The organism is Paucilactobacillus vaccinostercus DSM 20634 (genome assembly GCF_001436295.1).
GTDB classification, from domain to species: Bacteria; Bacillota; Bacilli; order Lactobacillales; family Lactobacillaceae; genus Paucilactobacillus; species Paucilactobacillus vaccinostercus.
The window spans coordinates 1-57,671 of record NZ_AYYY01000030.1 but is presented as its reverse complement, the minus strand read 5'-3'; the positions used below and the strand labels follow the sequence as shown (position 1 = coordinate 57,671).

At 44.3% G+C, this 57,671-nt stretch carries 49 protein-coding genes, 3 pseudogenes and 2 other annotated features (1 of these 54 running past the window's edge); of the genes and pseudogenes, 40 read left to right on the top strand and 12 right to left on the bottom strand.

The window, feature by feature from the left end; genetic code table 11:
- Positions 1-254: the 5' portion of a FeoA family protein gene (locus FC26_RS07605; protein WP_057779341.1), read on the bottom strand. It extends 220 nt beyond the left edge of the window; only the first 254 of its 474 coding nucleotides appear in the window; it begins with the start codon at positions 252-254; its stop codon lies off the left edge, out of view.
- Between the two features lie 375 nt (positions 255-629).
- Here FC26_RS07605 and FC26_RS07600 point away from each other — a divergent pair, with 375 nt between their 5' ends.
- The 9 genes and pseudogenes from FC26_RS07600 (at position 630) to FC26_RS07565 (ending at position 8,815) form a co-directional block, all read left to right on the top strand.
- A complete protein-coding gene (locus FC26_RS07600) occupies positions 630-1,322 on the top strand; it encodes a glycerophosphodiester phosphodiesterase family protein (RefSeq protein WP_057779340.1) in 693 nt (230 codons plus the stop codon).
- A 168-nt stretch (positions 1,323-1,490) separates the two neighbouring features.
- Positions 1,491-2,510 (top strand): phosphate/phosphite/phosphonate ABC transporter substrate-binding protein, encoded by a 1,020-nt coding sequence (locus FC26_RS07595; RefSeq protein WP_057779338.1) that lies wholly within the window; start codon positions 1,491-1,493, stop codon positions 2,508-2,510.
- A 9-nt stretch (positions 2,511-2,519) separates the two neighbouring features.
- Positions 2,520-3,251 carry a phosphonate ABC transporter ATP-binding protein gene (phnC, locus tag FC26_RS07590; RefSeq protein ID WP_057779337.1) on the top strand — a complete coding sequence of 244 codons (732 nt, stop codon included), beginning with the start codon at positions 2,520-2,522 and terminating at the stop codon, positions 3,249-3,251.
- Positions 3,252-3,267: 16 nt separating this feature from the next.
- Positions 3,268-4,062 carry an ABC transporter permease subunit gene (locus FC26_RS07585; RefSeq protein ID WP_057779335.1) on the top strand — a complete coding sequence of 265 codons (795 nt, stop codon included), beginning with the start codon at positions 3,268-3,270 and terminating at the stop codon, positions 4,060-4,062.
- Positions 4,062-4,901 carry a PhnE/PtxC family ABC transporter permease gene (locus FC26_RS07580; RefSeq protein WP_057779334.1) on the top strand — a complete coding sequence of 280 codons (840 nt, stop codon included), beginning with the start codon at positions 4,062-4,064 and terminating at the stop codon, positions 4,899-4,901. Before FC26_RS07585 ends, FC26_RS07580 begins: the two co-directional genes overlap by 1 nt.
- A 19-nt stretch (positions 4,902-4,920) precedes the next feature.
- Positions 4,921-5,622 (top strand): annotated as a pseudogene (phnX, locus tag FC26_RS13055) (phosphonoacetaldehyde hydrolase); the annotation flags it as partial.
- Positions 5,623-5,694: 72 nt separating this feature from the next.
- Positions 5,695-6,721, top strand: a pseudogene (phnW, locus tag FC26_RS13050) (2-aminoethylphosphonate--pyruvate transaminase).
- The gene (locus FC26_RS07570) at positions 6,696-7,883 is read left to right on the top strand and encodes a phosphonoacetaldehyde reductase (RefSeq protein ID WP_083483783.1); all 1,188 of its coding nucleotides are present in this window, start codon (positions 6,696-6,698) and stop codon (positions 7,881-7,883) included. The pseudogene phnW and the gene FC26_RS07570 overlap by 26 nt, the downstream one beginning before the upstream one ends.
- A gap of 104 nt (positions 7,884-7,987) precedes the next feature.
- The gene (locus FC26_RS07565) at positions 7,988-8,815 is read left to right on the top strand and encodes an undecaprenyl-diphosphate phosphatase (RefSeq protein ID WP_057779331.1); all 828 of its coding nucleotides are present in this window, start codon (positions 7,988-7,990) and stop codon (positions 8,813-8,815) included.
- An 85-nt stretch (positions 8,816-8,900) separates the two neighbouring features.
- Here FC26_RS07565 and FC26_RS07560 read toward each other — a convergent pair whose 3' ends face one another.
- From FC26_RS07560 to FC26_RS07550, 3 genes are all read right to left on the bottom strand, one after another.
- On the bottom strand, positions 8,901-10,364 hold the full coding sequence (locus tag FC26_RS07560; RefSeq protein WP_057779330.1) for a sugar porter family MFS transporter: 1,464 nt from the start codon (positions 10,362-10,364) through the stop codon (positions 8,901-8,903).
- A 294-nt stretch (positions 10,365-10,658) separates the two neighbouring features.
- Positions 10,659-11,768 carry an LCP family protein gene (locus tag FC26_RS07555; protein WP_057779328.1) on the bottom strand — a complete coding sequence of 370 codons (1,110 nt, stop codon included), beginning with the start codon at positions 11,766-11,768 and terminating at the stop codon, positions 10,659-10,661.
- 266 nt (positions 11,769-12,034) lie between these two features.
- Positions 12,035-13,006 (bottom strand): GMP reductase, encoded by a 972-nt coding sequence (locus FC26_RS07550; RefSeq protein WP_057779326.1) that lies wholly within the window; start codon positions 13,004-13,006, stop codon positions 12,035-12,037.
- A 272-nt stretch (positions 13,007-13,278) separates the two neighbouring features.
- Here FC26_RS07550 and FC26_RS07545 point away from each other — a divergent pair, with 272 nt between their 5' ends.
- A complete protein-coding gene (locus tag FC26_RS07545) occupies positions 13,279-14,580 on the top strand; it encodes an adenylosuccinate synthase (protein ID WP_057779324.1) in 1,302 nt (433 codons plus the stop codon).
- The gene (gene purB, locus FC26_RS07540; protein WP_057779322.1) at positions 14,580-15,872 is read left to right on the top strand and encodes an adenylosuccinate lyase; all 1,293 of its coding nucleotides are present in this window, start codon (positions 14,580-14,582) and stop codon (positions 15,870-15,872) included. The genes FC26_RS07545 and purB overlap by 1 nt, the downstream gene beginning before the upstream one ends.
- Positions 15,873-15,954: 82 nt before the next feature.
- Here purB and FC26_RS07535 read toward each other — a convergent pair whose 3' ends face one another.
- Positions 15,955-16,230 (bottom strand): hypothetical protein, encoded by a 276-nt coding sequence (locus tag FC26_RS07535; protein WP_057779319.1) that lies wholly within the window; start codon positions 16,228-16,230, stop codon positions 15,955-15,957.
- A gap of 430 nt (positions 16,231-16,660) precedes the next feature.
- Here FC26_RS07535 and FC26_RS07530 point away from each other — a divergent pair, with 430 nt between their 5' ends.
- Positions 16,661-18,010 carry an APC family permease gene (locus tag FC26_RS07530; protein WP_057779317.1) on the top strand — a complete coding sequence of 450 codons (1,350 nt, stop codon included), beginning with the start codon at positions 16,661-16,663 and terminating at the stop codon, positions 18,008-18,010.
- Between the two features lie 72 nt (positions 18,011-18,082).
- Here FC26_RS07530 and FC26_RS07525 read toward each other — a convergent pair whose 3' ends face one another.
- The 6 genes from FC26_RS07525 to alsS form a co-directional block, all read right to left on the bottom strand.
- Positions 18,083-18,487: a DUF3021 family protein gene (locus FC26_RS07525; RefSeq protein WP_057779315.1), complete on the bottom strand. Its 405-nt coding sequence runs from the start codon at positions 18,485-18,487 to the stop codon at positions 18,083-18,085.
- 9 nt (positions 18,488-18,496) lie between these two features.
- Complete coding sequence (locus tag FC26_RS07520) at positions 18,497-18,949, bottom strand: LytTR family DNA-binding domain-containing protein (RefSeq protein WP_057779313.1); 453 nt, start codon at positions 18,947-18,949, stop codon at positions 18,497-18,499.
- Between the two features lie 37 nt (positions 18,950-18,986).
- On the bottom strand, positions 18,987-19,853 hold the full coding sequence (locus FC26_RS07515; RefSeq protein ID WP_057779311.1) for an ABC transporter permease: 867 nt from the start codon (positions 19,851-19,853) through the stop codon (positions 18,987-18,989).
- Position 19,854: 1 nt separating this feature from the next.
- A complete protein-coding gene (locus FC26_RS07510) occupies positions 19,855-20,745 on the bottom strand; it encodes an ABC transporter ATP-binding protein (RefSeq protein ID WP_057779309.1) in 891 nt (296 codons plus the stop codon).
- Positions 20,746-20,984: 239 nt separating this feature from the next.
- Entirely contained in the window at positions 20,985-22,181 is a 1,197-nt protein-coding gene (locus FC26_RS07505) for an aminotransferase class I/II-fold pyridoxal phosphate-dependent enzyme (protein WP_057779306.1), read from the bottom strand.
- Between the two features lie 326 nt (positions 22,182-22,507).
- Positions 22,508-24,187, bottom strand: coding sequence for an acetolactate synthase AlsS (gene alsS / locus FC26_RS07500; RefSeq protein WP_057779304.1), 1,680 nt, complete (start codon positions 24,185-24,187; stop codon positions 22,508-22,510).
- 774 nt (positions 24,188-24,961) lie between these two features.
- Between alsS and FC26_RS07495 the strand changes: the two genes are divergently transcribed.
- The 23 genes and pseudogenes from FC26_RS07495 to FC26_RS07385 all read left to right on the top strand — a co-directional run bounded on the left by FC26_RS07495 (position 24,962) and on the right by FC26_RS07385 (position 48,337).
- The gene (locus FC26_RS07495; protein WP_057779302.1) at positions 24,962-26,242 is read left to right on the top strand and encodes an O-acetylhomoserine aminocarboxypropyltransferase/cysteine synthase family protein; all 1,281 of its coding nucleotides are present in this window, start codon (positions 24,962-24,964) and stop codon (positions 26,240-26,242) included.
- Between the two features lie 540 nt (positions 26,243-26,782).
- Positions 26,783-27,115, top strand: a pseudogene (locus FC26_RS07490) (ATP-grasp domain-containing protein); the annotation flags it as partial.
- Between the two features lie 21 nt (positions 27,116-27,136).
- Positions 27,137-28,447: an MmgE/PrpD family protein gene (locus tag FC26_RS07485; protein WP_083483781.1), complete on the top strand. Its 1,311-nt coding sequence runs from the start codon at positions 27,137-27,139 to the stop codon at positions 28,445-28,447.
- A gap of 531 nt (positions 28,448-28,978) precedes the next feature.
- Positions 28,979-29,761: a transporter substrate-binding domain-containing protein gene (locus FC26_RS07480; protein WP_057779297.1), complete on the top strand. Its 783-nt coding sequence runs from the start codon at positions 28,979-28,981 to the stop codon at positions 29,759-29,761.
- A 22-nt stretch (positions 29,762-29,783) separates the two neighbouring features.
- Positions 29,784-30,335: a GNAT family N-acetyltransferase gene (locus tag FC26_RS07475; RefSeq protein WP_057779295.1), complete on the top strand. Its 552-nt coding sequence runs from the start codon at positions 29,784-29,786 to the stop codon at positions 30,333-30,335.
- Positions 30,328-31,119 carry a transporter substrate-binding domain-containing protein gene (locus tag FC26_RS07470; RefSeq protein ID WP_057779293.1) on the top strand — a complete coding sequence of 264 codons (792 nt, stop codon included), beginning with the start codon at positions 30,328-30,330 and terminating at the stop codon, positions 31,117-31,119. The genes FC26_RS07475 and FC26_RS07470 overlap by 8 nt, the downstream gene beginning before the upstream one ends.
- Positions 31,120-31,863, top strand: coding sequence for an amino acid ABC transporter permease (locus FC26_RS07465; protein ID WP_057779291.1), 744 nt, complete (start codon positions 31,120-31,122; stop codon positions 31,861-31,863).
- A complete protein-coding gene (locus FC26_RS07460; protein WP_057779289.1) occupies positions 31,796-32,551 on the top strand; it encodes an amino acid ABC transporter ATP-binding protein in 756 nt (251 codons plus the stop codon). The genes FC26_RS07465 and FC26_RS07460 overlap by 68 nt, the downstream gene beginning before the upstream one ends.
- 14 nt (positions 32,552-32,565) lie before the next feature.
- Positions 32,566-33,717: an amidohydrolase gene (locus FC26_RS07455; RefSeq protein ID WP_083483780.1), complete on the top strand. Its 1,152-nt coding sequence runs from the start codon at positions 32,566-32,568 to the stop codon at positions 33,715-33,717.
- Between the two features lie 7 nt (positions 33,718-33,724).
- Positions 33,725-35,086, top strand: a complete 1,362-nt coding sequence (locus tag FC26_RS07450; RefSeq protein ID WP_057779285.1) for a class-II fumarase/aspartase family protein — start codon at positions 33,725-33,727, stop codon at positions 35,084-35,086.
- Between the two features lie 45 nt (positions 35,087-35,131).
- Positions 35,132-35,373, top strand: a binding site (T-box leader).
- Between the two features lie 62 nt (positions 35,374-35,435).
- Entirely contained in the window at positions 35,436-36,527 is a 1,092-nt protein-coding gene (locus tag FC26_RS07445; RefSeq protein WP_057779283.1) for a glutathione S-transferase C-terminal domain-containing protein, read from the top strand.
- Between the two features lie 53 nt (positions 36,528-36,580).
- Positions 36,581-37,138 (top strand): GNAT family N-acetyltransferase, encoded by a 558-nt coding sequence (locus tag FC26_RS07440; RefSeq protein WP_162259973.1) that lies wholly within the window; start codon positions 36,581-36,583, stop codon positions 37,136-37,138.
- 25 nt (positions 37,139-37,163) lie between these two features.
- Entirely contained in the window at positions 37,164-37,958 is a 795-nt protein-coding gene (locus tag FC26_RS07435; RefSeq protein WP_057779281.1) for a transporter substrate-binding domain-containing protein, read from the top strand.
- Positions 37,959-37,973: 15 nt separating this feature from the next.
- Positions 37,974-38,885 carry a DUF1684 domain-containing protein gene (locus FC26_RS07430; RefSeq protein ID WP_057779279.1) on the top strand — a complete coding sequence of 304 codons (912 nt, stop codon included), beginning with the start codon at positions 37,974-37,976 and terminating at the stop codon, positions 38,883-38,885.
- A gap of 51 nt (positions 38,886-38,936) precedes the next feature.
- Complete coding sequence (locus tag FC26_RS07425) at positions 38,937-39,911, top strand: DUF1684 domain-containing protein (RefSeq protein WP_057779278.1); 975 nt, start codon at positions 38,937-38,939, stop codon at positions 39,909-39,911.
- A 76-nt stretch (positions 39,912-39,987) separates the two neighbouring features.
- Positions 39,988-41,169: a galactonate dehydratase gene (dgoD, locus tag FC26_RS07420; protein ID WP_057779276.1), complete on the top strand. Its 1,182-nt coding sequence runs from the start codon at positions 39,988-39,990 to the stop codon at positions 41,167-41,169.
- 574 nt (positions 41,170-41,743) lie between these two features.
- Positions 41,744-42,928, top strand: a complete 1,185-nt coding sequence (locus FC26_RS07415) for a trans-sulfuration enzyme family protein (RefSeq protein ID WP_057779274.1) — start codon at positions 41,744-41,746, stop codon at positions 42,926-42,928.
- A gap of 46 nt (positions 42,929-42,974) precedes the next feature.
- On the top strand, positions 42,975-44,273 hold the full coding sequence (locus FC26_RS07410; protein ID WP_057779272.1) for an O-acetylhomoserine aminocarboxypropyltransferase/cysteine synthase family protein: 1,299 nt from the start codon (positions 42,975-42,977) through the stop codon (positions 44,271-44,273).
- Between the two features lie 64 nt (positions 44,274-44,337).
- On the top strand, positions 44,338-44,997 hold the full coding sequence (locus FC26_RS07405) for an amino acid ABC transporter permease (RefSeq protein ID WP_057779269.1): 660 nt from the start codon (positions 44,338-44,340) through the stop codon (positions 44,995-44,997).
- Positions 44,978-45,667 (top strand): amino acid ABC transporter permease, encoded by a 690-nt coding sequence (locus tag FC26_RS07400; RefSeq protein ID WP_057779268.1) that lies wholly within the window; start codon positions 44,978-44,980, stop codon positions 45,665-45,667. The genes FC26_RS07405 and FC26_RS07400 overlap by 20 nt, the downstream gene beginning before the upstream one ends.
- Positions 45,660-46,397: an amino acid ABC transporter ATP-binding protein gene (locus FC26_RS07395; protein ID WP_057779266.1), complete on the top strand. Its 738-nt coding sequence runs from the start codon at positions 45,660-45,662 to the stop codon at positions 46,395-46,397. Before FC26_RS07400 ends, FC26_RS07395 begins: the two co-directional genes overlap by 8 nt.
- Positions 46,398-46,470: 73 nt before the next feature.
- Positions 46,471-47,322, top strand: a complete 852-nt coding sequence (locus tag FC26_RS07390; protein WP_057779264.1) for a transporter substrate-binding domain-containing protein — start codon at positions 46,471-46,473, stop codon at positions 47,320-47,322.
- A 76-nt stretch (positions 47,323-47,398) separates the two neighbouring features.
- Positions 47,399-48,337, top strand: a complete 939-nt coding sequence (locus tag FC26_RS07385; RefSeq protein ID WP_057779262.1) for a glutathione S-transferase C-terminal domain-containing protein — start codon at positions 47,399-47,401, stop codon at positions 48,335-48,337.
- Between the two features lie 70 nt (positions 48,338-48,407).
- Here FC26_RS07385 and FC26_RS07380 read toward each other — a convergent pair whose 3' ends face one another.
- Positions 48,408-48,767: a hypothetical protein gene (locus tag FC26_RS07380; protein ID WP_157061115.1), complete on the bottom strand. Its 360-nt coding sequence runs from the start codon at positions 48,765-48,767 to the stop codon at positions 48,408-48,410.
- A gap of 443 nt (positions 48,768-49,210) precedes the next feature.
- Here FC26_RS07380 and FC26_RS07375 point away from each other — a divergent pair, with 443 nt between their 5' ends.
- The 5 genes from FC26_RS07375 to FC26_RS07355 all read left to right on the top strand — a co-directional run bounded on the left by FC26_RS07375 (position 49,211) and on the right by FC26_RS07355 (position 57,270).
- Positions 49,211-50,311 carry an iron-containing alcohol dehydrogenase family protein gene (locus FC26_RS07375; protein WP_057779260.1) on the top strand — a complete coding sequence of 367 codons (1,101 nt, stop codon included), beginning with the start codon at positions 49,211-49,213 and terminating at the stop codon, positions 50,309-50,311.
- A gap of 328 nt (positions 50,312-50,639) precedes the next feature.
- Entirely contained in the window at positions 50,640-51,776 is a 1,137-nt protein-coding gene (locus FC26_RS07370; protein WP_057779259.1) for an exonuclease SbcCD subunit D, read from the top strand.
- A complete protein-coding gene (locus FC26_RS07365) occupies positions 51,773-54,913 on the top strand; it encodes an AAA family ATPase (RefSeq protein ID WP_057779258.1) in 3,141 nt (1,046 codons plus the stop codon). The genes FC26_RS07370 and FC26_RS07365 overlap by 4 nt, the downstream gene beginning before the upstream one ends.
- Positions 54,914-54,982: 69 nt before the next feature.
- Positions 54,983-55,232, top strand: a binding site (T-box leader).
- 44 nt (positions 55,233-55,276) lie between these two features.
- A complete protein-coding gene (locus FC26_RS07360) occupies positions 55,277-56,062 on the top strand; it encodes a carbon-nitrogen family hydrolase (RefSeq protein ID WP_057779255.1) in 786 nt (261 codons plus the stop codon).
- 32 nt (positions 56,063-56,094) lie between these two features.
- Positions 56,095-57,270 carry a pyridoxal phosphate-dependent aminotransferase gene (locus FC26_RS07355; protein WP_057779253.1) on the top strand — a complete coding sequence of 392 codons (1,176 nt, stop codon included), beginning with the start codon at positions 56,095-56,097 and terminating at the stop codon, positions 57,268-57,270.
- Positions 57,271-57,671 lie beyond the last annotated feature (401 nt).

Below are 57,671 nucleotides of genomic sequence, written 5' to 3'. Positions count from 1 at the left end.
GTTTGCAGCTCCACGGCGTCGTCTTCAGCAATATTACGGACGGCAATTTTTTGTGCGATCTCATCGCTAATTGCCAGTCGCTGACCCTGAAAGTAAATCATCATGCCCATGGGGCCGTTCGAAGTAGAAATAATGGTGATGCTTTTACCGGCGATAATTCCCATTTCAGCCAAGCGGCGATTGAGTTTATGGTCGCCGTTTACTGAAATGATAATGTAGTTGCCACGGCGATTAAGTTCAGCTAAAGTTTTCACGTCTCCTGCCCTCCTTGGTGTCGAAGTTAATATTTTAATCATTTTCTCATTTAAAGAAAAATCAGTCAACGGTCCAATTACGGATAAACGGCATGATAACGGCATTTCGGTCTCTAGATGATACTAATTCTTAATTAGAATAGCTGAAAAGAAGGCACGTAAATTGGGCCTTCTTTTTCTAGTTTAGAACGATTCAAAATTAGAACATTCTCATTAAAATTAATGAGGAATTTTTACATTACTTTGACTTTACTTTTACATTGCCTTGCTAAAATGGCCGTGTAAAAGAGAGCGGGGGCACGTTTAGCTCGATTTTGCGGTGGTGCAACTATTGATTCCGAAATTAGTCAGCGGGTAAAAAAGGAGTAGTTCACAATGATTGATGAAACCTTAATCTTTGGGCATCGGGGGTATCCAGCTAAATTTCCAGAGAATTCGTTGAGTGGATTTAGTTATGCGATTGACCATGCAATTGATGGATTAGAATTTGATGTTCACCTGACAAAAGATAATATCCCCGTTATTATGCATGATGAAAAAATTAATCGGACGACAAATGGGCGCGGCAAAATAAGACAGTATACTTTTGACGAGTTACAGCAGTTTCAACTATCAAATGGAGAAACAATTCCCAGTCTGGAACAGCTATTACAGCTTGTGGCACAGCGAAGGGTTTATTTAAATTTAGAATTTAAAACAGATCGAGTGCACTATACCAATATTGAAAAAATTGTGTTAGACATGGTGCGTGACTACGATTTGGTATATCCAGTTATTTATTCTTCATTTTCGCTCCAAACATTGAAAAACGCATATCGAGTGGATGCTCACCAGCAATACTGCTTATTATCTGACCACGTATTGCACCAGCCCCAACGACTAGCACAGATTGCACATTTGTCAGGGGTTCATCTTAAGCACTATCAAAATTTGCCTAATTTAGAAGAACGAATTTGGACGGTAGATGATCCACAAAAGATGAAGCAACTTTTTGAAAAGCGAGTCGCTGGCATTATAACGGATGATTTTGAAATGGCACAGAGTGTTAAACCGGGAGTCCTTGTTTAAAAAAATTAAATGAAGCGTTTATAAATCTTAGTGAGATTTATAAACGCTTTTTTAGCGAGCTGATTTTACATGGTAAAGATCATGAATTCAAAAGTTACATATGATTTACTTTGCATTTACATCGGGCAGGTATATTGATGTTGAAACCATAGGAGGGAGTTGATTTTTTTGAACAAGGTATCAAAGACAATTGTTGCGGCAGTTAGTCTTCTTGGGATTGTCTTAAGTCTGGGAGGGTGTGCAAGTTCTAGTAAGAGTCAATCAAGTAAAACACTGACGGTGGTCTTTCTTCCAAGTGATTCGGCTAAGGAAGAATCCGCGGCACGTACGGATTTGAGTAAAAAGATTAGTGAGGCGACCGGTAAAAAGGTAAAGGTGCAAACGACGACTGATTACAACGTTGCCATTAATGCAATTTCGTCCGGGAAAGCGCAAATTGCGTTAATGGGTCCTGATGGATACATTGAAGCCCATAAACAAAACAGTCAGGTAAAGCCGTTAGTCACATATTCTGGCAAATCGGGTACGTTAAAAGATGCCAAATATTACAGTTATTTGATGGTGCCAAAGAATAAAGCAAGGAACTATCAAACGAATGGTAAATATGATTTGAGCAAGATCAAGCATCAACGGATTTCATTTGTATCTACCACTTCTACATCAGGCTATGCAATCCCGGCAGGGGCCCTGAAGAAAACCTTTAAGTTAAAAAATGAAGCGCAGTTACAAAAGAGTGGCGCAATTTTTTCAAAAGTACTATACGGTCAGTCCCATCAAGGGTCAGCGTTAAATCTTTTTAAAGGGGATGCTGATGTTGCCGCATTTGATGACATTGACATGGTTAGCTACGGTAAATTTAGCGGGAATAAGACGGGTGCTGGCGCCACTTATACCGTTAATAATGATGCGCCGGCACCGTTCAACACGGTTCGTGGTAAGCAGAGCACGGCAATTGCTGCCTATGCTGTTCAAAATGAACCGATTGTTGCGAATGAGGCAAAGGTCAGCAAGTCAGATGTGAAGAAAATCGTCAAGGTTCTGACTTCAAAGGAGGTTACCAATGATCAGCATTTCTTTGCCAAACCAGGTTCTAAAACACGAGGGATGTTTACCAAAGAGGGTAAAACGCATTTTATTGCAGTCAGCGATAAGTGGTATGCACCAACCCACAAGGTCCTAGGAAAGTAGGCGAACGGTATGTTAGCAGTGAATGAACTGTCAAAAAGTTATGACCAAGAAGCGATGTCACTTAAAGATATTTCGATGGAAATTGAAAAAGGTGAGATTACGGTAATTATTGGCCCCTCTGGTGCGGGGAAGACAACCCTGTTGCGGAGCCTTAACCAACTCATTAAGGATGATCAGGGAGAAATTTTGATTGATGGGCTCGATGTCAGAACCCTTAATCGAAGCAAGATGCGGCAAATGAGACGCAAAATTGGAATGGTTTTTCAGAATTATAACTTAATTGAACCACTCACCGTTTTAGAAAATGTTTTACATGGCACCTTGGGTGGTAAGCCAACATTGCTTGGGATTTTGTCCATTTATTCGGATAAGGAGCAGCAAGAGGCACTGGCGCTTATTAAGGAAATGGGACTAGAAGAATTTGCTTTCAAGCAGTGCAAGGATCTTAGCGGTGGTCAGAAACAACGGGTCGGGATTGCGCGGGCACTGATGAAACATCCACAAATTATTCTATGCGATGAACCGGTTGCGTCGTTGGATCCAAAATCGGCGACGTTAGTCATGGATATCTTACGGTCATTGGCGATTGAAAAGAAAATGACGATTGTCGTGACGTTGCATCAAGTTGAGCTGGCGAAGGAATATGCTGATCATATTATTGGTTTACGAGCTGGGAGTGTTGTGTTTGATGGCCCCAGTTCAGCGTTAGACGTTGCTGCCATTCGAACGATTTATGACTAGACGAGGGGATGATTTGATGAATCAAAGTGCCCATCAGTTTTTTAGGCATCGCAACTATCGATTATTACTGTTAATTACTGAAATTGTAGTTCTTTACCTTGCTGCCGCAGCACTGACGGGGTTTAACTCTAGTGCGTGGTTGGCGACAGACAAAGGCATTATTTGGTTGGCACAGAACTTTATTCCAAATGCGAATAGTTTGCAATATATGCCAGACATTTTGGCACAACTGTGGCAGACATTTTTGATCGCGGTCGCGGCTGCATCGTGTGCTGCGGTGATTGCAGTAGTGCTAGGAATGCTGGGTGCGCAAAACGTGGGGCTGTCAAAATGGAAAGTGGGATGGCTCATTCGAGGTTTTGCTTCAGTTATGCGGAACATCCCGATCGTTGCCTGGGCGATGATCTTACTGTTTTCGTTTAAACAAAATGAATTGACTGGATTTTTAGCATTACTGTTCATGAATATTGGGTTTCTGACACGTGCTTTTTTGGAAACCTTTGAAGATTTTGATGTTAAAAAGATGGAAGCCATCCAGACAACAGGGGCCACCTACACCACTTCAGTCGTCCAAGCGATGCTACCGGAAACTGCAGTGCCATTAATCGAGTGGCTACTATATATGATTGAAAATAATATCCGGGATGCGACCCTAGTGGGATTACTAACTGGAACGGGAATTGGCTTTATTTTTGATCTGTATTTTAAAAGTTTGCAATATGGTGCGGCCGGAATGGTGGTGGTTTCAATTGCCGTATTGGTCATTTTCTTAGAAATCTCGTCAAACAGAATTGGAAGGTTGATTAGATAATGGAGCAAAGAGCGGTAATTGAAAGCCAAGTTCGAGTCCGAGCTAAAAAGAAACGACGGCTAAACCGGCGTAAGCTGACGATTAACAGTGTTTTAACAGTCTTGGGAATTTTAACGATTTATACTTTGGCAACCATTGTTCCCGCCCATTTTAAGGTGATCGAGGCGGTGAATGAATTCATGGGGAACTTAAAAATAATGTTTTTAAGTCCCAATGTGGGGAATGATACTTTTTCTAAGTTATTGTCCGCACTTGGTCAAAGCATCTATTTAGCTGGTTTAACAACCATTGCGGGGGCTTTTGGTGGGTTCGTGATGGCCCTTCTTTCAGCCAATAATTTGGCACCACGGTGGCTATCACAGATTATGAAAAGCTTGATGGCATCAATTCGGGCGATTCCTACTATTTTATGGGTCTTGATTTACAGTGTGTCACTGGGACTGGGTGCCGATGCCGCCGTAATTGGACTGACATTTCATAGTGTGGCTTATCTTGCGAAAGTATTTGCTAACAGCATTGAAGAATTGCCACAGGACACGATTGAGGCGTTAAAAGTTGGTGGAATTGGGATATTACCTATTATTGCTCAAGCGGTAATTCCAACGGTTAAGTCTCGATTATTGAGTTGGACATTCATTCGATTTGAAATCAATTTTGCGAATGCGGTGGTAGTGGGCGCAGCTGCTGGAGCCGGCGGTATCGGGTATCAACTCTACATGGCAAGCAGCTTCTACTTTGATTTTCACGAGGTAGGGATGATTATTTATCTGATTTTGGCCTTTACGTTTGGTTTGGAATTAGTTTCAAGACGGTTAAGAGCCAAATTTATTGAAGCATAGGAAAGATGGAGGAGATCAAATGACAATTCAAGCAGTAGTATTCGATTGGGCGGGCACCACGGTTGACTACGGTAGTCGGGCACCCATTATTGCCTTTCAGCGCGCATTTGCTCGTTTTGGAATTGGGCTGAGTGAGGCAACGATTCGCACTGACGTTGGACTGGATAAAATTAAGCATGTAGAAAAAATACTGAAACAACCTGTAAATTGGCAACAATGGCAAACACAACATCCGGAGGTTAATCTGGAGGCGGCGGTTGAGTTGGTTTATGCGCAGTTTCAGACGGAGGTGGCCCAAGTAATCGGGGAGACGGCCATTCTAAAACCAGGCATGAAAGCTCTTATTAATTATTTGAATCAGCATCATCTCCAGATAGCAACGACATCGGGATATACGGAATCGATGGTTGCACAAAATTTAAAAATGACGGCTCGGCAAGGATATCAACCAGAAATCAACATCACTTCGGAACAAACCGATCTGATTGGTCGACCGCAGGCTGCAATGCTGAACTTGGCCATGAAAAAGATGCATATTGATGATCCACAAACTGTAATCAAGATTGGCGACACCGTAAATGATATTCTCGAGGGTAAAAATGCACATACAATTTCTGTCGGTGTAGTTGAAGGCAGTAATGTCATTGGCCTTTCAGCCGCTGAATTTGATGAGTTAAGCGAGTTACAGCGTCAAGAATACTGTCGAACTGCTAGAAAAACATTTGAAGACGCCGGCGCGGACTTTACGGTCGATACGATGGCAGACTTAATTCCCCTGATCGATCAATTGAATATGCCCACACACGAAACAGCCCCACTCCTCCTTACACCAGGACCACTAACTACTAGTGAATCCGTTAAACAAACGATGATGGTCGACCATGGGACTTGGGACGATGATTATAAACAGGTCACCTGGGGTCGAGGCAACACTGAGTACCGCGTTGAATGACGAATCCGTTCTTTTGATTGCGATCAATGGGGCTTATGGACGTCGAATGAGGGAGATTGTCGAGCGAATTGGGGTTCGACACGTTGAAGTTGAATTTACTGAAGATGAGCCGCTTGATGTTGAGCGCTTGTTAGCAATGATTGACCTACACCCTGAAATCACGCATGTGGCCCTAGTTCACTGTGAGACCACGACAGGAATATTGAATCCGATTGAGTCGATCGTACCGGCTTTGAAGCGTCGTGGTGTTTTAACGATTGTGGATGCTATGTCAAGCTTTGGTGGTGTTCCAATAAGTATTGATGAGTTACAGGTTGATTATTTAATTAGTAGTTCAAATAAATGTATTCAAGGTGTCCCCGGATTTTCATTTGTCATTGCTAAGACGGTTGTGATTGAGCAAACAGAGGGAAATGCCAATACGCTTTCACTAGATTTATATGATCAATGGAAGTGTTTTGAGGAACACGACGGGAAGTGGCGGTTTACTTCACCTACGCACGTTGTTTATGCGTTTCAACAAGCCTTGCATGAACTCAAGCAAGAGGGGGGCGTTGCTGCAAGGTTTAAACGATACCAACAAAATGAGCAGATGTTGCGGGATCAAATGATGCAGTTGGGCTATCGACCAGTCATTGATCAGGCAGTCCAATCACCGATTATTACGTCATTTAAATACCCATCCAGTGCGTTTAATTTCAGAAACTTTTATGATTTCCTGCGTCAACGAGGGTTCATCATCTATCCAGGAAAGGTATCAAAAATTAATAGTTTTCGGATTGGCAGTATCGGTGAGGTGACTACAGCCGATATCCAGCGATTGATTGAACTCGTGCAGACATATGAAATTGTGGCAATGGTCAACTGATGAGGGGACTGACAATGCTAGCATGAATATTTTGGGAAAAGTAAGCATTAATGGCGCCTTTTCGACAACGTTACTAAAAATATTGGATCAATTGAGTGTTCAAAGGCCGATGATTATCTGTGATGCCACACTACGAAGCCAACAAGTTGTGCAACGCCTGATCAGACATATTGAACATACACCGCGGAAACTAACTGTGTTTAGTGATTTCTCGGCTAATCCGAAATATAACGAAGTGCTTCAGGGAATTGCATGGTTTAAAAATCAGCAGTGTGATTTTTTAGTATCAATCGGTGGTGGGAGTTCTATTGACGTGGCGAAGTGTATTAAGGCGTTTCATAATTTATCGCCAGCGAAACCATACGTTGAACAGCCGATACTGCCTAGCGAGCTTAAACATTTAGCGATTCCGACCACTGCGGGGACAGGCAGCGAAGCGACCCACTTTGCCGTGCTGTATTATCAGGAAACGAAATATTCAATTGCGGATCAAAGTTTACGGCCAGACTATGTGATTCTCGATGCTCAGTTGTTGCGAACGTTGCCGGAATATCAGCGTAAGGCGGGGATGCTCGACGCACTGTGTCAGTCGATTGAGTCATATTGGGCACTTAAAGCCACGAATACTAGTCGACGATATGCCAGTAAGGCAATAGAACTCATTTTGAACGCCCACCAAGGATTTTTGATGAATCAAAATAAGGCTAATCAAGCAATGCTGCAGGCTGCCGATTATGCTGGAATGGCGATTGACATCACGACTACGACGGCCGCTCACGCCATGAGCTATCAATTAACCGCAAATTATCATATCGCCCACGGACACGCAGTAGGACTGTGTCTGCCAGCCGTTTGGCGCGAAATGCTTGTTCATATGAATTTGATTGAGGATCCACAACAACGCCAGGCGCTGAGCCAGGTTTTCGATGAAATTGCTTATTTATTAGGTTTCCAAGAACCAATGCAAGCAATTGACTGGTTGAATCACTTCATTGATGACTTACAACTATTGAGACCACAGTTAAAAAATACTGCTGAGTTAGAGACACTAGTTTCAGCAGTTAACGTTCAACGATTGAAGAATAATCCAGTCCCACTACATGCTGAACAGTTGCGCGAAATTTATGGTCAAGTTCTAAATCAAGGTAGTTCGACGAGATGATGATTTAACCAATTGGAATGAATGGGGCACATTGACCGTATTTGATCGGTGTGAATTTGTGGTGACGATCTGAAAAAATGATGTTGTCGGGAGGTACTAGAGTTGTGATAGAGATTATTAAGGCAGTGGTTTTAGGAATTGTGGAAGGAATTACCGAATTTTTGCCGATTAGTTCGACAGGACATTTGTATTTGGTGGACGAGTTTGTCCGGCTAAATGAGTCCACCGCATTCATTAACATGTTTATGGTGGTCATTCAATTGGGTGCGATTTTAGCGGTGGTGGCTCTTTACTTCAATAAGCTCAATCCGTGGGCGAGAAATAAGCAAGTCATTGAACGCAATCAAACATGGAGTTTGTGGTTTAAAGTGATTGTGGCTGTACTGCCATCAATCGTGATTGGGTTACCAGCGAATGATTGGCTGGAAGCAAATTTGACTAGCTGGCAGGTGATTGCCACAACCTTGATTGTGTACGGTATTTTGTTCATTGTCATTGAAAATTACAACCGAACGCGCACGGCTAAATTGACGAATTTGAATCAATTATCATACAAAACGGCAATTTTAATTGGAATCTTCCAGATTTTGTCGATGGTCCCTGGAACATCACGATCTGGGGCAACTATTTTAGGCGCGATTTTGATTGGGGCCTCCAGATATGTTGCCACCGAATTTTCGTTTTTCTTAGCAATTCCGACCATGTTTGGGGCATCATTGCTGAAAGTCGCCAAATATTTTGTGAATGGCAACACTTTTACTGGCGGGCAATTGGTGGTCCTACTAACCGGCGTCGTGGTTTCGTTTATTGTCGCGTATCTTTCCATTAAGTTTTTACTCGCGTATATTCGCAACAATAATTTCAAGGCTTTTGGTTGGTACCGAATTGTTATTGGGATCGTAGTGGTTATCTATTTTGGGCTGATTCGTTAAGCTAGATACTTAAAAACCCGGCATGAAATTTTAATTAATTTCATGCCGGGTTTATTGAGTTATTGAGTAATTAGTTTTAATTTAGTTACTTTTGGCCTGGTTCACCAGCTTCGGTGTACCCCTTAGCGTGGGCCCGTGACCGTAAGTCGGCTTCGATTGATTCGAGTGACCGGTTCCGTGTTTCGATTGTAAACTTAGCCACGAACCAGATGGCAACAAAGCATAGTAGCCCATAGATAATAAAGAGGCGGGCAATTCCTTGACCTTCGGCGTTCGCAACGCCACTTGGTGTAAAGGCAACCAGCAAAACGGTGAAGGATTCAGAAACCGCGAAGTTGGCTGCCCAGTTAATAACGGCTCCGAATGAGTTCCCAAGTCCACGAATGTTTAGTGGGAAAGCTTCACCAATCATGAGCCACATTACAGGACCCCATGTGGCGGAGAAGCAGGCGATGTACAGTGTTAGCGCAATGACACAGACCCATGAGCCAAGGTTACCGTCGCCGGCCTTCAGTAAAATCATAGCGGCAGACATGACGAAGAGGGCAACCCCCATCCCAATGGCACCGTACGTTAACATCTTTTTCCGATCGATTTTATCCATAATTTTAACGGCAATGGCGGTTACGACCACGTTAAAGATCCCGATGATGATGTGAGATTGGAGGGCAAAATGTTCACTAAATCCAGCAGAAATAAAAATTGTTGGGGCGTAGTAGAGCACGGTGTTGCAGCCCATGACTTGTTGGAAGATCGCTAGTCCAAGCGCCATGATTAACACGGGCCGGGCCATTGGACCGAAGAGTTCTTTAAAACCACCAGAAGGAATAGAAGCTTGAAGCTTGATATCGTGTAATTCTTCGTTCACGATACTGTCATTATTATTGAATTGGAGTAAAACGCGGCGAGCCTCGTCGATTTTGCCTGTTTTGACCAAGAATCGTGGTGATTCAGGTAAGAGCAATCCGCCGAAGAAGAGCAGTGCAGCAGGAACTGCGGCGAGAGCTAACATCCAGCGCCAACCATGAGCCTGTGAAACCCCGAAGAGGCCTTCTGGTGAGAGCCATTCGTTAAAGACGTAAGCAAAGAAGATCCCAGTCATAACCATTAATTGGAAGAGTGACCCGATACCACCACGCTTGTCGGCTGGAGCAAGTTCAGCCAAGTAGGTAGGAATCAGAGCCGACGCACCCCCAACGGCGATTCCGAGGAGAACCCGGAAGCTAACCAGCAGGGCATAATCTGGTGCGAGACCAGATCCCATCGCGCCAATGAAGAAGATGATAGCAGCGGTTAGAAGTAGCTTTTTCCGACCAAGGCGATCAGAGAGTGGTCCAATAATTGCCGCCCCTAAGATGGCCCCTAATAGGACGGATGCGGTAATGAAACCGTATTCAAAAGATCCCGTAGCAATGTGCAATTCTTTTCCAATAAAGAGCATGGCACCAGAGATAACCCCGGTATCATATCCAAAGAGCAACCCACCAAGGGCCCCGAAGAAGTAAATGAAGCCGACCGGTAAACGGTGCTTCGTCGAACTATTTGTCATAAGACAATGCCTCCTATTTCATGATAAATGCTAATTTGTCTAATAGATAACTTCAAAAATGCAGTAACCGTTTTCATGACGATTAGTATAGCGCTTTCAGTTTGTTTACGCAACAAACTAATTAAAAAAACAGGATCAAGTCTAACTTAAAAAGTCCCAGAAACCCCATCTATATCGGGGATCTATAGTTTTGTGATGAAAAAATAAAAAAGATTAGTTTGTTCATGATTGAACGATCAAAAATGGTCTAAAAAAATGAGAAGCCAGCGGCTTCTCATTAATAAAGTGCAACTATTATTCTTTTAGCGCCATTTCAATATCGAACGGAATGCGTGCTTTCTTAGCGTTACCAGCAACGATCGGCCCGGTTTTGGCCGCCTTTAAATTAAGACTTTGACGGAGCTGATTGGTAGTTTTTTGTTTTTCTGAACGGGATAGCACTTGGTATGAGACACCATTATGCATGACCGTTTGTTCAGTAGCAGATTTGGTGACAACGTTATTTTTGGCTTGATAATAGGCCCCCGCAATCGAGAGCATTTCTTTGAATGTGAGGTTGGTTCGCACATTGGCCGAAATAGAATGCATGAACTGCTTATTAAACAGCATTTGTGGGCTGGCCGTCTTCTTGAGGATTGCCGAAATGACCATGCGTTGTCGTTGAGTCCGACCGTAATCCCCGTTGGGATCCATGTAGCGCATTCGAGAAAAGGCTAGTGCGGCAGCCCCATTCATTTTGTGATAGGTTTTGAAATGGTGACCATCGGCCGCATACTTGAATGTACTAGAACCCTGATAGAATTTATAGCGATGTTTTCCGGTTTCATGGGCGGTGTCGGCACTGAAGGTGAAGGTAAGCGGCGACTTAATCGTGACCCCACCAACTTGATTGACGAGCTTTTCCAAGCCCCCCATGTTCACCAACGCGTAGTAGTCGATCGGGACGTTAAGATAGTTGGAGATGGTATTCACTGTGTCACTAATATTGGTGTAAGTGTAAACTGAGTTAATTTTTGACGGAAAGTCTTTTTCATATCCGGGAATTGCGACCATTGTGTCCCGTGGAATGGAATAAAGGGTCGTTTTTTCGGTTTTAGGATTAATGGTGACCAACATGATGGTGTCAGTTCGTCCTTTGTCGGTTCGTTTTAACTCGCCGGTATCGGTTCCCAGCAACAAAATTGAGAGGGGCTTTTTATGTTTAATGACGGTGTTAACATCTCGCCGGTGTTTGATGTTCGCCTTTTGGTATGAATTTGTGACCGTATCACTCAATGACTTATAGGTGCCGTGCGCGATTTTTACGATTCCAAACAGGACAACGATGATGATGAAAAAAATAATTCCCCGGTTTTGACGTGGTGGCCGTGCATTGTAGCGCTCCTGGCGTGTTTGTCTTGGCATAACGTGAGACCCTATCTTTCTTTCAAAGCTAACGCCAATTATACAACTGATACGAAACCGACGAAACGGAAATGCAGGGATATTTGTAATCTTACGAAATTTTAGGAGTTATTAATGTTGAGTGCGTTGATAGATACGGGATAACGGTATATTGAAGAACAAGAAAAAAGAAGCTACGCAATTTTGCATAGCCTCTCTTAATATTTATATTTTGATTATGCTTACACCGCATTCAAATTGCCCGAGTGCTGTGAGGTGAAAGAAGGCTAGTCACCATTCATAATCGAGTTTTTAACCACCACGTAGTCCACCTTACGGATGGATTCAAGATCACGACCACCCGCATATGAGATGGAAGACTGGAGGTCTTCTTGCATTTCTAAGAGGGTATCTTTAATTTCACCACGGTATGGGACGAGCATCTGCTTGCCTTCTACGTTACGGTAGGCACCCTTTTGGACTTCCGAAGCGGAGCCCCAATATTGCTTGTATTGCTTTCCGTCGAGCTTAATCATGTTACCGGGTGATTCAAGATGCCCAGCCAGCAGTGAGCCGACCATGACCATCGAAGCACCAAAGCGGATCGACTTAGCGATGTCGCCGTTGTGACGGATTCCTCCATCAGCGATGATGGGTTTACGAGCGGCCTTGCCGCACAGGCGAACCGCAGCTAATTGCCAGCCGCCAGTCCCGAAGCCGGTTTTTAGCTTGGTGATGCAGGCTTTACCAGGACCCACGCCGACCTTGGTAGCGTCGGCACCGGCGTTTTCCAGATCACGAACGGCTTCTGGTGTTGCCACGTTCCCAGCGATCACGAAGGCTTCTGGCAAGTTTTCCTTTATATACTTAATCATATTAATCACGTAATCGGAATGACCATGGGCCACGTCGATCGTGATATATTCGGGCGTTTCATCTGCCCCTTTAAGTTCATCGATAAATGTGTACTCTGCATCCTTAATCCCAACTGAGATGGAAGCGAAGAGATTTTTAGCGTGCATATCCTTCACGAAACCAAGCCGTTTTTCCGGTTGGAAACGATGCATGACGTAGAAATAGTTGTTTTGAGCTAACCAGATTGTAAGTGGTTCGTCGATCACACTTTCCATGTTGGCTGGAACGACCGGAATGTTAAACCGGCGGGGGCCAAATTGAATGCTAGCGTCCGCATCGTGCCGACTTTTAATAATACACTTGTTCGGAATTAGTTGAATATCATCGTAATCAAATGTGTCCATAATTGCCACTCCTTAAATGGTTGAGTTCCGTGAATCACCAAGGTGCTTCACGCGACATCCGTAATGCTAAAAGTAGTTCGGGTTCACAAATTATGTTGTAAACCATAAGCTAATATAATCGTATCTGTGATGCTTGTCAACAATAATCACGGATAATAATAATATTTTTCGTGGATAAAGTTCGGATTTTCCTTGACCTTGGTTTTGATGATTGGTACACTGATAAGGTGAGTGAAATATGAACTTAATCGAATTTAATGGGGTGACAAAATATGGCTTCTGTTGTAATCGTGGGTAGCCAATGGGGTGACGAAGGAAAAGGAAAGATGACTGACTATTTGAGTCAGAATGCGGATTTAATTGTCCGCTATCAAGGTGGTAACAACGCCGGTCATACAATTGTATTTGATGGCAAGACGTTTAAGTTACATCTGATTCCTTCAGGCATTTTCTTTACTGATAAGTTGAGTGTAATCGGCAATGGTGTCGTGGTTAATCCACAAGCCCTCGTTGAAGAATTGGCATATTTGAAGGATCAAGGTGTTGATCCTTCTGGTCTGCGAATTTCTAGCCGGGCTCACGTGACACTGCCATATCATATCCTGTTAGATAAGTGCCAAGAAAAGGCCAAGGGTGAGCACAAGGTTGGGACAACTAATAAAGGAATTGGCCCCACTTATATGGATAAAGTTTCCCGGATTGGGATTCGAATCGCTGACCTGTTGGACGCTGACACATTTGCAGCGAAATTAAAGGCTAACTTGGCCGAAAAGAATCAATTATTTGAGAAGCTATACGATGTTGAACCGTTGAAGTTCGAAGATATTTACGATAAATTCTACGATCTGGGACAACAAATTAAACAGTATGTGACGGATACTTCCGTTCTCGTCAACGACGCACTAGATAATGGTAAGAACGTTCTATTCGAAGGTGCTCAAGGGGTTATGTTGGACGTTGATCATGGAACTTACCCATACGTCACGTCATCTAATCCAATTGCTGGTGGAGTGACAACCGGTGTTGGTGTGGGTCCTAGCAAGGTGCAAACCGTTTTGGGAATTTGCAAAGCCTATTCAACGCGTGTGGGGGATGGTCCTTTCCCAACTGAATTGATGGACGCAACCGGTGATTACATCCGGGAAACGGGTCATGAATACGGGACTGTGACAAAGCGGCCTCGGCGGATTGGTTGGTTCGATAGTGTGGCGATGCGCCATGCCAAACGGGTATCGGGCGTGAATGCTTTGAGTTTAAACCTACTCGACGTGCTGACGGGTCTTGATACGATCAAGATTTGTACCGCCTACGAAATTAATGGCGAAAAGATTGATTACTATCCAGCTAACCTCAACGATTTGGCTGCTTGCAAGCCAGTTTATGAAGAATTACCAGGTTGGACTGAAGACATTACGCACGTCACGCACTTCGAAGATTTACCTGCTAACACGCAAAACTACCTCAAACGCTTGAGTGAACTGACAGGGATCGCCTTATCGACGGTATCTGTTGGGCCTGACAGACTTCAAACAATTATTTTGACTGATCCATGGGAAAAGGAGAGTGCACGATAATGATTGAACGTTACACAAGACCGGAAATGGGCCAAATTTGGTCGGAACAAAACCACTACCAAGCTTGGTTAGATGTCGAAATTGCAGCAACGAACGCCTGGGTTGAACAGGGCGAAGTACCTGCAGAGGACGCAAAGAAGATCCAAGACAATGCGACTTTTACGGTGGAACGCGTCGCTGAAATTGAAAAGACGACACACCACGATATCGTGGCGTTTACACGGACTGTTTCAGAATCTCTTGGGGCCGAAAAGAAGTGGGTTCACTTTGGTTTGACGAGTACCGACGTTGTGGATACAGCGAACGGGGTACAACTCAAGCAAGCCAATGAACTGCTTCGCAAGGACTTGTTAATGTTTAAAGATACCGTGGCAAAGCAGGCGCGTAAGTACAAGAATACGGTCATGATGGGCCGTACGCATGGTGTGCATGCTGAACCAACGACCTTTGGGTTGAAGTTATTGCGGTGGTATACCGAACTCGAACGTGATATTAAACGTTTTGACGCTGCTGCCGCCGGCGTTAACTCCGGCAAGATCAGCGGGGCCGTGGGAACCTATGCCAATGTGCCACCTGAAGTTGAAAAGAGTGTTATGAAGCAACTGGGACTGAATCGCCAACCCATCACCAGTCAGGTGTTGCCTCGTGATTTGCACGCAGACTACATTGCAACGTTAGGCTTAATTGCAACCGGTTTGGAAGAATTTGCAACTGAAATTCGGGGGCTGCAACGCTCGGAAATTCATGAAGTAGAAGAACACTTTGCGGCTGGTCAAAAGGGCTCGTCATCAATGCCACATAAGCGGAACCCAATTGGTTCAGAAAATATTTGTGGCTTAGCACGGGTCATTCGCGGCCATATCCAAACAGCTTACGAAAACATCCCACTGTGGCATGAACGTGACATTTCACATTCTTCAACAGAACGGATTATCCTGCCTGATACTACAATCTTGCTAGATTACATGTTGAACCGGTTCAATAAGATTGTTGCTAACTTGACGGTCTTCCCTGAAACTATGAAGAAAAACATGACACGCACATACGGCTTGATTTATAGCCAACGGTTGCTTTTGAAGCTGATCGAGAAGGGCTTGTCACGTGAACAAGCTTACGATTTAGTACAACCTCTGACGGCGAAGTCATGGGATGAACAGCTTCAATTCCGTGACCTTGTTGAAGGGAGTGCGGAAATTACTAAGCACTTAACACCTGCCGACATTGATGATGCGTTCGACTATCATTATCATTTGCGGTATGCCGACTATATTTTTGATCAAGTTGGTGTTTAGAAGTCGTTTTAGATAAAACAACTCCCTCTCTAGTTTTTGCAATTCAGCTAGAGAGGGAGTTTTTGTGTGGTTATTTTTAGAATTATTTGCTTAAAGCCAAGTGGTGCACTAATTGCCGGATGCGATCAAAACTTTCCGTGACTTGGACCGCTTTAAAGTGAAAATCATGCTCAATAACGGAGCGCCAGCTGGCATTGGGAGTGGCAATCCGATGAGCGGTGTAAGGGCAGTGGCTGAATTCGTTCGCAAAATCAGTTTCTTTGGCCGTGATTATATTTAAAGCTTGATTACTATAATGGTATGCAGTTTTTAATTGAGTGGTTGGATCGGTAAAAACCGCGATAAAATGATAAATCATAGGCGTGCTTCCTTTGTGGTTCAGAACTAGATTGTAGTATCGATACTACGCCAACTAAATGTTTTTTCAACTGCTAATATATGTGTTTTCTATGAAAAATAAGTAAAATGTTAAGGTTGATATTAGCCATCCGTATATCTATGAGGTGTATACGAAAGTAGAGTGAAAGATCGAATATCACTAATTGGTATTTGAAATTTGTTTAAAAATAAAAATATTTATAAAATATCAACGATATGTTATTATAAAAATATTTATAAAAGTGGCTGAGAAGGACGCTAAACGCTGATATAACAGTATTTCAGATTGAAATTAAAAATAAAGTTATAACTTACAGGTTGCTAGAATTACTGAGCGTGTTATCTTATTCCCATTGTTTCGCGGAAATGTTATTTCCGTGAGCGGAGATTATCAAAAAGGTGGGATTCAGATGAAACAACCAGAAGTAGAATTAAAGCGGTCATTAGGAATTTGGTCGGCGTTAGCCCTCGTCGTAGGGACAGTTATCGGTTCCGGAATCTTTTTCAAGCAAGCATCAGTCTTGGACAGTGCCGGTTCCTCAACCATGGCACTTCTGGCATGGGTAATTGGGGGGATCATTACCCTGACAGCCGGTTTGACGATCGCTGAAATCGGTGCGCAGTTACCTTACACCGGTGGCCTATACGTCTACATGGAAAAAATTTACGGACGTATCTGGGGCTTCCTATCTGGCTGGATGCAGATCATCGTGTATGGTCCGGCCATCATCGCTTCGCTTGCGGGATATTTAGCAGTGCTTCTGGTGAGTTTCTTTGGCCTTTCAAATGTTTGGCATGTACCACTTGCGCTCGCGGCCATGATTTTAATTGGTGGGTTGAACATGTTTGAAAATCGGTATGGGGCCGCATTTGCGATTGTGACGACGTGTTGCAAGCTCCTACCCATTGCGGCAATTATCATTTTTGGCCTTTTCTATGGTCATCAGGGTGCGCTGGGTCAAACCGTTGCGGGCGCTCAAACTAGTGCCGGTAACTTTGGGGTGGCGGTGTTAGCCACACTGTTTGGCTATGATGGCTGGATTCTGATTGCCAATTTGGGTGGTGAAATTAAAAATCCTCAAAAGGTGCTTCCTAAGGCGATTATTATTGGCCTCTCGTTCGTGCTGGTCGTTTACACGGCTGTGACGTTTGGCGTTTTCAACGGATTGTCGGCTGGTCTGATCCATAAGTTAGGCGATAACACGACACCATATCTAGCGACTCAGGCATTTGGTACTATTGGTGGCCGGCTACTGAACATTGGGGTGATCATTTCGATCATTGGGTGTATGAATGGCAAGATTATGACGTTTCCTCGGATTATGTATGCAATGGCTAAACGCCATGATTTACCATTTTCAAAGCAGTTGTCATATGTGAATGCCAAAACGCACGAACCAATGATTGCCACGGTGGCGATCATCGCCATTGCGAGTCTGATGGTTGGTTTCTTCAATGCAGATTACCTATCAGATCTTTGCATCTTTACCGTTTATTGCTTCTACGTGGCTGCCTTTATTGGTGTCTTCTTATTACGGAAGCGGATGCCAGGACCACGGCCGTTTTCAACGCCTTTGTATCCCATCACGCCGATTATCGCGATTGTCGGGGCACTGTTTGTGATCATCAGTGAACTATTTTCAGATCCAGTAGGCGCCATTGCGTCATTGTCAATTGTGGCCATTGGACTCCCCATCTTTTACGTGGTCAAAAAACGTGATACCAATCCGGTTGTTGATGAAATGGAAACGAACCGTTAATTTAACAATCGATAACGAATAAGCCACCTTCCTCAGGTCACATATTGTGACTTGGGAAGGTGGCTTATTCATTTAGTGATTTTGGTTGCGCTTTTTGATTTGAGTATTAATTCGGTGAACATCTAGAGACCACCAAAGTTTTAGAAGAAACCAAACTCCTATATATATTGCAATGTAGATGATTCCTAGATGAGATGGTACGCCGAACAGTCCATGGAGGAGATGGTTAGTACCAAATACGATGATGGCTGTTAAAACAAAATGTAGCGGTATGGCCCCATAAAAGGGGAGCTTTTCAATATCAAAAATAAACGATAATAACCCGATTAAAGCACTCATGACCAGCATTGCGGTCAATTGAAAACGTGAAACGGTAATTACAGACTGACTAACAAAAATCATTGTGAGCATACTCATTAAAGCACCGATTAGGAGCCCAGTACCGGCGTGCCGAATGATAGTTTTAAAATTATCCAAAATATCTCCTCACATTCCTAATTGTTTTTTTAATTCAGGTAGGTATTTCCGACTGATTGTGACTTTAATGTCATTCGTTAGTCGTGCCGTCATATTGCCTGAAAAGGCTGCTTCAAGGGTTTTTAGATGGTTAAGATTTAGAACAGCTCCCTTGGAGACTTGAATAAAATCGGTTTGGTTTAATTTAGCGAGCATTCGCTTCAATTGGCCGGTAATGTGAAATAAATGATTGATAGTATGAATAGTAATATCCGTTTTATTGATCTCAAGAAGGATAATGTCGGCTTGAGCAACCATGACAACGCGATCATCAGCAGGCAGTGCAAGTGTTTGGATCGGTTTTTCAAGAGTTTCGAGTTGGTTCATTATTGTGAGAACTGCGGGCGTGATTTCTCCAGATCGAACGACAATTTCTATTTCTCCGTTAAGCTCGCTGGCTTTTTCAAATTGAATTTTGATCAAAATTCACTTCTTTCTTGTTAATAATCAATGGAGATAGTTAACTGCGTTGAACGGCCAGAAGTTGGCTACGATGAGCAACGATCCCAATGATAATTGCGAAAATAAAAGAGCATGCACATAAAATTATTGTATCAGTTGTCCACGTAGTTAGCCCGTTAATGTTAATCCCAATCCCCATCGATTTTTCAAAGGTGGTTTGAGCGACAGAATGTCCGTTAAAAGTATCACGTAAAGGTTGTGACAGCAGGATCCGACGATACAGAGATGCGCTATAAGGTGCGGGCGTCCATTCAATCAGGTGCTGAGCGGCTTTAGGCAACATTCCGATGGGCATGTATACTCCAACAAAAAATCCTGCGGCAGTGCCTAACAATGAATGGACTGTACTTAGTGTTGACATTCTGCGAATAAATGACTGAATTAAGACGTTAAAGGATGTCCAAGTGGCAGCGTTCAGTACCATGACGATTAGTAATTGTGGGGTTAGTGACCAGTCAAAACCGAGCTGATCTGTAATGCGAAAGTAGGTGGCTAATCCTAGTAGCATTACGAGTTGCATGATGGTTCCGACAATCATGCCGTTAAAAATATAAGTAGCCTGAATATTTGCAGGGTGAATATCAGTCAACATTAAATCGACTAACCGTCCTTTTTCACGATCCATAACGGCTAGACTCGTTGCGTGACCGGTCGTTGTGATGGCAGTGGTTGCTAAGGTACCACCAATGAGCCAGTTATCGAGTAGTTCGTTTTTATGGGGAATATTGCCCCAGCTTAAACTCATGTTATGTTTTAAAAAGACGATGTAAAGAACAAACGCAATTAAGGCGCCAAGCAGTGAAAAGAGGACCCCACTGCGATCGCCAAAATATAATCGAAGATTTCTTCTTAGTAAACCTAGCATATTATCGAATTTCCTTTCCGGTGAGTGTTAGAAAAATATCATCAACGGTTCCATTTCTAAGTTCAAAGCTACTAATTAACGGTCGAATTAATTTTAGGATGGGAATACTGGCCATTGAATTGGATAGTGCAATGCTTAGGCCTGTTTTTGTTCTGGTAATCGGCAAATCAGCAGGTAAATTTTTGCGAACGAGATCTGGGGTGCTTGTGATTAAAGTAAGTCGTGTCGGCGCGTAAGTAGCTTTTAATTTGGGGATGGTATCGGCGGCAATGACGTGACCATCGTCAATAATGTAGACGAAATCGGCATTTTCAGCTTCTTCAAGGTAGTGAGTTGTCAGGACAATAGTAAGATGCTCATTTTGGCGCAGCCGATTGAGAATTTGCCAGATCATATTTCTCGTCTGAATGTCTAGCCCTGTTGAAGGCTCATCTAAAAAAAGGAGTGCTGGACGGTGTAGGATTGCCCGTGCAATATCTACACGACGTCGTTGCCCGCCAGAAAGCGTTTGGTATTTCTGGTCAGCGACAGTTAATAGCTGAAACTCGTTGAGAACATCTTCGACGCGGTGTGTTGTGATATTTTTGTACATTTTGGCGCGAAAAGTTAAATTTTGGCGAACGGTTAATTGACCATCAAGGACGCTTTCCTGAAAAACAACGCCAATATGACGATGGTAGTTTTGTGCATTGGGAATTTTGGCGTCGAAATTAATATTGCCACTATCGGGGGCAAGTGTGCCAATCAGCATACTAATTGTTGTCGATTTACCCGCACCGTTTGGCCCAAGAAGGGCGATGAATTTACCTGGATCAATTTGTAGACTGATATCTTTTACTGCAATTTTCTTTCCAAAAGATTTCTTTAAGTGATTAGCGCTTAATAGTGCCATGCATGGAACCTCCAGTATGATTAATTTGGAAGTTAGTATAGCAACGACTGATCGGTGTGTCTTGCAAAGGTCAATAAGTGGTGGATATTACCGCACGAGTGGTATTAATTTAAGAATCAAATTTTGGGGAATCAGGACGTGTTGAACCTCTATTTTCACCGCATGAAAAAAGATCTAAGAAAATCACTCGTTTTCTCAGACCTTTTATGGAGATACCTGTTATGTTTCACATGAAACAATTATGCTGGTTTGTTTTCATTGATATAAGCAGTAAGACGCTTCATGGCTTCCTTTAAGTCGTCCATTGAAGCGGCATAGCTCAGACGGATGTAGTGTTCGCCACCGGGACCAAAGCCGCTTCCAGCGATCAAGGCTAATTTATTCTTACGGACGAGGTCGTAACAGAATTCATTGTCATCTTGAATGTAACCGGCAGGGATTTTAGCGAAGACGTAGAAAGCCCCAGAAGGGTTCGCAATTTTGAAGCCGAGCTTAGTCATGGCTTCGACCACGAAGTCTCGACGTTTGATGTATTCGGCCTTCATTTTGAGGGTATCTTGGCGGCCAGCTTCTGTCGAGAGTGCTTCAGCCGCTGCGTACAGTTCGGGATTGGAAGCTGAGGTGACGTTGAATGCGTGGGCCAGGCTGACCCGTTTCATGAGGTCGGCCGGACCAGCAGCGATTCCAATTCGCCATCCCGTCATGGCGTGGGACTTTGAAACACCGTTGATTAACAGTGTTTGTTCAGGTAATTCGCCGGCAAATGAGGCGTGGGGCGCATCGTAGGTTAACTCGGAGTAGATTTCGTCGGAGATAACGATTAGATCGGTTTTACGAACAACGTCCGCGATCGCCTTGACCTGAGCGGCATTGTAAGTAACACCGGTGGGGTTGGAAGGAAAATTCAACAGGATGGCTTTAACCGCGGCCCCATTTTCATCAATGGCGTGTTGCAGTTGTTCTGGTGTTAAAACGAAACCGGAACTTTCAGTATTAATGTAAACCGGTTCGGCCCCATTAATTCGGATCAGTTGATCGTATAGCGAGAACGTTGGGCTAGGCATGAGGACCTTATCACCAGGATTTAAGATAGTATCCAAAAAGCTATGAAGCCCTTCGGTAGCGCCAACAGTCAGTGCAATTTCAGTATCAGGGTTGTAATCCAGATTGTAGCGGTCCTTCAAAAAATCTGCGGCTGCTTGACGGACAACTGGCCAACCGTTCGATGGACCGTAGTGGGACTGGTTAGTCGTAATGGCATTGATGGCGGCCTGCTTGATATGTTCAGGGACGTTAAAATCAGGCTCTCCAAGTGATAGCTTAAGAACGCCGTCAATCTTACTAGCTTCGGCATCGAAGATACGAATGGGATTGGGCTGGAGCCCGTCGTAGTTATGATTGAGATCCTTCAAGAGGCTGGGTTTAGTATTCGGCATGCAAAAAATCCTTCTTTCCAAGTGTTAACCGGCGTGACCGGTGCGTGGTAAAAGCGCTTAACCCCAGTATAAGCATTGCGGTAGTGGTTGGGAATAGAAGTTTGAGAAAATGGTGAGTGTTTTTTAATTTAATTTAAATTTAGTTACCTGTAACGGTGATAGTAGACGTGATACTGACAAATGAAAAATGAGAGAATGTGTACTTTGATGCAAATTTGCCAGCAGTTTGTGGGAGTCACAAGTGATGATGTGACTCAGCATCGACACTAACGAAAAAGTACCGGCGATAATCTTTGACGGATCATGACCGGTACTTTTTGAATGAATTAGAATTGATCGGGTAAGAGTGTTTTACCCAATTCTGGGTTGTGAGAGTAGTCGATCGGAATGTCGACAACGATGGGGCCGCTTGTACTGAAGGCTTGGTCGAGGACGTCTTCAAGCTGATCGGGTGTTTCAACGCGTAAGCCAGTTGCGCCAAAGCTTTCAGCGTACTTCACGTAGTCCACGGGGCCAAAGGTAACGGCGGCATTACGACCGTATTTCATTTCTTCTTGGAACTTCACCATGTCATAGTAGCCATCGTTCCAGATAATGTGGACGGTGTTGAGTCCTAGCCGGACCGCCGTTTCAAGTTCTTGACCGGTAAAGAGGAAGCCGGCGTCACCGGAAACGGAAACGGATTTAGCGTTGGGCCGTAGAAGTGCGGCTGAGATGGACCATGGCAAAGCAACGCCGAGCGTTTGCATACCATTACTGAAAAGTAAGTGGCGTGGTTCGTAGCTCCGGAAGTGACGAGCCATCCAGATGTAGTGGCTACCGACGTCGACGGAAACGGTCATTTTGTTATCGACCCGGGCCTGTAGGGCTTGAATTACGGCCAACGGATGGTTGGTGTTGCCAACACCAGCGGGTGGTGTTTGTTTTTGGTCGGCTTCAATTTCTTCGTGGAGTGTTTGTAGGTAGTGTTGTGACCCCTTTGAAGGTTCGTAACTGCCCAGTTCTTCATCAAGTTGATCCACGGTTGCGGCGATATCACCAATCAGCTCGGTTGTTGGCTGGAAATGCTTATCCAGTTGTGGTGCTTCTGTATCGATGACCGTGATCACGGCATCTTGTTCAGCGTTCCAGTTCCGGGGTTCGTATTCGATAGCGTCATAACCGACCGTGACGACAAGATCGGCGTGCTTCAGAAGTTTATCACCGGGTTGATTCCGGAAGAGACCGACCCGGCCGAAGAAGTAGTTTTGTTCGAGGTCTTCGGAGATGATACCAGCACCCTGAAATGTTTCAACAACCGGAATTTTAGCTGTCTTCACGAGTTTGCGGATTGCGGCGGTCACTTCTGGTGATGAAGCCCGCATTCCGACCAACAAGACGGGGAGCTGAGCCGTTTTGATTCGGCGTACTAGTTCCGCAATTGAAGCTTTATCCGCTGAACCAAGCTTTGGTTCAGCAAGTGGGGCAAGGGCGGGTGAGTCGACGACACTATCATCAACATCTTGTGGAATGCTGACAAATGCGGCGCCTTGCTTGCCTTGCGTGGCCGATTGGAAGGCGTTAGCGATGACTTCGGAGAGATTTTCAGCGTCGCCAACTTCGGCACTGTACTTAGAAATCGTGGAGAAAAGTTCCTTGTTCGCCATGCTTTGGTGGGTTAACCGGAAGAGGTCTTTACGTTGCACCTGACCAGAGATGGCAACCATGGGATCTCCTTCTGCCGTGGCGGTCACGACCGGCGTCGCTAGGTTGCTGGCACCGGGACCAGAAGTCGTGATGACGACACCGGGCTTGCCGGTAATCCGGCCAATTCCGGAGGCCAGAAAACCAGCATTTTGTTCGTGACGAGTCACGATCATTTGTGGTGAATTAGGGTCCTTGGGATGATCTAGGAGGTCAAATAGACGATCAATTTTGGCACCCGGAATTCCAAAGACATATTTAACTTGGTGATTAATGAGACTTTCAACAATGGCATCTGCGCCGTAACGTTTATTTTCTGACATGATGGTTCCCCTTTGATTCAAATGTAATTAAAAATAGAATACCATGTATTTTTCACTTGCCAAGGGGCGAAAATTGCTTGTGAAAAAGTGACAAGTTCACAAATGCCCGTTTGGTAGTAATCGTTGCCAAATAGCGCCATTCAAATAATGCTGAAAAATATTTTTTGCACATTGTGAATTCACAATTACAACGGACGACTTGATTATTTTTCACAAAGTTAAACTTCAGCAACGGAGCGGCGAGAAGTGGATGAAAAGAAAAATTAAAAAATAGCTTGACAATAATTAAAATTAGATTAGAATTGGTTTCAATTCAAACGACAATAATTTCAATGCATCGAGAAGAGTAGCTATTGAAGGCGAAGCAAGAGAGTCCGGGTGGTGTGAAAGGACATCGTCAACGTAGTGAAGATGAGCTCGAATAGTGTGTCGTCAGGTTCACGCTTGGCGAACGGTAGGAACCGTTAACTTCCCAGATATCTGATGGTATCGTTGAGGTGCATTCGTGCACGAACAAGGGTGGTAACACGATCATGCGTCCCTTACCTGTCATAATTGGCGGGTAAGGGACGCTTTTTTATTGGAATTTAGTCAGCCAAAGCGAGTAGGAGCGTGGTAGTGATGAAATTGAAATCTTATGAATATGCTGGAGGATTGGCAGAGATGCAACGGTGTTGTTGCTAATTAATCTGCTCAACCTAAACAATAAACCCAACGAATTTAATTTAAGAATGAAATCAAACACAACGATAATCAAAACGGAGGAATTTAATTATGAGTGAAAACAAAGATTTACATTTCGAAACCTTACAAGTGACGGCTGGCCAAACGGTTGATGAAACTGGTGCACGGGCGGTTCCAATTTACCAAACGACGTCATACGTCTTTAAGGATGCCGCGCAAGCCGCTGGTCGTTTCGCCCTGACGGATGCCGGCAATATTTACACTCGGCTAACCAACCCCACGACTTCTGTATTGGAAGCTCGGGTTGCCGCTCTTGAAAATGGGACTGCCGGTGTGGCCTTGGCAACTGGTTCAGCTGCGATCTCAGCCGCGATTTTGAACATTGCCGATCAAGGGGATGAAATCGTCGCTGCCAGCACTCTGTATGGTGGCACATTCGATCTCTTCAACGTTACTTTGAAAAAGCTGGGCATTACCACCCACTTCGTTGATCCTGACGATCCACAAAACTTTGCCAAAGAGATTAATGACAAGACTAAGGCCCTCTACATTGAAAGCATCGGGAACCCCGGTATTAACCTGATTGATTTTGAGGCCGTGGCTAAGGTCGCACATGATAACGGCTTGATTTTGATCGTCGATAACACCTTTGGCTCACCATACTTGGTACAACCATTGGACCATGGTGCTGACGTGGTCGTTCACTCAGCCACGAAGTTCATCGGTGGCCACGGGACCACAATGGGAGGCGTGATCGTTGAAAACGGTAAGTTCGACTACGCTGCTAGCGGCCGTTACCCTGGCTTTACCACACCGGACCCACAATACAACGGGTTAGTTTGGAATACCTTAAAGGGTGGAGCCTTCACGACCAAGGTTCGTGCACAATCGTTGCGTGACTTGGGTGGGACAATCAGTCCATTCAACTCATTCCTCTTGATTCAAGGTCTCGAAAGCCTATCGCTGCGGGTAGAACGGCACGTGGAAAATACGCGCAAGATTGTCAAATATCTGACTAACCATCCCAAGGTTGCGTGGGTCAATTATCCAGAACTCGAAGGTAGCAAGTATAAGCCATTAGCTGACAAGTACTTCCCCAAGGGGGTTGGTTCGATCTTCACGATTGGTCTAAAAGGTGGCGAAGCAGCTGGTAAGAAGCTGATTGAAAACTTGAACCTGTTCTCACTGTTGGCTAACGTCGGGGATGCGCATTCCTTGATCATCCATCCTGCTTCAACGACACACGCACAACTAAATGAAGAAGAACTGAAATTAACTGGAATCACGCCAGACCTTGTCCGTCTTTCAATCGGGATCGAAAATGCAGATGACTTGATTGATGATTTGGAACAGGCGTTGGGCAAAATCTAAAGCAATTTATTAATATAGTAGAAAAAAGATGGGATCTTTAGTTTTTGACTGGGATTTTTACGGAGAAATCGTGTGAACATGTGTATGATTTCCTGTGTGGGAAAGTTCTGAAAAACAAGTAAACGACTGGAGATCCTTTTGTGTACTCAAAAAAGCGATAAATTTAAGAGAAATTATGATTGTAATTAGTTTAGATGAGTAAATTTGGCACACATTTTGAAGAGAAGTATCGGTTGGTGAAAGACATAATGAGTGCGAGTTGAAGATGGTCTAAATGAAAATAATTGTCGTTGAACATTGGTAAAACGACAACGAGAAGACTTTCGTTACCGAGTCAGGGTATCTCCATTGTGAAATGGTGTACTCATTAAGAGGTAGTTTGTGAGAGCTACTTAAATCAAGGTGGTAACACGAAGGAATCCTTTCGTCCTTGCTCTAAATAATTTAGAGCGGGCGAAGGGATTCTTTAGGTTTAAGTGGGAAAAAGAGTGAATAGAAGTAAAGCTGGAGGAGTAGCATACATGTGTTTTTGAATTAGTTTCGGATGGGTTCCAGTTGTGTCCGGCAGATGAGTGTCAAATTGGACAGGGGCATGAACAGCTCGAAACATCGAGTAAGTTTCAAATTACCACCCCGTTACCGAATCGTCAGCGAGAAGCATATGAATTATTCTTACAACATGCTGGTATCGACGTCGCGGCTGTTGAATGGGTGGAAGATGCGACTGGCAAAACTTACGTGTACGATGTGAACACTAATACTAACTACAACCCAGCGGCCGAAGAAGAAACTAATGTATATGCTCATGAACACTTAGCTGAATTTTTGGGCGATCTATTAAGTGAAAAGTATGGGATTGAATTACCACAGTAAAATTAATGGAGGGGATAAACTATCGCAACAGTAACCAAAACACTCGCAACGCTTTTGCATCAAGCTCAACCTGAAGATTCCGGTGAGCTTTTCCAAATTGCCCGATCAGCCTTAATTGATTATCTAGCCAGCTTGAAACTAGCGGATCGAGAAGTAGCCGTTCAACGCTTGGTTGAACAGCTTAAAATCGAAGGTGGCGACACTGAAATTCTCAGCCAGTCGGTGACAACCACAGCCGAACGGGCCGCACTGATTAATGGGTTTCAGGGACACTATCTCGACTACGATGATGTTCAACCTAACTTTCGTGGGCATCCCAGTGTGACGATTTTTTCAGCATTGTTTGCGATTGCTGCACCGACAGACCAAATTGAAGATCTCCTCTGGGCGTACATTCAGGGTGTCGAGGTGGCCGGCCAATTTGGCCGGTTACTCAATCCGCATCATGCAGTTAGTGGCTGGCATTCAACGGCGACAATCGGGAGTATTGCGTCTGCGGCTGCAATTAGTATTTTTAAACGATTATCGGTTGAAAACACAGTGGCGATTTTGTCTGTCGCAGCTAGTCAGACGGCGGGAATGTTATTCCAAGCTGGCACTGATAATAAACCGTTACATGCAGGACTAGCAGCTCGCAATGCTGTGACTGCTTATCAGATTGTCCAAGCGGGACTTACTACGAGTGAAGATCCATTTAACAACCGCAACGGCTGGTTTAAAGTTATCGGTGACCTCGAGGTTAATGCAACTAATTGGCGCCAAACTTGGTTAAAACCAGCTCAAATCCAAACACCAGGTCTGTGGTTTAAGCAGCACCAATTTTGTTCAGCCGCAATTTCTGGCTATGATGCGGCAGTAGATCTGTGGCAAAAAGGAATTCAGTGGAAAGACTGTCAAAAAATCGTCATTCATTATCCCCAAAATGGTGATCGAGTACTTAATCAACCACGGCCTCAAACTGGACAGCAGGGAAAGTTCTCAATTGAGTATATTGTGTGGCAAGTATTGAACCACGGGGATGTTGATGATCAAAAATTTGCTGCCCTTCCAATTGAGTCACAATTTTATACAGACATCGAAATTTTTTCACGAACCAATGATTTGCCACAGGGATCAGTCACTTCACGACCCGCAAGGTTGGAAGTATTCGTGAATGGGGCGTCGATTGTGTCTGAGGTGGACGATCCGCTGGGGTCACCCGCCAATCCATTGCCGCAAGAAAAAATTATAGATAAGTTACAACGTGCAATAGGAGCGCAAAGTGCGCAAGTAGAAAAAATTGTGCGAAGCACCAATCAAACGGTTTCACAACTAGTTGAGGCCATAAAATAAAAAAATTTTTTAACATGTTAATTCAAATACCAAAACAATGTGATATCAACGTTTGTAGCTTACATTTCGTAAGTTTATTATGAAAATTCACTCATCATAATCTTAAAAACTGTTGACATTTTCTAATTAATACTTAATAATTGCGTAAACAGATTGATACGTTTAGATGAACGCAGAGATGAGTAAATTGTGATACTGCTTTCCAGAGAGTCATCATTTGGTGAGAGATGATAGTAGTTAGCAATCGAAGATGGTCTCATAAGCAGTTCTCATTGCCGAGCGATTTAGTTAGGTGGTGTCGGGTACTCCCGTTACAGAGTTGGGGTTTGAAACTAGTAGTCCTTTTCGACTGCCAGTGAGTACCCGAGAAGGAATAGCTTGTGAGGGTTATTCGAATTAAGGTGGTAACACGGAAGACGCTTCCGTCCTTGTCTAGAAATAGACAGCGACGGGGGCGCCTTTTTTCGTCGAAAATGTGAGTCATCACGGATCAATCTAAATTACATATCAAACATTAAGGGGTTTTGGATAATGAGTAAGAAGCGTTTAGGACTAGGATCAATTATTTTAGGAATTTCAGCAGTGACGGCGTTTTTCGTGCTGGCGCCACAACAAAATGCACAGGCATCCAAAAAGACGGTTACTTTTGGGGCTACTGGAACGAGTTTTCCAACGTCGTTTAAAAAGAATGACAAGTTAACGGGCTTTGACGTGGATGTTGCTAATACGGCGGCTAAGCGGTTGGGATATAAAACTAAATGGGTGACAGCCGATTTTGATGGTCTCTTTGGTTCGATTGATAATGGCAAGATTGATTCAGTGGCTAACGATGTCGCGATTACGAAGCAACGTAGTGATAAGTACCTCTTCACATCGGTCTACAGCTATGATGCAACGGCTGTAGCGGTGCAAAAGGGATCAAAATTTAAGAATCTGAAGGATCTAGAAGGTCATAAAGTCGCAGCAGTGATGGGATCAAACAATATTGATGCACTGAAAAAATATGACAAGAAAATTATTATTAAAACCTATGAATCACGGGATCAGGCTTACTCAGCCCTCAATAGCGGTCATGTTTCCGGCATGGTGAATACCCGACCAATTTTAGAGGCCACAATTAAGGAAAAGGGCCTTGATTGGAAGGTTGTTAAGGGATCGGCTAAGGTGAACAAGATTGCATTACCATTTAAAGACGATGCACATGGAAAAAAATTACAAAAACAATTTACAAAAGAAATCAACAAAATGCGTAAAGACGGTACGTTGACTAAAATTTCTAAGAAATATTACGGCTACGATACAACAAAAGAATAACAATCAAAGAGGGTAATCAGGCATGGCAATTAAACGATTAAATGATCCGGGTGACGCAAAGAAACTAACCGCTCTACTTCATCAAGCATATGCGGCGGATGTTGCATTAGGAATTCATTTTGGAGCAGCAACCATTGAAGAGGCAACGGTTGCGAGTCATATCAAAACGAAACCGACTTTCGTAATTGAAGAGAATGGTGACTTTGTTGCGACGGTGTCCGTAAGACTGCCATGGGCTGATAACCCTGGTCCATTTGCACTCCCTCATCTTGGTTGGGTGGCCACTAATCCGCGTTATCAACACCAGGGGCGGGCCAAACACCTGATCAATTGGGTGATTGAAAATTATATTCAAAAAGAATTACAGGCACCGGCGGTTAGTTTGGGAACGGCACTCGAACATCCTTGGTTGAGTAAAGCGTATGAAAAACTCGGATTTCAAAAAGTAGATGTTGTGAGAAAATTTCCAGATCATCAGACGTTGTACTTGGTCAAAGCGCTAGATGAGAAACAGGTTAAGCAGGTGCAAGATCAGTACCTACAGTCAGTATTGGAGGAATTAGTGAATGACTAGAAGACAAGGATGGACCAAAGTATTTTTCAAACTAACCCTATTTATTGCGGCACTAGCCAGTGTTATCTCATTGGCAAGTCCAGCATTTGCTGCTCAAAAAATACTGAAGGTAGGAACCACCGGTGAAAGTTTTCCAACGTCGTTTAAGAAAGGCGATAAGCTTGTTGGATTCGATGTTGAGATTACCAAATTAGTCGCTAAAAGGCTTGGATATAAGGTTAAGTTTGTGACAAGTGACTTTAGTGGGTTAATGGGTCAGCTTGATAGTGGCAAGGTTGACACGCTCTCACAGAACTTTGCTGTGACAGCAGATCGGAAGAAGAAGTTTACGTATTCGACACCATATAATCACTATGCCACCTCAGTAGCGGTGCTTAAGTCATCAAACTATAAAACATTAAAGAGTTTGGAAGGCAAAACGGTGGGAGCTGTAGTCGCGTCTGAAAATACAACCGCACTTAAGGATTATGATTCAAAAATTAATATTAAAACCTATGATACTCGTGACGAAATGTATCAAGCACTTAATAGTGGGCATGTCGAAGGCGTTGTCAACACGATTCCAGTGCTAAAAGCAACGATTAATCAGAAAAAATTACCATGGCGGGTAGTTAAGGGCCAAGCTTCGGATACACAAGTGGCTTTTCCATTTAAGAAAAATGCACATGGTAAAGCATTACAAAAGAAATTTAACAAGGAACTGAAAGTATTGAAAAAGGACGGTCAGATCAAGAAATTGGCTATTAAATACTTTGGCTATGATACGACAAAGGGGGAGCAATAAATGAATTTCGATTTTTCATACTTTTTAAGTCTATTTGCACAATTAATTCCATACGTTCCAATTACGCTATTGATGGCAGTCGTCTCAATGGTATTGGCGATTGTGTTAGGCATGGTTTTGACATCGTTTGAGCTCACTAAGGTAACCCCATTGCGTTGGTTTGCCCGGTTCTATATTTCACTTTTTCGTGGTATGCCAACCCTAGTGCAACTGTTTATTATCTATTACGGATTACCACAAATTTTTCCAGTTTTTCGTGGTATCCCCGCACTAGTGGCGGCCATCGTCGGACTTGGATTTAAACAGTCATCATACCTTGCAGAAATCTTTCGAGCCGCTATTGGTTCTGTCGATGATGGTCAGATTGAAGCGGGTCAGTCATTAAACATTAAACGCTCGAAGCTATTTTTCCATGTTGTATTACCACAGGCAACTGTGAACGCATTGCCTGCCACGGGAAATACATTTGTCAGTTTGATCAAAGAGACGTCGCTTGCGTTTGCTTTGGGACTAACCGAACTATTTGCGGACGGTAAAATGCTTGCCGGTGATTCGTTTAAGTATTTTGAAACGTATTTAGCCGTCGGGGTAATTTACTGGATTATCATTATTATTTATACATGGCTTCAAAGTATCTTAGAAAATGCGCTACAAAAACCATATAGGAGGGTTGCACATGTCGTTGATCAAAGTGAAAAACCTGTCCGTGAACATCGGACAGAAACCAGTTTTGAAACAAATTAATTTGGAAGTTGAAGAAGGCACAGTAACGGCGTTTGTGGGCCCCAGTGGTTCGGGGAAGACGACACTTTTACGGACGTTAAATTTACTTCAAGAACCTAGTGAAGGTTCTGTCGAGGTCAATGGATCGGTCGCTGAAGCGGGGCACATTAGCAAGCAAGTTATTGCCCAGGTGCGCCAGAATTCTGCGATGGTATTCCAACAATTTAATCTTTTTAAAAATAAAACCGCACTGGAAAACGTAGCTGCTCCATTAATTTTAAATGGTCAATTACCAAAAGCAGCCGCCAGACAACGCGCGCAAGAAGTTTTGGAACAGGTTGGTCTGGGCCAAGTGGCACATCAGTACCCAGTGACACTTTCTGGTGGGCAGCAACAACGGGTATCAATTGCTCGAGCGATTGCCGTCAGGCCGAAGGTAATCTTGCTTGATGAACCAACGTCCGCGCTCGATCCAGAGTTGGTGGAGAGCGTCTTGCAGACGATTGCGGCATTGGCGCGGGAGCATATTACGATGGTGCTGGTCACACATGAAATGGAGTTTGCTCGACAAATTGCGGACCAGGCCGTTTTCATTGAAGACGGCGAAATTTTGGATCAGGGTCCTGCAAAAGAGTTATTATCCGGTGATCAACCCGGTCGAATTAGTACATTTGTAAATTCACTAGAAAAAGTAGAAATCGAAAAATAAGGGAGACGTTAAGCGTGGCAGACGAAGCAACATTTACACAGTTAAAGGATAAAGTGGTTGAGGTTCGGCATTATATTCATCAGCATCCAGAACTATCAGATCAAGAATTTGAAACGACTAAGTATATTACGAACTATCTGACTAAGTTAGGGTATCGAATTATTACGCCTGAAAAGTTAAATACTGGCGTGATTGCGGAAATTGGTCAGGGCAAGCCAGTGGTTGGATTGCGGTCGGATATCGATGCACTCCCGATTAAAGAAGCGACTGGATTACCATACGCATCCGTCAATGATGGAGTGATGCATGCTTGTGGTCATGATTTTCACATCACGTCTCTACTAGGAGCCGCTGAAGTGTTGGCACAGGAAAAGGATTCGTTAAAGGGAACGATTCGATTGGTTTTCCAGCCGGCCGAAGAAACACACGTGGGTGCCCAAGAAGTAGATGCTGCTGGTGGCGCTGACGGGATTGATGCCATTATTGGGTTTCACAATAAGCCTGATTTAGGCGTTGGTGAGATTGGCTTACTCCCCGGTGGATTAATGGCCGCCGTAGATCAATTTAAGGTGACCTTTAAGGGAATTGGAACTCACGCGGCAATGCCACAATTTGGGAAGGATCCCATTATCGCACTGTCAGGAACGGTAAATGCTATTCAAACTATTGTGAGCCGCAATGAAAATCCTCAAAAAACAGCGGTTGTTTCAATTACCCATATTGAAGGTGGTTCCACGTGGAACGTTTTACCCGAAGAAGCTTGGTTTGAAGGAACCGTCCGGACTTTTGATGGTGAAGCACGTAAAACCGCCAAGAAACGATTTTATGAAATTGTGAATGGTCAGGCAGCTTCGTACGGTGTTGATGTTGAAATTGAATGGATCGAAGGCCCCGATGTTGTCGATAATGATCCGCAACTGACTAAATGGGTGGTTGATGAAACAAGTAAGCATTTGACGGTTGTTAAACCAGAACCATCAAATGCCGGGGAAGATTTTGCCTACTTTAGTCAGAAGATACCAAGTGTGTTTGCTTTTGTAGGGAGTCATGGTAATTCGGATTGGCACCATTCAGACTTACGGTTAGACGATGAAGGGTTAATTCCAGGTGTTAAGTGGTATTACTACAATGCAAAACGGTTGTTGGCAGAATTAGGCAAGGAGTAATAGTGTAATGGCAAGTGTACTTGATTCACAATTAATGCAGGGTAATTTTAGTACCCCTGCGATTCGTGAAATTTGGAGCGACGAAAATAAAATTAAGGCGCAATTAGCTGTTGAAGGGACTTTATCAAAGGTTGAGGGAGAACTGGGTGTGATTCCCAAGGAAGCTGGCGATAAAATTGCATCGATTGCGGATATTAAGAATTTTGACTTGGATGCGATTGTAAAAGAAAGTGCGGAAAAGATGCATTCTTTGATCGCGCTAATTCATACTTTGCAAACTTTGGCAGGTGAAGAATCCGGCGAGTACGTCCATTTTGGCGCCACGACACAAGACATTGTGGATACCGGTATTATGTTGCAAACTAAGCAAGCGTTTGATGTGCTCTATAAACATAGTGAGGCATTGATTGCGGCGCTGACGAAACAAACCGAAAAGTATCGTAATACGCCGATGATTGGTCGAACCCATGGTATTCAGGCGATTCCGATTACCTTTGGATTTAAGTTGGCGGTCTGGCTGGATGAAGCTCTGCGAAGCCAAGAACGTCTAAACGAACTCATTAATCACCAAGTGTTCGTCGGGAGTATTAGTGGTGCAGTTGGGACGTATGCCGCTTTTAACGGGTATGGTCCTGAAATTGAAAAGCGGGTTCTTAAGGCCCTAGATTTGAACGTTCCTAATATTTCATGGCAGTCATCGCGCGACCGGTTTTCTGAAATTGCCTCTGTTTTGGGAATTTATTCGGGGACGCTGGGTAAAATTGGGCACGAATTATTCAATTTGATGAAAACTGAGGTAAATGAGGTTACCGAGCCTTTCAAAAAAGGAGAAATTGGATCATCAACGATGCCGCAGAAGCGGAACCCGGCACTTCTGGAAGGCTTGGCTAGTTTAACTCAGCCGGTATTTAGCAATGTGGCCTTAATTCATCAGTCAATGTTATTTGACGGTGAACGGGATGCAATTCACTGGCGGAGTGAGTGGGTTGCTCTGCCGCAAATCACGAATTATTTGGATGCACAATTGGTGAATGCGACCCATATTATTAATGACTTCAATGTAAATGAAGCGCAAATGAAGCATAATATTGAGCTCCAGGGTGGACTACCATTTGCGGAAAAGATCATGTTTGAATTGGGCACGGTAATTGGCAAACAAACAGCCCATGAGTTGGTCTACGAAAGTGCCATGACCGCTATCGAACAGCACGTAGACTTTTTAGAGTTGATTTATCAGCGATCCGAGGTAAGTGATCACTTTAGTCGTGACGAGCTGAAATCATGGACGAATGCTGAAAATGATTTAGGGAATATTTCAGAACGCATTGATTTAGTCTTGGCACATGCTAAAAGTTTAAAAAACGGTTGATTTTTAAATAACTAAAAGTTATAATCATTTTCAATTAAATAGATTTTGAACGTTGAAATGAGTAGTTGGGGAGTTATCTTCAGAGAACTATCGGGTGGTGTGAGATAGTGATAATGAATTGACGAATATGGTTTCAATTTTAGTTCTCATTACTAAACATTTGTGAGGTAATGACGGTTATCACCGTTACATGATCAGGGTATTGAAGTTGAGTACCTGGTAAGGAGTAATCTGTGAAGGTTATTCAAATTAAGGTGGTAACGCGGAAAAGCACTTTCGTCCTTTGTTTATAAAAACAGGGGCGAAGGTGCTTTTTTGACTCTTAAAATTAATAAGGGAGTGTCGTGTTATGGCTGTAAGGGAAACAAGTTTGCAAGAAGAATTGGCAAAGGTCGATGTAGTTGAAGAAATGTGTGCTTGCCCAATTGATTTTTCAAAGAGCCGAGTTGCTAATCCGCGTCAGGGCGTCACGCAAAAGGAATATAGCGGTGTCGCTACCTCTAATTTTAATGTTCGTCAAAAATTCGAAAAAACACAAGCACCGCAGTTTACCAAGAAGTTTACGGACGGCACCTTACCCGTTGAGCCCGGTCGCTATCGGTTGATTTGGTCCCGGCACTGTCCTTGGGCCAACCGAATTGCGATCGCAATCGATTTGCTGGGATTGGATAAGGTAATTTCAAAGGGTGTTGTCGATCCGCTTCGACCAGCGGGAGTTGTTGGGGATTGGTTCTTTACTCTTGATGATGGAGATGTTGATCCCATACTGAAGACTAAGTCACTTAGTGAAAGCTATCGTAAGGCTGATCCGAATTATGAATTAAGAACGACCGTGCCGGCTCTGGTTGATATCCAGACTGGTGAAGTTGTCAATAATGATTACAATGTTCTAATTAATGAATTATCTTTAGCATGGCAGAAATATCAATCAAAAGATGCGCCAGATTTGTATCCTAAGGATTTACAAGAAGATATTGATGTTTTAAATCAAATTTTATTTGCAGATGTTAACACTGCTGTGAATGAAGCTGGTCAGGCCCGTTCACAAGCGTATTATGAAAAATATTATAATCAAGTGTTTGACCGTTTGGATTGGTTAGAAGATCGATTGAGTCATCAACGCTATTTATTTGGTAACCAAATTACCGATACCGATATTCGTTTGTATGTGACGTTAGCCCGGTTTGACCTAGTTTTCTATCAGAAATACTACGTCAATAAAAAGCGTCTAGTGGACTATCCGAATCTTTGGAATTATACAAAAGATTTATACAGCATTCCGGCATTTGGTAATAATACTGATTTTGATTCAATGAAGAAACGTTTTTTCCAAGTTGATCACACGCCATTTGAAGATCTACCGCGAATCATTCCTGCTGGTCCAGATTTAGCTATTTGGACGTCACCGAATGATCGGGACAGATTTGAAAGTCGACACTAGGTAGCTTGTAAATTGATCGAGTTTGAATGCGGCAATGTCGGGAGGAATCTAACGTGCAAATCAAAAAAATTGAGAATATTGAAATGGTTACTCAGTTAACTGCTTTGCTTCATCAAGCCTATGAGGCGGATATAAAATTAGGAATTCATTTTGCGGCATCTTCGGTGACTGAAAGAGATGTTTTAAAACATATTTTAAGTACGCCGACATTTATTCTTCAGGATGAGAGTGGTGTGATTGTTGCAACGACCTCGGTCAGACTACCGTGGTCCGACAATCCTGGTCCATTCGGATTGCCGCATCTGGGCTGGGTCGCTACAAATCCGAATTATCAAAAACAAGGTTTTGCAAAGCAGATAATTGATTGGGTGATTAATAATTATGTTAAACCGGAACTTCAGACTCCGGCCGTTACTATCGGAACAGCTTTTGATCATCCATGGCTGTCATCATTTTATCAATCAATTGGGTTTGAAACGATTGATATTGTACAGAAACCGAATGGACCTAAGGCAATTTTTTTTATTTCAATTTTTGATGAACAACGGACACAATCAATGAACAACACCTACTTAAATCGAGTTTTATCTGGCCAAAATAGGATTTATTAGCTGAATTACGAGGAGGAAGAAGTGTATGAAGAAAACGTTAAGCGGCATTGTTGGTAGCATTATTATCATTGGATTTGTTTTTCTGGGAGTCACACAATTGTGGGGGACAACTGCAAGTGCCAATTCAAGTAAAAAAACGATCACGATTGGGACTACCGGAACGAGTTTTCCGACATCGTATAAAAAAGGTAACAAGCTAGTTGGGTTTGATGTTGAGTTGATTAATAAAGCCGCTAAAGACTTAGGCTACAAGCCCAAGTGGGTGACGGGTGAATACGATGGATTGCTTGCAGATCTTGATGGAGGCAAGGTGGACACGGTCGCTAATGATGTCGCCATTACGCCTGCCAGATCAAAGAAATACACATTCAGTACACCATATAACGTTGAGGAAACAGCAATTGCGGTAAACAAAAGTTCAAAGTATAAGACAATTCATGACCTAGATGGGAAAACAGTTTCAACGGGTGCAGCTTCTAATAATACAGATAATTTAAAGAAATATGACCCAAAGATTAAGCTCAGAACGTTTGATGCCCGCGATCAATTTTATGAAGCTTTGTTGGCTGGCCATGTTGATGGGACCGTTGATACTAGGAATAACTTAAAGGCGATTATTAAAGCGAAAGGATATAACTGGAGAGTGGTTAGTGGAACTGCAGCGACTGTTAAAATTGCATTGCCATTTGCGAAGAATGCGCACGGTAAAAAGTTAAATAAGCAGTTCAGCAAAGAAATCAAAAAACTAAAGCAGAATGGTACTGTTAGCAAATTATCAAAGCAGTACTTTGGCTATGACGTGACAAAAGATGATAAATAATGGAGATGCGGCATAATGACAGACTATCAAAAATTAACGACATTAAATCAGCAAGGATACCAAACACATTGGGCGCAATGGCATACCAAAAGGGAGAGAGCTTTAAAAGCACCGTATGGCTGGCTCTCACTAAGAAGTATCGATTGGCTTGAAGATGGTAAGACAATCCAACTAAATGGGTTTCCGGGCTCTTGGTCGCAAAATAAGAATACGGTAACGTATTATCCTGAGCCGGACAAAAAAGTGACTAATCGGGGAGTAATACTTACAGAGCCAAAGGAAATTGTCGTTGAGAATGCAGAAGATGTGAATGTTGAGGACTTTGACTTTGAGGGTGTGCGCGCGCAGCTTATCAAACGGTTAGGATCTGATAAAAAATTTGCGGTACGGCAACGCGATCCGCAGTCAAAATTCCGTCAAGATTTTACTGGTGTACCGGTTTTTGAACCAACTCAAAAGTGGGTACTGCCTGCGAAGTATGTGCCACTCAGTGAATGGAAGAATGTTCAGACGGCTGCTGTGCTTGAAGGATTATCACATAATGAAACCCAAATTGGTAATTTAGTTTTTGAATATGATGGACATGAGTATAGCTTCGTTGTCTTTCAGGGACATAATGACGATTCAGGCTTGATTGAGACTGATCGGGTAACTGGTAAAACACGGTATTTAAATAATCGCCAGAACAGGGAGAACGTCGGATTGATTTTATTTAAGGATCAAACCAATGGTAACGAGACATACGGTGGTGGTCGTCGGTTGAAAATTGATATTTCAGATACCAATAAATTGGATTATGTAGATTTTAATAGTGCCGCCAATTATCCATGCGCACTTAGTTATTTTTGTACTTGCCCATTTCCACCCGAGCAAAATATATTACCATTTAAATTAACGGCTGGTGAGAAAACGCCAAATGTCTATTAGCTAAGCACAGATTATTATGAGTAAAATACGAATAATGAATGGAGAAAAAATATGACAAAATACGAACAAGTTCCTACAACAGTAGATCATGTCTTCGGTGGTGTTCCAATTGCTAAGCCTCTGTCATTTCGTGAAATCCAAAATTTAACAGAAGAAGAATACGAACAAAGATGGCATCAGTGGCATCAGGGACGAGAAGCTAAACTAAGTTCAGAGTATGGGTGGCTTTCTCTACGAAGCATTGATTGGCTCAAAGAAGGCGAGTCCAAGACCATTGGTGGATTTCCAGGTCAGTGGCGTCAAGATGGAAATACGGTGACGTATTTTCCGGAAGCGGGCAAGGATGTTAGCAATCGAGGAAAGGTTATTAAAGAACCTAAAGAAATTACTGTTGGTACGGTCGCAGATGTCAATGTTGAGGACTTTGATTATCAGGGTGTGCGTGCTCAATTAATTAAGAGAATTGGAAGCGACGACCGTAAGTTTGCGATTCGTCAACGTGATCCTCAATCTGATACTAGGCGTCATTTTGAAGAAGCAAAGCACTTTAAGCCTAGTAAAAATTGGGTTCTACCAGCACGCTATATTCCGTTGGAACATTGGGAAAGCGTGACAACCGAAGCTGTATTATCTGATTTATCACACAAAGAAACGGCAATCGGTAATCTTTACTTTACCTACCAAGATCAAGAGTACAAATTAATTGTTTTTCAAGGACACAATGATGATTCGGGTTGGACAAAAAAAGATCCGGAAACTAATCAAATAGTTTATTTAGATAATCGACAAGAAACTGAGGGAACGGGCAACATCTTATTCAAAGATGTAACCTCAGCTAAAGAGACATATGGTGGTGGAAGAGCGTTAGCATTTGATATATCTCATCCGAGCGAAGTTGATTATATTGATTTCAATACTGCTAGTAATTTACCCTGCTTCTTTACGGAATTCTGCACTTGTCCAGTATCTCCAAACGAAAACAAACTACCTTTTGCAATTAGAGCGGGTGAAACCAGTGAGCATTAATTGAATTTATGAAAGACGAACCATTTGCTAAAAAATCTCACAAATGAATCTGATATGAAGTAGGGAGCATTATAACGTGAAAATCACAAACGTAAAAACAATTTTGGCCAATCGATACTTATTTGTTCAGGTGGAAACCGATGAAGGACTGATCGGTGTGGGCGAATGTGGCACCTGGGGATTCCTAGATGCTGCGGCAGGTGCGGTAGAAGCCTTGAAAACGTACCTGATTGGTCAGAATCCTCTCCGAATTGAACATCATTGGCAGTATATGTATCGTTGCTGGCATTTTCGTGGTGCGGCCATCATGGGGGCCATTAGCGCCATTGATATTGCATTATGGGATATTGCAGGTAAATATTACGGTGCACCAGTATACGATTTAATTGGCGGCAAAACGCGCAATAAGGCGCGCGTTTACTATCATGTTGGCGGTAAAACAACTGAAGAAGTCGTTGCCAATTTGAAAGATGCAAAGGCAAAGGGATTTAATGCAGTCGGGCACCTATCACCGTTTTTAGATCAATCACGAGATGATCCGTATCACACAACCCAGGCCCGTGAAATTGGAGAGGCCATCGAACGTGTTGCGGCATTTCGAAATGCGGTGGGAAATGATGTAGATCTTTGCATTGAATTACATCGCCGGCTAAAGCCAGCCGATGCAGTAGCCTTTTGTCGGGGAATTGAGCAGTATTTGCCCTACTTCGTTGAAGATCCTATTAAGCCAGATAACTTTGATACGATGGCTTTTGTGGCAGACAAAACGACGGTCCCTATTGCGACCGGTGAGCGACTGAACACACCCCAAGAATTTGCGATGTTGATTAAACGCAATGCAGTACAGTATGTGCGTCCGGATGTATGCGCATGTGGCGGTATTACTGGAGCCAAGAAGATTGCGGCAATTGCGGAAGCAAACGATGTAGACGTTGTACCGCATAATCCACTTAGCCCAGTTTCAACGGCTGCGTGCTTGCAAATCGCGGTTAGCATTCCCAACTTTGCTTTGCTGGAATATCCGGGTGATAGTCAACCAGCATTATCAGAGAAATTTGGGCAAACGGGTGTTGAACGGGGTGTCCTGAAGCAGGATATGGTGAAGAAGACGTTTGAATGTCACGATGGCTTTATGGAAATTCCAACACGCAATGGAATTGGTATTGAACTAGTTGAAAATGTCGCAGAAAAGTATCCCTATCATATTCGACCAGTGAAGACGCGGTTGAGCATTGATGGATCGGTAGTTGATCAGTAGAAAATGTTAACAGTAATAGAGCCAGCGAATTAGTCTTGAACAGGGTATTAAATAAACTATTAGCGCATCCTCATTATTGAATGGGGATGCATTTTCAATAGTTTGACAGCCTGAATAAGTACTAAAAACAGTCAACTAAACGTGGACTTATGAAGATCTCGTGAGGTACATTCTCATCAAATTCTAAAAAATCATTGACATTATCTCATGAATGGGCAATAATAACTTACATTGAATATAGTTAGTGAATGCAAAGATGAGTAGGTTACGAGCTGATTCCAGAGAATCGTCACGTGGTGGAAGGCGATATCGGCAACTGATTGAAGATGGTCTTAGATGCAGTTCTCATCACCGAGCGTAAGTTAAGTGATGGCGGGGACTCCCGTTACAGAGTTAGGGTATGACCGTACTTGAACTGATGTTAAGTACCCGAAGAGGAGCAATTCGTGAGGGTTGCTTAAACTAAGGTGGTAACACGGAAAAAACACTTCCGTCCTTTATCTATTGATGAAATAGATTAGGACAGAAGTGTTTTTTATTTGCACGAGTTAACGAGATAATGGAGGGGCTTAACATGACAGGATTTAATACACGACTTATTCACGGACAAAATATCAATGACAACCAGACTGGGGCGGTTAACGTCCCAGTCTACCAATCATCAACGTATGCCTACCCGGATATTAATGGCAAGGTTCGTTGGGACTATTCCCGGTCTGGTAATCCGACCCGCGAGTACTTAGAAAAACAAATTGCGACACTCGAACATGGTGCTAATGGATTTGCGTTTGCTTCTGGGATGGCCGCCATTCACGCGGCGCTCGCCATTTTCAAAGAAGGGGATCACATCTTAATTGGTGATCAAATCTATGGTGGCACATACCGACTGATTAATGACTACTTCCAAGCACGAGGCATTACGTTTACGTCAGTCAATACCCAGGATTTGGAGGCGGTGAAAGCAGCCATTCAACCAAACACGAAGGCCATCTACTTTGAACCTGTCACAAACCCCCTTTTGCAAGTTACCAGTGTACGGGCGATTGCGGCAGTGGCGAAGGCACATGACTTTTTGACGATTGTCGACAATACTTTTCTGACACCATACCTGCAACAGCCCCTTGATTTAGGTGCTGACATCGTGGTTCATTCGGCTACAAAGTATCTGGGTGGGCACTCCGATGTGATTGCCGGCTTGGTGGTCACGAAGACGAAAGCGTTGGGAAAACGGATCTACTTCATTCAAAATGCACTTGGCGGTGTTTTATCACCAGAAAATGCCAACTTGGTACGACGGGGCATTCAAACCTTGTCAGTTCGGATGGATCGGCAACAGGAAAATGCGCGTCAGTTGATTGACTACCTTGCGAGTCGCGATGAGGTAGCGACCATTCACTACCCTGGTATTGCAGGGTCACGGGATCATGAAATTGCTGCAGAAGAGTGCGATGGCTTTGGTGGCGTCTTCTCCTTTGAATTACAAGATGACGTGGATGCACCAGCCTTTGTAAATAGTCTGCAATTAATTCGGCTAGCTGTCAGTTTGGGAGCCGTCGAAAGCCTAGCTGAACTGCCTTATGAAATGAGCCATGCGGAGTTGCCACCAGAAGAACGCTTGGCGGCTGGCATTACGCCCCAACTAATTCGGATTTCGGTGGGCATTGAAGATGCAGCGGACTTAATTAGCGATTTAAACCAAGCTTTGGCAACCGCTACCCGGCGTCAGAACGTTCATATTTTAAAACGGAGCATTGGATAATAAATAAGTTTCTACTATTATATAACACTAAAATGGAGTGAATATTTTGACACAGGATAAATTTGATACACTACGCATTCATGCCGGCTATAAACCAGAGGAAAATCAATTTGCTTCTTCCGTTCCCATTTATCAGACGGCCGCATTTGGACTAAGTAATACCGAAGTCGCTAACCAAATTGTGGCGGGGCAACAGCCCGGTCGGTTTGACTACTCGCGTGATGGCAATCCAACGGTTCACGTGTATGAACAACGAATTGCAGCCTTGGAAGGTGGCATTGATGCCGTGGCTGTAGGATCTGGGATGTCAGCCATCTCGTTTGCAATTTTTAATGTTGCGGAGGGTGGTGGCCGCATTATTGCGCCAACCAACATTTACGGATCAACGCTGGACGAATTCCGAAACTTTTTCCCTAAGTATGGGATTAACTTCGATTTTGTTGATGAAGTGAACGACTTTGACCGGATCAAGTCATTGATTCAAGACGATACCAAGGCCATCTACGTCGAAAGTGTCGCCAACCCGAGTACGGAGATTGCTGACATCGAAACCTTAGCGACCATTGCCCATGAAGCAGGCATTCCGTTGATTGTGGACAACACGTTCCCGACGCCGTACCTACTGCGCCCGTTTGAATACGGGGCCGACATCGTCGTTTACTCATCGACTAAGGGGATTAACGGTCATGGCAACACACTGTCAGGATTGGTAGTGGATCACGGTCAGTTTGACTGGTCGAGTGGCAAGTTTCCGCAGTTTACCGAGGAAGAATTTAACCTGGGGGATGAAGAACAGGGAATCCACGAAAGTTTTTATAGTAAATTTGGTGCAGCAGCCTTTATCAAACGAATTCGGATGAAATATGTTCGACTATTAGGGTCTGTTTTAGGGCCGATTGATGCTTACTTCGTGATGTTAGGTTTGGAGACCATTTCCGAACGGTTGACGAAACAGGTCGCCAGCACGACGGCGATTGCGAAGTTTTTAGCCGCTAACGAGCACGTCGAACGGGTGTACTATTCTGGTATTGAAGCTGATAATCCACTCGTTCCTAAGTACTTTCCTAAAGGCGTCGGGTCAGTATTGTCCTTTGAACTGAAGGGGGACGAAAAAAATATCGCAAAGTTAATCGGCAATGTCAAAATTTTTAGTTATATTCCGAACATTGGGGATGCAAAATCATTGATTGTTAATCCAACGCGGACGACCCATCGTGAAATTCCCGCCGAAATTCGGCAAAAACATGCGATGAATAACCAAATTATCCGCCTATCAATTGGATTAGAAGACATTGATGATTTGATTGGTGACCTCGATCAGGCGCTTGCAAAGGCGTTTGAATAGGGTATAACTATAAAAGGTGAAAGACAATTTTTCACAGTAATTATATTAGGAGGTGGTCGACCCAATGAACTGGTCAATCGTTCAACAGGGGATTCCGACATATGAAAAAGCCTTTATGATCACCTTAAAGCTTTCATTTTGGGGGATTTTAGGTGCCATTATCGTCGGGTTGATTGTAAGCTTCGTCCGATACTTTAAGGTGCCGGTGCTCCAGCGGATTTTAGGGGCATACGTTGAACTATCACGAAATACACCACTACTGATTCAGCTATTTTTCATCTATTACGCATTCCCAGAATTGGGATTTAAGATTTCGGCGGAAGCCAGTGGTGTGAGTGGCCTCATCTTTTTGGGTGGCAGCTATATGGCAGCCGCATTTGCCGGCGGACTTGAAGGGGTTCCAAAAATTCAAGTTGAGTCTGGGCGGGCAATCGGACTGACCGACTGGCAGTTAGCGCAGTACGTGGTTTTGCCACAGGGACTGTCTCTCAGTATTCCAGCCATTGCGGCCAACGTGATCTTTCTGATTAAGGAAACGTCTATTTTTACGGTGGTCGCCATTCCAGAACTCACGAATACGGCGTTGGATCAGATTGGAATGCTGTACGACACCAACGAAGCATTATTTAGCTTGGTAGTTGGGTACGCGATTATTTTGATCCCACTTTCAATTCTACTAACGTGGCTAGAAAGGAGGGCGCGTCGTGGCTCATTCGGGAATTAATATTTTATTTGAGGGCCGTAACATGGTTCGCCTACTCGGCGGTTTGTGGATTTCGGCTAAGATCGCCATCGTGGCAATTGTGGTCGGATTGATTCTAGGACTGATCCTGGGGGCCCTGAGAACCCTCCATAATCCGATCTTGCGCGTGATTTTGCGTCTCTACCTGGAATTTTTCCGGGTGATTCCAACGGTCGTCTTGCTATTTTTGTTTTACTATATTTTGCCTCAAAATTTTAACATCAATATGGGGGCAGAATCGATGGCGATGCTGGTATTTGCCCTCTGGTTTGCTGCAGAAATGAGTGATATTGTGCGGGGGGGTATTATTTCGGTATCCCCGCATCAGGTGGACGCAGGGAAGGCAATCGGCTTGAACCGGTTGCAGCTGTACTACTATGTATTGATCCCGCAGTCGATTCAATTGATGATTCCGGCGACGATTAACTTAGTTAGTCGGATTATCAAAACGACCTCATTACTGTTACTGATCAGCGTGATGGACGTAATCAATATTGGTCAGCAGATTATTGAAGCTAACGGTCAACGATACGAAAATGGTGCGTTTTGGGTGTACGGGTTCATCTTTATCCTGTACTTTATTTTATGTTACCCGCTGTCCCTTTGGGCACGGCATCTAGAACGAAAGGAGGTGGTCACTGCCAATGGCTAATGAGTTATTAACCGTGACACATTTAGTAAAAAATTACGGTAAAAAAGAAGTCTTACACGATATCAATTTTACAGTTGAAAAAGGAAGTGTGACCGTCTTACTAGGCCCCTCTGGCTCCGGGAAAAGTACGCTAATCCGGTGCTTAAACGGACTGGAAGAGTTTCACGGTGGTCAAATTAACTTTGAGGACCAAACGATTACGCCTGGATTTAAGAAATGGCAGCCGCTTCGGCAACATATCGGAATGGTCTTTCAAAGCTATGACCTCTTTCCTAATCGGACGGTGATCGACAATATTTTGTTGGGCCCACTGAAGGTCCAAAAACGTGATAAGAATGAGGCGCTCGCACAGGCCCGGCAGTTACTGAAGGAAGTGCAGTTATCGGAATACGAGAATGCCTATCCGCGTCAACTCTCGGGTGGTCAGAAACAGCGGATCGCGATCGTGCGTGCGCTCACGCTGAATCCAGACTTCATGCTATTTGATGAAGTCACGGCGTCACTGGATCCAGAAATGGTGCGTGGGGTTCTAGAGGTCATCGAAGGACTCGCAGCGCGGAAGATGACGATGCTCGTGGTAACGCATGAGATGAACTTTGCCAAGCAAATTGCGGATAAGGTTCTCTTTCTCGAGAACGGGAAGATCGTGGAAGAGTCATCAGGGCATCAATTCTTTGAACAACCGCAGACGCAACGGGCGCAAGACTTTTTGAGTAGTATGGATTTCTAGAGTTTTTGCGAAGTTAGAATAGGGTATCAGGAGTAGAACAGGTTTCATAAGCCAAAATTTGGAGGTATTAGGGATGAAATTAAAGCAAATTTTTAGAGCAGTTGTCGCTACCTTAGCGACTTTACTGGTGGTGTCAGTCGCAGCGACTGCAGTGCCAACCAAGGCCCATGCGGCGACCAATAATTCCAGCGTGAGTGCTATTAAGAAGCGCGGGACAATCAAAATTGCCGTTTTCGGTGATTTACAACCTTACGGCTGGGTGACTAAGAGTGGTAAGCGGACCGGGTACGATGTGTATCTTGCTCGTCAAATTGGAAAGGACTTAGGCGTTAAGGTCAAATTTGTTCAGGTTAACGCAGATAGTCGGGTAGATGCCTTGAAGTCAAACAAGGTTGATCTCGTCCTCGCGAACTTCACCGTTACTAAGGAACGGAAACAACAGGTCAGTTTTGCCAAACCTTACATGAAGGTTTCCGTGGGTGTGGTTTCCAAGAAGAGCAGTCCAGTTACCAAGGCTAGTCAGTTGAAGGGCAAGAAGGTGATCGTGACGAAAGGGACAACTGCCGAAGAATACTTCACGAAGCATTCTAATGGTGTGACCCTGCAAAAGTACGATTCCAAGACCCAACAATTTAATGCGTTGAAGAACGGCCGTGCGAAAGCTTTGGCTGACGATAACTCATACCTCTTTGCTTGGGTGAAGAAACACCCAACTTACACGGTGGGGATCAAGACAATTGGACCTAGCCAAACCATTTCGCCAGCGGTTAAGAAGGGCAATACGAGCTTGTTGAACTGGACAAACAAGGAAATCACCAAGTTGAACAAGAAGGGCTTCTTTGAAACCAACTACAATAAGAATCTTAAACCATACTTTGGTTCAGACATCAAAGCTAGCGACATCATCATTACCAACAATAAGTAATTAAGCTGAGATCACAACAGGGTCAGGTCACAACGACCGGATCCTGTTGTTTATCTAATGAGGAAGGGTGAGTTAGATGACAGAAAATAATGCAGCTTGTGAGTGGCATCCCGAGCAGTCACAAAAGGAGACGACACCGGCGACACTTGATTTAACGGCCTCGTTTGCGACCAGAGAGTTACCAGTTGAACCGAACCGGTATCGGTTAATTTGGGGCAAGTTTTGTCCGTGGGCGACACCGGTTGCGATCGTCTTACGGTTATTAGGGCTGGAACAGGCCGTTTCTGATGGAACGGTTCAGGCGCTACGGCGGACCGGACTGCCGACCGATTGGGTTTATGGGGCTGATGATAGTGTGAAGGATCCAGTCCTGGGCACCGCCCGCCTATCGGAAAGCTACCAACAGGCCGCGCCAGAATTTAATGGCCGCGCCTCAGTTCCCACACTGGTCGATGTAACCACCGGCAAAGCGGTCAATAATCAATCTAACGATCTACTCGATGAGTTCGCTCGTTACTGGCGTCAGTACCAAACAACCGAGCTGGATTTGTATCCCGAGGAGCGAGCTAACGAGGTAGCCGCCATCAATCAGATTATTTTGACTGATGTGACGGAAGTGCCCGGTCAAATTCTGGTAGCCCAGTCTCAGGCGGAGTACGATGAATTGGCACAACGGTTCTTTAACCGGTTAGAGTGGGCCGATCACTTGCTGGCGACTCAACCGTACCTAGTGGGAGAGACGTTAACGGTACCGGATATTCGGCTGTTTGTAAGCTTGGTTCGATTTGACATTGTATACTACTACCAAAACAAGCTGAGTGCGCATCGGTTAGTTGATTATCCTAATCTGTGGGCGTACGCCAAGCGCCTTTACCAGATTCCAGCCTTTAAGGAAACCACGGATTTCACAGCGATCAAGCAGCATTTCTATCAGGTTAGTGAAGCGCCTGTGACGTCGTTTGACCGAGTTGTGCCGTTTGGCATTGATGAGGCAAAATGGGATCAAGTGGACTAAAAATCAAAATGGAATCGTCTTTCATCTAAGAAGACGATTCCATTTTTTTCGTGATTTAGGGTCCATGAGCCTAATTACGGCTCACCCAGTAGTATGCCTCGTGGTGAAAAAGATAATCAAGCGGCATCAGGAGTGACCATAGTCCGACCAGCCCGCTAATCAGGTGAAGGGGCAGATTGCCCCAGCCCCATGTTTCAACAGTGGCTGGCTGTTGGCCATTCCATTTGAGCGCCAAGGTATCCCCAACGTCATACCAGCCGGTTAGCGTCATCGTGACGTTGGTCGTTCCAGATGAGGTGACCAGGGCAATGACGGCTCGCGTTCGCTGGTTGCTGCGATGAAGAGAATGACGAGTATATTGCTGGGCGCTGGTGATTTCACCAGTTACCGATTGATAGGTTATATCAGCGTAAAGGCCAGTGATACTCATATAAAGAAATACCAGGCTGGTAATTGTGAGCAGAATGGGGCCCAAGAAAGGAACACCATGGTGAGCCTTCCGAAGGGTACGAAACGTTTTTAGGTTGTGCATGCGAATACGGGATTTGAGTTGATCCATCAGTTTAAATTCGACTCCATCGTTAGTTTTAATCTTATGTAGCATAGCACAGGGGGATGAAGAAAAAACGAAGATTAGCTTAAGACGGATACCAGCCCGATTAAAACGAAACGTTATAATCTTAACTGAAACTAGCACGCTAATAATTAAAGTTAAAATAAAATGAGAAAAAAGTTTGTATTTTTAATTTTTTAATGCTATTCTAATAATCGTATTCCGATCGAGCAGATCAAAACTTACATAATAAATTTAATTAAATGGGACCAACGACGGGCGACCGCCTACCGACCAAACATAGAAAAGGAGAATGCGATATGATTTCACAAAGTGGACCTCAACGTTATATTTCAGATGCGAAGGCGTATGATCAGTTACCCAACTTTATTTCAGAACTCGGGGTAACGAAAGTCTTATTCTTGCATGGAACGAAATCTTTGGCAGCTGCCAAGCCTTATCTGCCAGATTTTGGTACTAACGTGGCGGTGGAAGACGTGTTATTTAACGGCGAGTGTTCCTATGAAGAAATCGATCGCGTCGCTAATATTGCCGCCCAAAAGGGGACAGAAATGGTGATCGCGCTTGGTGGTGGGAAAGTATTGGACACCGCGAAGAGTGTGACGACCGGCACACATATGTATTTGGTACTGATGCCCACGTTGGCCAGTAACTGTGCCCCATGGTCAGCCTTGAGCGTTCATTACAAGGAAAACGGCGAACACATTAACCATGAAATTTACAAGGAGACGGCTAACCTAATGTTGCTGAATCCAGAAGTGATTTTAAATTCACCAATTGATTACTTCGTTGCCGGAATTGCGGATACCTTGGCCAAGTTCTACGAGTCGGAGCTTATTTTCGAAGACTTGCCCGAAGAACAATTTACCATTGCGCTCACCATCTCACGGCAAATGGCTAATAATTGTCGCGACGTGCTGTTGCGTGATTCGATCCAAGCCGTTGAAGACATGAAGGCCGGACGAATGACCCACACTTGGCGCAACGTTGCCGAAACGATTATCGTCATGGCCGGGACGGTTGGTGGCTGGGGTGATTCATACGCACGGTCAACGGGGGCCCATTCAGTCCACGATGCCTTGACCCTTTTCCCACAAACGAGTCATCTCCTGCACGGGGCTAAAGTGGGGTATGGTATTTTGGTTCAGTTGGTGATCGAAAACCATTACGATCATATTAAGGAGCTATTGCCCCTTTACCGGACACTGGGAGTACCAACCAATTTCCACGAGTTGAATCTGGATGGCATTAGCGATGAAGATATTGAGAAGATTGCCTACGAAGCAACCACCGAAGAAAAAACGATGAATCTCATTCCACTGCCAATTACCGCTCAGACGGTTAAGGATGCCATGATGAAGCTCGAAACCATTACCGCAGGTGTGCAACAGAGCGCTTAACGATGGTACATGTAAAAAAGAATTAGGTGAAGGCCGCTGACAGTTGTCAGCGGCTTTTTAGCGGTCCACTGAAAAGACGATGTTCATTTCAAGTGGGGCATGGTAAAATTAAAACGAACAGACGTTCGAGAAGTTGACAGGGAGTAGTAGCCGAATCGTCGCGGTTTTTCATGAGTATGAAGAAGACGGCCCTTCAAACCGTGGGCGAAGGGCAACTAATGATAGGGCTGAATTAGCGCAAGATGATGTTGGCGTGTTATAGTACAAACTAAATTAGAAATATCGATAGTAAACAAAAAATACGACTCAACGAAGGGAGTTATCACGCATGCGTTTTTTACATACTGCAGATTGGCATATTGGTCGACGGCTGCATGGATTTGATTTGTCCGCGGAGCAGGAGGATGCGTTTCAACAGATTGAACAGATCGCATTGGATGAACAGGTGGACGGCATGATTATTGCGGGTGATTTGTATGACCGCAGTCTGCCAGCAGAAACGTCAGTTGCCCAACTGGATCGCATGCTACAGCGACTCAACTTAACGGACCATCTGCCACTCTATGCGGTTGCCGGTAACCATGATAGTGCGACGCGGTTGGCAACGGGGAATCCGTGGTACCAAAGTACTAATTTTTACCTAGCGACGAAGCTGGAAGAAGCCTTTACACCAGTAGAGTTACCGGATACTCAAATTTTTTTGTTGCCCTATTTCGAACCGTTTGCTGCGCAACAGTACTTTAATGATGAAACGCTCGTCCACCTAGATCAGGCTATGGTACCGGTAGTTGAACAGATGAAGACTCAATTTAATCCACAAAAGAAGCAGATTTTAGTCGCCCATTTCTTTGTGGCGGGGAGTGCTAAAACGGATTCGGAAACGCAACTAACGGTTGGTGGACTAGCTTCCGTTCCTGCAGCGTTACTCCAAGACTTTGACTACGTTGCTTTGGGGCACTTGCATGGAAAGGATGCCCTTCACGAACCCCACATGCGCTATTCGGGATCGCCAATTAAGTTCTCGCTATCCGAAGCGCAACAATCAAAAGGGGTGTGGATCATTGACACGGATCCGTTTCAGCTCACCTTCAAGCCTCTCAAACCATTACGGGATGTTCAACAAATTACGGCCCACTTTGATGACCTCATTGATCCGACTTTTTACGCGCAATTTGACCGGGAGAACTACTTTGGCTTTATCCTGCAGGATCGAAAACCAATTCTCAACGCATTACCGCGATTACGCGAGATTTATCCAAACGTGGTATCGCTGAGCCGCGAAGAAGGCTATTCGACTGCGGTGGAAAGTCAGGGGATGTCGGGAAAGCAAATTCGTCAGAAAGATCCGGTCGCATTACTCGGTGATTTCTACGAATCGGTGGCCAAAGAGGCCCTCACGGCGCAACAAATGAGTTGGGCGAAGGAAACGTTGAAAATTGCGAATGATGGAGGGACAAAATCGTGAAACCTTTAAAACTAACATTGACCAATTTTGGCCCGTACGCGCATCAGGTAATTGACTTCACTAAATTAGCAGCGGCGCCCATTTTTCTGATTTCGGGGAATACCGGCAGCGGTAAAACCACGATTTTTGATGCGATTACGTTTGCACTCTACGGAGAAGGGGCGAGCGATGATCGCCGACCGGAGGAAATGCGCTCCGACTTTGCTGATTCTGCGGATGCAACGGCCGTCGAATTATGGTTTGTGCATCAGGGCAAGCAATATCGTGTGTTGCGTCAGCCTAAGCAAACTCTCGATAAAAAACGAGGCGGCGGCCAACGTGAATTTCCCAGCTCGGGCGTCTTAGACGTGTATGAACACGATAAAAAAGTTGAGGAAATAACTAAAATGCAGGATATTAACCGGCATCTCGCCGGTATTTTGCAAATTACCCGCCAACAGTTTGTCCAAATTGTATTGCTCCCACAAGGTGACTTTCAGCGTTTTCTGGTTGCACCGAGTGCCGACAAGGAAGCAGTTCTGCGGAAAATTTTTAAAACGGATCTTTTTCAGCGTTGGGGCGAGGCGTTGAAAAACAAGCTCAAAAAGCAAACGGATCAAAAACGCGACTGGCAGAGTAGCATTGAAACCGAGATAGCAAAGGTGCAGTGGGCGGCGGACTTCGATCCAGCAACGCACGAAGACCAAGAGGTAATGACGTTACTGACTAGTCAGCAACAACGGGCACATCAAGCGTTGCAAGAAATTGAACGGCAACAGCAACTGGTACAAGAGCAACTTGAACGAGCCAAGAGTCAACTCACTGCGGACCAAAACATGAACGAACAAATCGTGCAGCTAGAAAAATGGCGGTCCCAGCTTCATGAACTACTGGCGCAAAAAGCGACAATCGATGAAAATCGCCAACAAATTGAGCAGTTGCAACAGGTACAACATGTTCAGCCACAATACGAAATGCTCCAGCAACAGGAGCAACGAATCGCGACGCTGCAACAGCGGGTACAAGAAACCCAGACCAAGGTGACTGACTTACATGCGACCCGCGCGACTTTGCAACAGCAGCAACAAACGTTACATGCGGCTGATGAACAAATTGCCCAGCACCGCGAGCGCGTCTCGATTCTGAAGCACCAGCGGCCCCAGTTTGAACGGCTGGCGGTGGTGACTCAGCAATTGGCCACGGCCACAAATGAGTGGCAAGAAGCACAGCAGCAGCTCAAGATGAGTGAGGATCAGATGACAACACTCAGGACGCAGCAACAACAGCGAACGGAACAATTACAGCGGTTGCCCAACCTAACGGAACGGTTAGGAACGCTGCGGCAGGCCGTTCAACAATTGACAAGTGATGGACACCGTTTGACTCAGTTTAGCGACCAATATCGTGCAAATCAGAAACTAGCCCGCCAGTTGGCGACTGAACAAACACGGTTAGATCAACTAGAGCAGACCGCCCAACAGGAACAGGCGCACCATGAGACGATTCGCAACAACTGGCTTCAGGGACAGATTGCGAATTTAGTCAGTCAACTCAAACCGGGCACCCCCTGTCCGGTTTGCGGGAGCACGGAACATCCCGCCCCAGCGACACGCCATGCTGGCGTGACTGTGGTTACCGACGATGACATGAAACAGGCAGATACGGCTCTACAATTAGCAAAATCGCAGGTTATTCAGCAAAAAACACAGTTAATGGAACAAAAAACACGATTAACCCAGCAACAAACGCAATTAATGCAGGATTTGGCCACTTTTCAGGCTCATTTGACCGCTTATTCGACTCCTATCGCATCGGATCCGGCCCAGTTGGAGGATGCTCAACAGCAAAATCAACAGAAGTTAGTGGCTGATCAAGATGAGTTAGAGACGGTTACGCAACAAATTACAGCTTTGCAACAGGTACAACACGAGCAAGCCGAAGCCGAAGCGCAGCTAACGACGCTCACCGACACGGTGACCCACCAGCAAGCGGTAGCGCAAGACGCACGTGAACAGCAACAAAAGTATCAAACTCAGTTGGAGGATATCCGGACGAACTTGCCAGCTGAATTTACGAGCTTGGCCCAGCTAGATCAGCATGTGACGTCGTTACAACAGGTAATTGAGCAGCATGAACACGCGGTTGCTCAGACTGAAACACAAGTACAGAGTAACCAAGCCACCATTGCCACAACGACGGGTACTTTAGCCGAGCTGCAGCAGACAATAGCGACGACCCAAGCACAGCTGGCAACGGCCCGGACGGCGTTTGAAGATGTGTTAGCCAGCACGCTGCAACTTGATAATGTGGCCCAGTATCAAGTGCTTTTACCGCAACTCACACAACTGAAGGCGCGACAGGAGCAGGTTGCCACGTATGAACATCAGGTCCAAGATAGTCAAGCGCGAGTTGCGACCTATCAAAAGGTAGTGGGTGATCATCAGACGGTTGATTTAGCGGTCGCTCAGGCGAAAATTGAGCAACAGAGTAATGAGCGGCTACGATTAAAACAGCAGTTTAATCAGGCCCACGATCGCTTGGTGCTTAATGACCAGATTTTGACCCAGATTGATCAGGCCCAGCAAAATATTCAACAACAAGCGCAACTTGTTTCGGAGTTACAGCTCTTAGTTGAAACGGTGAACGGCAACGGGGATGCTAAGCTTAGTCTGGAACGTTACGTCCTGCGGGCCCAGTTAGTTGAAATTCTCGAGGTCGCTAATCAGCGGTTACAACAACTCAGCTCAGGACGTTACTTATTGAAGTTGCACATGGAAACGGGAACCTACCAGAAAAATACCGGTCTTGAAATTGATGTGTATGACGATAATGTTGGAAAGGTGCGGAGTGTTCACACGATGTCAGGCGGTGAAAGTTTTATTGCAGCCCTTAGTTTGGCATTGGCGTTAGGTGAGGTGATTCAAAACGAGTCCGGTGGAATTAGCGTGGATACGCTATTTATCGATGAAGGATTTGGGTCACTGGACCATGATTCTCTAACAACCGCCATGGCTGCCTTAGAAAACATTGAGAGCGGTGACCGAATGATTGGGATCATCAGTCATGTCGATATGTTGAAGGAACGGATTCCATTTCAAATTCAAGTGACTGCCCAAGGGCAGGGCCGCAGTATGGCTAAAGTAGTTGCCCCGAGCTAACTTCAAATTCGGTTCTTGACGGCAGTCACTAAAACAACTACACTTGAAATCAATAAATGAGTAAATAATTAGAAAATCATGAAGAGATGAGTAGCCTAGTTAGTGCAGTACAGAGACCTGGGGTCGGTGAAATCCAGGCTGGATTGCTAGTCGAAGATGGTCTCGGAGCATTGTATGAGTGAGGAAACCCGAACTGGTACCGGTCGCTACCGTTATGAAGCGTTTGGTGACATTAAATTTTTTTAATGAAACTAATTGAGACTACTCATAAATGAGTAGTGAACCAAGGTGGTACCACGGGTTAGCGCTCGTCCTTTACATATTGTAAGGACGAGCGCTTTTTTTGACGGGAGGTTATGAAAAATGGGATTAACAGTAGCACTAGCACAAATGGATGTCGATTTTGCCAATCCAGGCGCTAATTTTGAGCGCGTTAGTCAAGTGATTGCCGAAGCAGCCAAGGAACATGCAGATATTGTGGTATTACCAGAGATGTGGAATACCGGGTACGCACTGGATCAGCTGAACGGTCTTGCCGACCCGAATGGTCAGAATACGCAGGAGTTATTACAGGAACTGGCTAGAAATTACCATATCAACATCGTTGGTGGATCGGTTGCCACGGCCCGCGATGATCGCTTCTATAACACTAGTTATATCGTTGATGATCAGGGGCGATTAGTTAGTTCGTACGATAAAGTGCATTTATTCGGATTGATGAATGAGGAACAGTACATTACAGCTGGTAAAACAGAAAATTATTTTCAATTGGCTGGTGCCGCAAGTGCGGGCGTGATTTGCTACGACATTCGCTTTCCGGAATGGTTGCGGACAAATGCGCGACACGGGGCAAAGGTATTATATGTCAGCGCTGAATGGCCTCAACCACGAATTGCCCAGTGGGAAGTTTTGCTGCGTGCTCGGGCGATTGAAAATCAAGCGTTTGTGGTGGCGGTCAATCGGGTGGGAGATGATCCGGACAATCACTTTAACGGACATTCACTTGTGATCGACCCACTGGGAAACATTATCGCTAATGCTGGTGAAACGGAAAAGGTGAAGCTAGCCACCATCGACTTTAGCCAAATTGAGGCGGTTCGGGGCCAAATCCCAGTTTTTAAGGATCGACGCCCGGAATTATATCGTTAAAAATATAGCTGTAGAAATGAAGGATATTGAAAATGAAATTTGAAGAATCGCAATTATTGCAGGGATTACCAAAACAGTTTTTTGCTAGCTTAGTCGCCAAGGTCAATCAAAAGGTGGCTTCGGGCGTGGATGTGATTAACCTTGGGCAGGGGAATCCTGATAAGCCCACCCCAGATTATATTGTAAAAAGTACCCAGGAAAAGGTTACGAAACCAATTAATCATAAGTACTCTCAATTTAGGGGACTACACGAGTTAAAAGTGGCTGCAGCCGATTTTTATCAGGAAAAGTATGGGGCAACGTTTGAACCAGAAAGTGAAGTCGCAATTTTGGGTGGTTCCAAGATTGGACTTGTTGAGTTACCGTGGGCCCTGATGAACCCGGGCGATCTCTTTTTACTCCCAGACCCTGGATACCCGGATTATCTTTCAGGGGCCGCACTGGGGCGGGTTAAATTTCAGACGGTACCATTATTAGAAGAAAATAACTTTTTACCTGATGTCGATCAGATTGACGAGGCCGTTGCCAAGAAAGCGAAGCTACTCTATTTGAACTATCCTAATAATCCGACGGGAGCTGTGGCAACCCGTGAATTTTACGAGCACGTTGTGGAATGGGCGAAGAAGTACCATGTGGGCATTATTAGTGATTTTGCGTATGGGGCGTTGGGCTTTGACGGGCAGGCACCAATTAGTTTTATGGAAGTTCCAGGTGCTAAAGAAGTGGGGATTGAATTCTATACATATTCGAAGACCTTTAACATGGCCGGCTGGCGGTTGGCCTTTGCGGTGGGAAATCCGGATATTATTGAAGCAATCAATTTAATTCAGGATCATCTGTTTGTGAGCGTATTCCCTGCGATCCAAGAGGCGGGCGTGGATGCTCTGCGTGACCCGCAGCGAGATGAAGAAATTGCTAAAATCGTGGCGCGTTATGAGCAACGACGTGATGCCTTTGTGGCTGCCAGCGCAAAGATTGGGTGGCAGGCAATTAAACCGGGGGGAACTTTCTATACACTAATGCCAGTTCCTGCTGGATATACGAGTGAATCGTTTGCCGATTTACTACTTGATAAAGCAGGCGTAGCTGTGGCACCCGCCAATGGGTTTGGCCGCCATGGTGAAGGTTACGTGCGAATTGGACTATTGGTATCGCCAGAACGATTAGTCGAGGCCGTGGAACGGATTGGCAAGTTAAATATTTTCTAGATATTATGCGGTAAAAGCATTCTCGTCCGATGATGGGGATGCTTTTTTAATGGAATTTACAAAATAGTTTAAAAATAGTGTTGACGAGATACGAAAAGCCGTGTATAGTAATTAATCGTTGTCACCGACGTTAACAACACCGTGATCAAAATGATCAAGAAAAAAGTTGTTGACATTGGATTATCGATCTGTTATTATTAATAACGTTGCTGATTCAAAAGGAAGCAACATGGTAGACCTTTGAAAACTGAACAAAGTTTCGACAAATCAAATGTGTAGGGTCCTTTAGCCCGTAGGGTTAAAGGCAAAACATTTGCGAAGTCAATTCGCTTAAAGTAACAAATCAAAAGAGCTAACAAGCTTCTTATTTTATATGAGAGTTTGATCCTGGCTCAGGATGA

Coding starts and splice junctions, on each gene's coding strand:
- FC26_RS07600 (WP_057779340.1), top strand. CDS start 630: ATGATTGATGAAACCTTAATCTTTGGGCATCGGGGGTATCCAGCTAAA.
- phnC (WP_057779337.1), top strand. CDS start 2,520: ATGTTAGCAGTGAATGAACTGTCAAAAAGTTATGACCAAGAAGCGATG.
- FC26_RS07585 (WP_057779335.1), top strand. CDS start 3,268: ATGAATCAAAGTGCCCATCAGTTTTTTAGGCATCGCAACTATCGATTA.
- FC26_RS07580 (WP_057779334.1), top strand. CDS start 4,062: ATGGAGCAAAGAGCGGTAATTGAAAGCCAAGTTCGAGTCCGAGCTAAA.
- FC26_RS07570 (WP_083483783.1), top strand. CDS start 6,696: ATGAAATTGTGGCAATGGTCAACTGATGAGGGGACTGACAATGCTAGC.
- FC26_RS07560 (WP_057779330.1), bottom strand. CDS start 10,364: ATGACAAATAGTTCGACGAAGCACCGTTTACCGGTCGGCTTCATTTAC.
- FC26_RS07555 (WP_057779328.1), bottom strand. CDS start 11,768: ATGCCAAGACAAACACGCCAGGAGCGCTACAATGCACGGCCACCACGT.
- FC26_RS07550 (WP_057779326.1), bottom strand. CDS start 13,006: ATGGACACATTTGATTACGATGATATTCAACTAATTCCGAACAAGTGT.
- FC26_RS07545 (WP_057779324.1), top strand. CDS start 13,279: ATGGCTTCTGTTGTAATCGTGGGTAGCCAATGGGGTGACGAAGGAAAA.
- purB (WP_057779322.1), top strand. CDS start 14,580: ATGATTGAACGTTACACAAGACCGGAAATGGGCCAAATTTGGTCGGAA.
- FC26_RS07535 (WP_057779319.1), bottom strand. CDS start 16,230: ATGATTTATCATTTTATCGCGGTTTTTACCGATCCAACCACTCAATTA.
- FC26_RS07530 (WP_057779317.1), top strand. CDS start 16,661: ATGAAACAACCAGAAGTAGAATTAAAGCGGTCATTAGGAATTTGGTCG.
- FC26_RS07515 (WP_057779311.1), bottom strand. CDS start 19,853: ATGCTAGGTTTACTAAGAAGAAATCTTCGATTATATTTTGGCGATCGC.
- FC26_RS07510 (WP_057779309.1), bottom strand. CDS start 20,745: ATGGCACTATTAAGCGCTAATCACTTAAAGAAATCTTTTGGAAAGAAA.
- FC26_RS07505 (WP_057779306.1), bottom strand. CDS start 22,181: ATGCCGAATACTAAACCCAGCCTCTTGAAGGATCTCAATCATAACTAC.
- alsS (WP_057779304.1), bottom strand. CDS start 24,187: ATGTCAGAAAATAAACGTTACGGCGCAGATGCCATTGTTGAAAGTCTC.
- FC26_RS07495 (WP_057779302.1), top strand. CDS start 24,962: ATGAGTGAAAACAAAGATTTACATTTCGAAACCTTACAAGTGACGGCT.
- FC26_RS07480 (WP_057779297.1), top strand. CDS start 28,979: ATGAGTAAGAAGCGTTTAGGACTAGGATCAATTATTTTAGGAATTTCA.
- FC26_RS07475 (WP_057779295.1), top strand. CDS start 29,784: ATGGCAATTAAACGATTAAATGATCCGGGTGACGCAAAGAAACTAACC.
- FC26_RS07470 (WP_057779293.1), top strand. CDS start 30,328: ATGACTAGAAGACAAGGATGGACCAAAGTATTTTTCAAACTAACCCTA.
- FC26_RS07465 (WP_057779291.1), top strand. CDS start 31,120: ATGAATTTCGATTTTTCATACTTTTTAAGTCTATTTGCACAATTAATT.
- FC26_RS07460 (WP_057779289.1), top strand. CDS start 31,796: ATGTCGTTGATCAAAGTGAAAAACCTGTCCGTGAACATCGGACAGAAA.
- FC26_RS07450 (WP_057779285.1), top strand. CDS start 33,725: ATGGCAAGTGTACTTGATTCACAATTAATGCAGGGTAATTTTAGTACC.
- FC26_RS07445 (WP_057779283.1), top strand. CDS start 35,436: ATGGCTGTAAGGGAAACAAGTTTGCAAGAAGAATTGGCAAAGGTCGAT.
- FC26_RS07435 (WP_057779281.1), top strand. CDS start 37,164: ATGAAGAAAACGTTAAGCGGCATTGTTGGTAGCATTATTATCATTGGA.
- FC26_RS07430 (WP_057779279.1), top strand. CDS start 37,974: ATGACAGACTATCAAAAATTAACGACATTAAATCAGCAAGGATACCAA.
- FC26_RS07425 (WP_057779278.1), top strand. CDS start 38,937: ATGACAAAATACGAACAAGTTCCTACAACAGTAGATCATGTCTTCGGT.
- FC26_RS07415 (WP_057779274.1), top strand. CDS start 41,744: ATGACAGGATTTAATACACGACTTATTCACGGACAAAATATCAATGAC.
- FC26_RS07405 (WP_057779269.1), top strand. CDS start 44,338: ATGAACTGGTCAATCGTTCAACAGGGGATTCCGACATATGAAAAAGCC.
- FC26_RS07395 (WP_057779266.1), top strand. CDS start 45,660: ATGGCTAATGAGTTATTAACCGTGACACATTTAGTAAAAAATTACGGT.
- FC26_RS07390 (WP_057779264.1), top strand. CDS start 46,471: ATGAAATTAAAGCAAATTTTTAGAGCAGTTGTCGCTACCTTAGCGACT.
- FC26_RS07385 (WP_057779262.1), top strand. CDS start 47,399: ATGACAGAAAATAATGCAGCTTGTGAGTGGCATCCCGAGCAGTCACAA.
- FC26_RS07380 (WP_157061115.1), bottom strand. CDS start 48,767: ATGAGTATCACTGGCCTTTACGCTGATATAACCTATCAATCGGTAACT.
- FC26_RS07375 (WP_057779260.1), top strand. CDS start 49,211: ATGATTTCACAAAGTGGACCTCAACGTTATATTTCAGATGCGAAGGCG.
- FC26_RS07370 (WP_057779259.1), top strand. CDS start 50,640: ATGCGTTTTTTACATACTGCAGATTGGCATATTGGTCGACGGCTGCAT.
- FC26_RS07360 (WP_057779255.1), top strand. CDS start 55,277: ATGGGATTAACAGTAGCACTAGCACAAATGGATGTCGATTTTGCCAAT.
- FC26_RS07355 (WP_057779253.1), top strand. CDS start 56,095: ATGAAATTTGAAGAATCGCAATTATTGCAGGGATTACCAAAACAGTTT.